Annotated in this window: 47 protein-coding genes (1 of these 47 cut by a window edge); 21 read left to right on the forward strand and 26 right to left on the reverse strand. The window is 40.3% G+C overall.

Annotation, left to right across the window (positions count from 1 at the left end):
• Nucleotides 1-126 precede the first annotated feature (126 nt).
• On the forward strand, nt 127-735 hold the full coding sequence (locus JR005_RS01295) for a DedA family protein (RefSeq protein WP_004996291.1): 609 nt from the start codon (nt 127-129) through the stop codon (nt 733-735).
• Between the two features lie 2 nt (nt 736-737).
• A complete protein-coding gene (gene tmpT, locus JR005_RS01300) occupies nt 738-1,391 on the forward strand; it encodes a thiopurine S-methyltransferase (protein WP_218665444.1) in 654 nt (217 codons plus the stop codon).
• A 66-nt stretch (nt 1,392-1,457) separates the two neighbouring features.
• Here tmpT and JR005_RS01305 read toward each other — a convergent pair whose 3' ends face one another.
• Both JR005_RS01305 and JR005_RS01310 read right to left on the reverse strand, forming a co-directional pair.
• Nucleotides 1,458-1,982 carry a YecA family protein gene (locus JR005_RS01305; protein ID WP_004990656.1) on the reverse strand — a complete coding sequence of 175 codons (525 nt, stop codon included), beginning with the start codon at nt 1,980-1,982 and terminating at the stop codon, nt 1,458-1,460.
• A gap of 72 nt (nt 1,983-2,054) precedes the next feature.
• Nucleotides 2,055-2,261, reverse strand: a complete 207-nt coding sequence (locus JR005_RS01310; protein ID WP_004990657.1) for a PA3496 family putative envelope integrity protein — start codon at nt 2,259-2,261, stop codon at nt 2,055-2,057.
• Nucleotides 2,262-2,619: 358 nt separating this feature from the next.
• On the opposite strand from JR005_RS01310, the gene rpoD reads away from it, so the two are divergent.
• The 6 genes from rpoD (at nt 2,620) to JR005_RS01340 (ending at nt 9,270) form a co-directional block, all read left to right on the forward strand.
• On the forward strand, nt 2,620-4,506 hold the full coding sequence (gene rpoD, locus JR005_RS01315; RefSeq protein ID WP_218665445.1) for an RNA polymerase sigma factor RpoD: 1,887 nt from the start codon (nt 2,620-2,622) through the stop codon (nt 4,504-4,506).
• Between the two features lie 108 nt (nt 4,507-4,614).
• Nucleotides 4,615-4,902, forward strand: a complete 288-nt coding sequence (locus tag JR005_RS01320) for a YbeD family protein (protein WP_004990660.1) — start codon at nt 4,615-4,617, stop codon at nt 4,900-4,902.
• Between the two features lie 255 nt (nt 4,903-5,157).
• Complete coding sequence (lipB, locus tag JR005_RS01325; protein ID WP_218665446.1) at nt 5,158-5,817, forward strand: lipoyl(octanoyl) transferase LipB; 660 nt, start codon at nt 5,158-5,160, stop codon at nt 5,815-5,817.
• Nucleotides 5,818-5,896: 79 nt separating this feature from the next.
• Nucleotides 5,897-6,430 (forward strand): hypothetical protein, encoded by a 534-nt coding sequence (locus JR005_RS01330; protein ID WP_004996280.1) that lies wholly within the window; start codon nt 5,897-5,899, stop codon nt 6,428-6,430.
• A 1-nt stretch (nt 6,431) separates the two neighbouring features.
• A complete protein-coding gene (locus JR005_RS01335; protein WP_005003035.1) occupies nt 6,432-7,616 on the forward strand; it encodes an iron-containing alcohol dehydrogenase in 1,185 nt (394 codons plus the stop codon).
• Between the two features lie 268 nt (nt 7,617-7,884).
• Entirely contained in the window at nt 7,885-9,270 is a 1,386-nt protein-coding gene (locus tag JR005_RS01340) for an APC family permease (RefSeq protein ID WP_004990667.1), read from the forward strand.
• 41 nt (nt 9,271-9,311) lie between these two features.
• Here JR005_RS01340 and JR005_RS01345 read toward each other — a convergent pair whose 3' ends face one another.
• On the reverse strand, nt 9,312-10,211 hold the full coding sequence (locus JR005_RS01345; RefSeq protein ID WP_218665447.1) for a neutral zinc metallopeptidase: 900 nt from the start codon (nt 10,209-10,211) through the stop codon (nt 9,312-9,314).
• 44 nt (nt 10,212-10,255) lie between these two features.
• On the reverse strand, nt 10,256-11,182 hold the full coding sequence (locus JR005_RS01350) for a DUF808 domain-containing protein (protein WP_218665448.1): 927 nt from the start codon (nt 11,180-11,182) through the stop codon (nt 10,256-10,258).
• Nucleotides 11,183-11,308: 126 nt separating this feature from the next.
• Here JR005_RS01350 and trpS point away from each other — a divergent pair, with 126 nt between their 5' ends.
• The 3 genes from trpS to JR005_RS01365 all read left to right on the forward strand — a co-directional run bounded on the left by trpS (nt 11,309) and on the right by JR005_RS01365 (nt 15,241).
• Nucleotides 11,309-12,322 (forward strand): tryptophan--tRNA ligase, encoded by a 1,014-nt coding sequence (gene trpS, locus JR005_RS01355; protein ID WP_218665449.1) that lies wholly within the window; start codon nt 11,309-11,311, stop codon nt 12,320-12,322.
• Nucleotides 12,323-12,863: 541 nt separating this feature from the next.
• Nucleotides 12,864-13,517, forward strand: a complete 654-nt coding sequence (locus JR005_RS01360) for a YqiJ family protein (RefSeq protein ID WP_004990677.1) — start codon at nt 12,864-12,866, stop codon at nt 13,515-13,517.
• Between the two features lie 11 nt (nt 13,518-13,528).
• The gene (locus JR005_RS01365) at nt 13,529-15,241 is read left to right on the forward strand and encodes a flotillin family protein (RefSeq protein ID WP_218665450.1); all 1,713 of its coding nucleotides are present in this window, start codon (nt 13,529-13,531) and stop codon (nt 15,239-15,241) included.
• A 70-nt stretch (nt 15,242-15,311) separates the two neighbouring features.
• Here the strand turns inward: JR005_RS01365 and JR005_RS01370 are convergent, their stop codons facing one another.
• From JR005_RS01370 to sdhC, 14 genes are all read right to left on the reverse strand, one after another.
• Nucleotides 15,312-15,932 carry an OmpW/AlkL family protein gene (locus JR005_RS01370; protein ID WP_218665451.1) on the reverse strand — a complete coding sequence of 207 codons (621 nt, stop codon included), beginning with the start codon at nt 15,930-15,932 and terminating at the stop codon, nt 15,312-15,314.
• A 456-nt stretch (nt 15,933-16,388) separates the two neighbouring features.
• Nucleotides 16,389-16,874, reverse strand: coding sequence for a poly-beta-1,6-N-acetyl-D-glucosamine biosynthesis protein PgaD (pgaD, locus tag JR005_RS01375; RefSeq protein WP_218665452.1), 486 nt, complete (start codon nt 16,872-16,874; stop codon nt 16,389-16,391).
• The gene (pgaC, locus tag JR005_RS01380) at nt 16,864-18,132 is read right to left on the reverse strand and encodes a poly-beta-1,6-N-acetyl-D-glucosamine synthase (protein WP_218665453.1); all 1,269 of its coding nucleotides are present in this window, start codon (nt 18,130-18,132) and stop codon (nt 16,864-16,866) included. The genes pgaD and pgaC overlap by 11 nt, the downstream gene beginning before the upstream one ends.
• On the reverse strand, nt 18,132-19,958 hold the full coding sequence (gene pgaB / locus JR005_RS01385; RefSeq protein WP_218665454.1) for a poly-beta-1,6-N-acetyl-D-glucosamine N-deacetylase PgaB: 1,827 nt from the start codon (nt 19,956-19,958) through the stop codon (nt 18,132-18,134). Before pgaB ends, pgaC begins: the two co-directional genes overlap by 1 nt.
• A complete protein-coding gene (gene pgaA / locus JR005_RS01390) occupies nt 19,958-22,441 on the reverse strand; it encodes a poly-beta-1,6 N-acetyl-D-glucosamine export porin PgaA (protein ID WP_218665455.1) in 2,484 nt (827 codons plus the stop codon). Before pgaA ends, pgaB begins: the two co-directional genes overlap by 1 nt.
• A gap of 182 nt (nt 22,442-22,623) precedes the next feature.
• Nucleotides 22,624-23,514 carry a succinate--CoA ligase subunit alpha gene (gene sucD / locus JR005_RS01395; RefSeq protein WP_004990694.1) on the reverse strand — a complete coding sequence of 297 codons (891 nt, stop codon included), beginning with the start codon at nt 23,512-23,514 and terminating at the stop codon, nt 22,624-22,626.
• 13 nt (nt 23,515-23,527) lie between these two features.
• Nucleotides 23,528-24,694 carry an ADP-forming succinate--CoA ligase subunit beta gene (gene sucC / locus JR005_RS01400; RefSeq protein ID WP_005003015.1) on the reverse strand — a complete coding sequence of 389 codons (1,167 nt, stop codon included), beginning with the start codon at nt 24,692-24,694 and terminating at the stop codon, nt 23,528-23,530.
• 151 nt (nt 24,695-24,845) lie between these two features.
• A complete protein-coding gene (gene lpdA / locus JR005_RS01405) occupies nt 24,846-26,279 on the reverse strand; it encodes a dihydrolipoyl dehydrogenase (protein WP_005003013.1) in 1,434 nt (477 codons plus the stop codon).
• A 60-nt stretch (nt 26,280-26,339) separates the two neighbouring features.
• Nucleotides 26,340-27,548: a 2-oxoglutarate dehydrogenase complex dihydrolipoyllysine-residue succinyltransferase gene (odhB, locus tag JR005_RS01410; RefSeq protein WP_004996252.1), complete on the reverse strand. Its 1,209-nt coding sequence runs from the start codon at nt 27,546-27,548 to the stop codon at nt 26,340-26,342.
• A complete protein-coding gene (locus tag JR005_RS01415; RefSeq protein ID WP_218665456.1) occupies nt 27,548-30,388 on the reverse strand; it encodes a 2-oxoglutarate dehydrogenase E1 component in 2,841 nt (946 codons plus the stop codon). Before JR005_RS01415 ends, odhB begins: the two co-directional genes overlap by 1 nt.
• A 760-nt stretch (nt 30,389-31,148) precedes the next feature.
• The gene (locus JR005_RS01420; RefSeq protein WP_004990705.1) at nt 31,149-31,859 is read right to left on the reverse strand and encodes a succinate dehydrogenase iron-sulfur subunit; all 711 of its coding nucleotides are present in this window, start codon (nt 31,857-31,859) and stop codon (nt 31,149-31,151) included.
• 15 nt (nt 31,860-31,874) lie between these two features.
• Nucleotides 31,875-33,773 carry an FAD-dependent oxidoreductase gene (locus JR005_RS01425; protein ID WP_004996250.1) on the reverse strand — a complete coding sequence of 633 codons (1,899 nt, stop codon included), beginning with the start codon at nt 33,771-33,773 and terminating at the stop codon, nt 31,875-31,877.
• A 12-nt stretch (nt 33,774-33,785) separates the two neighbouring features.
• Nucleotides 33,786-34,151 carry a succinate dehydrogenase, hydrophobic membrane anchor protein gene (sdhD, locus tag JR005_RS01430; RefSeq protein ID WP_004996249.1) on the reverse strand — a complete coding sequence of 122 codons (366 nt, stop codon included), beginning with the start codon at nt 34,149-34,151 and terminating at the stop codon, nt 33,786-33,788.
• Complete coding sequence (gene sdhC / locus JR005_RS01435) at nt 34,151-34,552, reverse strand: succinate dehydrogenase, cytochrome b556 subunit (protein ID WP_010588832.1); 402 nt, start codon at nt 34,550-34,552, stop codon at nt 34,151-34,153. Before sdhC ends, sdhD begins: the two co-directional genes overlap by 1 nt.
• 1,045 nt (nt 34,553-35,597) lie before the next feature.
• Between sdhC and gltA the strand changes: the two genes are divergently transcribed.
• Nucleotides 35,598-36,872: a citrate synthase gene (gene gltA, locus JR005_RS01440; RefSeq protein WP_004990720.1), complete on the forward strand. Its 1,275-nt coding sequence runs from the start codon at nt 35,598-35,600 to the stop codon at nt 36,870-36,872.
• Between the two features lie 96 nt (nt 36,873-36,968).
• On the opposite strand, the gene JR005_RS01445 is transcribed toward gltA, so the two are convergent.
• The 3 genes from JR005_RS01445 to JR005_RS01455 form a co-directional block, all read right to left on the reverse strand.
• Nucleotides 36,969-37,481 carry an acyl-CoA thioesterase gene (locus JR005_RS01445; RefSeq protein WP_004990728.1) on the reverse strand — a complete coding sequence of 171 codons (513 nt, stop codon included), beginning with the start codon at nt 37,479-37,481 and terminating at the stop codon, nt 36,969-36,971.
• A gap of 360 nt (nt 37,482-37,841) precedes the next feature.
• Nucleotides 37,842-38,468: a MarC family protein gene (locus tag JR005_RS01450; protein WP_151839049.1), complete on the reverse strand. Its 627-nt coding sequence runs from the start codon at nt 38,466-38,468 to the stop codon at nt 37,842-37,844.
• Nucleotides 38,469-38,480: 12 nt separating this feature from the next.
• Nucleotides 38,481-40,541, reverse strand: a complete 2,061-nt coding sequence (locus JR005_RS01455) for a choline transporter (protein ID WP_151839048.1) — start codon at nt 40,539-40,541, stop codon at nt 38,481-38,483.
• Nucleotides 40,542-40,970: 429 nt separating this feature from the next.
• Here JR005_RS01455 and betI point away from each other — a divergent pair, with 429 nt between their 5' ends.
• The 4 genes from betI to JR005_RS01475 all read left to right on the forward strand — a co-directional run bounded on the left by betI (nt 40,971) and on the right by JR005_RS01475 (nt 46,011).
• Entirely contained in the window at nt 40,971-41,597 is a 627-nt protein-coding gene (gene betI, locus JR005_RS01460) for a transcriptional regulator BetI (protein ID WP_005003004.1), read from the forward strand.
• The gene (betB, locus tag JR005_RS01465; RefSeq protein WP_218665457.1) at nt 41,590-43,062 is read left to right on the forward strand and encodes a betaine-aldehyde dehydrogenase; all 1,473 of its coding nucleotides are present in this window, start codon (nt 41,590-41,592) and stop codon (nt 43,060-43,062) included. Before betI ends, betB begins: the two co-directional genes overlap by 8 nt.
• A gap of 99 nt (nt 43,063-43,161) precedes the next feature.
• A complete protein-coding gene (gene betA / locus JR005_RS01470; protein WP_218665458.1) occupies nt 43,162-44,817 on the forward strand; it encodes a choline dehydrogenase in 1,656 nt (551 codons plus the stop codon).
• Nucleotides 44,818-45,519: 702 nt separating this feature from the next.
• Nucleotides 45,520-46,011, forward strand: a complete 492-nt coding sequence (locus JR005_RS01475) for a hypothetical protein (RefSeq protein WP_151839045.1) — start codon at nt 45,520-45,522, stop codon at nt 46,009-46,011.
• 47 nt (nt 46,012-46,058) lie between these two features.
• On the opposite strand, the gene JR005_RS01480 is transcribed toward JR005_RS01475, so the two are convergent.
• Nucleotides 46,059-47,207, reverse strand: coding sequence for a DUF1624 domain-containing protein (locus JR005_RS01480; RefSeq protein ID WP_151839044.1), 1,149 nt, complete (start codon nt 47,205-47,207; stop codon nt 46,059-46,061).
• A gap of 75 nt (nt 47,208-47,282) precedes the next feature.
• On the opposite strand from JR005_RS01480, the gene JR005_RS01485 reads away from it, so the two are divergent.
• From JR005_RS01485 to JR005_RS01505, 5 genes are read left to right on the forward strand one after another with little or no spacing between them, the layout of a single operon-like run.
• A complete protein-coding gene (locus JR005_RS01485) occupies nt 47,283-49,385 on the forward strand; it encodes a TonB-dependent siderophore receptor (RefSeq protein WP_151839043.1) in 2,103 nt (700 codons plus the stop codon).
• On the forward strand, nt 49,354-50,469 hold the full coding sequence (locus tag JR005_RS01490) for an ABC transporter substrate-binding protein (RefSeq protein WP_151839042.1): 1,116 nt from the start codon (nt 49,354-49,356) through the stop codon (nt 50,467-50,469). Before JR005_RS01485 ends, JR005_RS01490 begins: the two co-directional genes overlap by 32 nt.
• Before the next feature lie 23 nt (nt 50,470-50,492).
• Nucleotides 50,493-51,530, forward strand: a complete 1,038-nt coding sequence (locus JR005_RS01495; RefSeq protein ID WP_151839052.1) for a FecCD family ABC transporter permease — start codon at nt 50,493-50,495, stop codon at nt 51,528-51,530.
• Entirely contained in the window at nt 51,527-52,291 is a 765-nt protein-coding gene (locus JR005_RS01500; RefSeq protein ID WP_151839041.1) for an ABC transporter ATP-binding protein, read from the forward strand. The genes JR005_RS01495 and JR005_RS01500 overlap by 4 nt, the downstream gene beginning before the upstream one ends.
• The gene (locus JR005_RS01505) at nt 52,282-52,815 is read left to right on the forward strand and encodes a GNAT family N-acetyltransferase (RefSeq protein WP_218665459.1); all 534 of its coding nucleotides are present in this window, start codon (nt 52,282-52,284) and stop codon (nt 52,813-52,815) included. Before JR005_RS01500 ends, JR005_RS01505 begins: the two co-directional genes overlap by 10 nt.
• A 51-nt stretch (nt 52,816-52,866) precedes the next feature.
• On the opposite strand, the gene JR005_RS01510 is transcribed toward JR005_RS01505, so the two are convergent.
• From JR005_RS01510 to JR005_RS01525, 4 genes are all read right to left on the reverse strand, one after another.
• The gene (locus JR005_RS01510) at nt 52,867-54,063 is read right to left on the reverse strand and encodes a hypothetical protein (protein ID WP_218665778.1); all 1,197 of its coding nucleotides are present in this window, start codon (nt 54,061-54,063) and stop codon (nt 52,867-52,869) included.
• 251 nt (nt 54,064-54,314) lie between these two features.
• Nucleotides 54,315-55,955 (reverse strand): thiamine pyrophosphate-binding protein, encoded by a 1,641-nt coding sequence (locus JR005_RS01515; RefSeq protein WP_218665460.1) that lies wholly within the window; start codon nt 55,953-55,955, stop codon nt 54,315-54,317.
• Nucleotides 55,956-56,030: 75 nt separating this feature from the next.
• Nucleotides 56,031-57,497, reverse strand: coding sequence for an aldehyde dehydrogenase (locus JR005_RS01520; RefSeq protein WP_218665461.1), 1,467 nt, complete (start codon nt 57,495-57,497; stop codon nt 56,031-56,033).
• Nucleotides 57,498-57,511: 14 nt separating this feature from the next.
• On the reverse strand, nt 57,512-57,671 hold the 3' portion of the coding sequence (locus JR005_RS01525) for an aspartate dehydrogenase (protein ID WP_218665462.1). Its footprint extends 632 nt past the window's final position; only the last 160 of its 792 coding nucleotides appear in the window; the start codon falls outside the window, past its right edge; it ends in the stop codon at nt 57,512-57,514.

The raw sequence follows: 57,671 nt of genomic DNA on the forward strand, positions 1-57,671 counted from the left end.
CTTTAAGTTACATGCGTGATTATGTAGGGAAATGTATAAAAAAAATTTAGTCCGCTTATTTACATAAGAAAGATTTAAAAACAGCGACTTAATCTTTAATATCAATTTATTTACCAATACATATTTATGGACAATTGGATCATCCAGATCATTGAGAGTCTGGGCTATTTTGGCATCGCTTTTTTGATGTTTCTGGATAATGTTTTTCCTCCCATTCCCTCAGAAGTCATTATGCCGAGCGCGGGCTATACCGCCTCTCGTGGGCAGCTTCAGATTGTAGGGGTGATTATTGCAGGCAGTATAGGGTCGATATTGGCTGCTGCCGTTTTGTATGCCATTGGTCGTAAAATCCCAAAAACGGCACTGTTTAGATGGGTCGATCGTTACGGGCGATACTTATTTATTCAATCAAAAGATTTAGAGAAAGCGCTGAATTGGTTTGAACGGTATGGACATCGTATCGTGTTTTGGGGGCGAATGATTCCTGCGGTTCGCTCTTTAATTAGTATTCCTGCCGGCATGAGTCAAATGCCTTTTAGCAAGTTCATGCTGTATAGCAGTTTAGGTACCATTATCTGGACCACATTTTTAGCCTGCATCGGTTTTTATTTTGGTGAAAATCAAGAACTGATGTTTACGATTATGCATCGGGTAGGATATATCATTTTAGCCATTACCTTATGCTTTTGTGCATGGTGGCTCTATCGTAAATTTTATAAAATTAAACCGAGGTAACTATGCAACACGAATTTTGGCACCAGCGCTGGCAGGAAAATCGAATCGGATTTCACCAATTTATGCCAAGTCCGCTCATGGTTTCATATTTTAATGAATTAAATTTAAAGCCTAATTCACGTGTTTTTGTGCCTTTAAGTGGTAAAACACTCGATATTCGCTGGTTGCTCCAACAAGGCTATCGTGTGATTGCAGTTGAACTCAGCCAAATTGCAGTGGTTGCTTTAATTGAACAACTCAACACAGATTTTGGATTTGATTTTGAAATGTCAGAACAAAATAATTTGATTCATTATTCACATCCACAAATCGATATTTTTGTCGGTGACTTTTTTGATCTGACTCAAAAACAATTGGGACAAGTCGATGCGATTTATGATCGTGCTGCGCTGATTGCCTTGCCTTATGAAATGAGACAACAATATGCACAACACCTGATTCAGATCAGTCAGGCGGCACCTCAATTTCTGATCAGTTATGAATATGATCAGGGCAGCTTTGAGGGGCCTCCATTTTCCGTTGAATCTGACGAGATTCAACAGCTTTATCATCATGTTTATGACATCAAATGTTTAACAGAACAATATGTGGATGCGCAAAAAAACAAAGGAGATCATCCTCGCAGTAAAGTCTGGTTACTTCGCACGAAAATATAAGCATAAAAAACACCTCAGTTTGAGGTGCTTTTATTATTGCCTTGCTTCACTTCGTAAAGTGAACATTTAATTAGGCGTGTGATACATCAGATACAATTCATTTAAATTATCTGGAATTTCTTCCGCCAATTCGTCCATCAACTGACCATTACGACGGAAAGATTCCATTTGAGGATCTTCTTCATCAATGCCACTAAACACCATGATTGGCAAAGTCAAATCCACTAGTTGTTCTTCATATTCTGGTGCAAACCACGCCTCTTCATTTAGGAACATTGCATCGACAAAACCGACGCTCCAGTCGCCTAAACTTGAATCCACGTCTGCTTCTTCAATTTCAAATGGAAACTCAATCCCTTCTTCATTTGCCAAGTTTTGACGAATTGAATCTAGCCAAAGTTTAATTTGTTCAATAATCGCAGCAGGAACTTTTTTCTGATTGCTTTCAAATAACTCATCTAACCAGCGATCAAACTGCGGGCCAACTGCAATCGCACACAGAAAACCATGAGTGGCCGCAAAATCCAGACCATGTTCATTTTGGTCACCATCAAGATAATCACTTAATTGATCTAAATCCAAGGTACTCATTGTTTATCCAGTGTTATCAATAAATAGCATATAGCATAACATTTTCAGTTCGCTATGCGGTGTCTGATTGTATTAGTCTTCGTCATCCAGATCATCGTCATCAAAGTCATAATCAAAGTCTTTTAACTCACGCTCTAAACGGCGTTGTGCCAAAAGATCATCAATTAAACGTCGCTTTTCCAATGACTCTTTTGCACTGATTTTGCCTGATGCTTCATCAAAACTAACATCATCATCATCACCGTAGCTATCATCTAATTCAAAATCTGTAGAAGACACTAAAACTACCTCGTAGTGAAAAAATGTGAATAGGTCTAGGCGCTATTTATCTTGCCTAATCTGGCATGTCAAGTTTTTTTTATTTTTTTCGACTTTAGCGGATTATTTGTATCTTTTTTCATCAAAAAATTTGTATATTGATAAAACTCTTGCTAACGTCTATCGATAATTCTTGATGAAAAATTTAGGATGACATAACTTGAAAAAAACAATTCCAACCCAATATTCAAAAAATAGCTGTGAAATCAAATATATTTTTTAATTCAGATGTAACCGATCAAATCGAAAACATTTAGAGCGAATTGTGCTATCATGCACGGTTTTTTACTGCCACAGATTCAACGAAGAGTAAGCAAAGATGAGCGATATGCATTCCCCTACTTCCCAAGTAGCGGCTCTGATTAGCCGAGGCAAAGAACAAGGTTACTTAACCTACGCTGAGGTCAACGATCATCTCCCAGACTCAATTACCGAAAGCGAACAGATTGAAGACATCATTCAGATGCTTCAGGACGTTGGTATTCCTGTGCATGAACGTGCGCCTGAATCTGATGATGCAATGTTTGGCGAATCCACCGAAGCTGCCGATGAAGTTGCAGAAGAAGAAGCGGCTGCGGTATTGGCATCGGTTGAAAGTGAGCCTGGGCGTACGACTGACCCAGTGCGTATGTACATGCGTGAGATGGGAACAGTTGAGCTCCTGACTCGTGAAGGTGAAATCAGCATTGCAAAACGTATCGAGGAAGGTATCCGCGATGTCTTGCACTCAATCGCTTACTGGCCAAATGCTGTTGAAGTTGTATTACAAGAATATAATGACTTTTTAACTGGTGAACGTCGTCTTGCCGACATTCTTTCAGGTTATCTTGATCCTGAAACCGATGAAGACATTCCAGAAGTGCTTGAAGAAGAAGCTGAACTGGAGGAAGACGAAGAATCTTCATCTAAGACCACTAAAGAGGTGAAACTGGATGATGATGACGACGACGAAGAATCTGAAGGTGATGATGATTCTGAAGGTGAATCTGGTCCAGACCCAGAAGTTGCGAAAGTTCGTTTTGAAGAATTAGAAGCTGCGTGGAATAACACCAAAGCGGTGATTGAACAACATGGCCGTAGCAGTGAACAAGCCAATGAAGCTTTAGAATCACTTGCATCTGTGTTTATGATGTTCAAATTTACGCCACGTCTATTTGATATTATTTCAGAAATGATCCGTGGTACGCACGAACAAATCCGTGCCAATGAACGTGAAATCATGCGTTATGCAGTGCGTCGTGGTCGTATGGATCGTAATCAGTTCCGTACCAGCTTTCCTGGTCAGGAATCTAATCCAGCATGGTTCGATGAACAGATTGCAAAAGCCCCTGCTGAAATGCGTTCGTACTTAGAAAAAGTTCGTCCTGATGTCTTGGCATTCCAGCAAAAAATTGCCGATATCGAAAAAGATCTCGATCTTCATGTCCGTGAGATCAAAGATATTTCTAAACGCATGGCAGTTGGTGAAGCGAAAGCTCGTCGTGCCAAAAAAGAAATGGTGGAAGCCAACTTGCGTCTGGTGATTTCGATTGCCAAGAAATATACCAACCGTGGTTTACAATTCCTTGATTTGATTCAGGAAGGTAACATCGGTTTGATGAAAGCAGTGGATAAGTTTGAATACCGTCGTGGTTATAAGTTCTCGACATATGCAACATGGTGGATTCGTCAGGCGATTACCCGTTCGATTGCGGATCAGGCGCGTACCATTCGTATTCCTGTCCACATGATTGAAACCATTAACAAAATCAATCGTGTATCACGTCAGTTATTACAGGAAATGGGTCGTGAACCGACACCAGAAGAATTAGGCGAACGTCTAGAAATGGACGAAGTCAAAGTTCGTAAAGTGTTGAAAATTGCCAAAGAGCCAATTTCAATGGAAACACCAATTGGTGATGATGAAGATTCGCATTTGGGTGATTTCATTGAAGACTCAAACATCACTTCACCAGTGGATGCAGCGACTTCAGAAGGCTTGAAAGAAGCCACTCGTGAAGTGCTGGAAAATCTGACTGAACGTGAAGCCAAAGTCTTAAAAATGCGTTTTGGTATTGATATGCCAACCGATCATACTTTGGAAGAAGTGGGTAAACAATTTGACGTTACCCGTGAGCGTATTCGTCAGATTGAGGCAAAAGCGCTGCGTAAATTACGTCATCCTTCACGTTCTGAGCACTTGCGTTCGTTCCTTGAAAATGACTAATTTGAATCAATGAGCAGTCACTTGAAATTTGAGTGACTGTCCCCATTTAATATTCAAATACATACAACAATGCCTGCATTTTCGCAGGCATTTCATATGGAGAATGTTATGTTAGACCGTACTCCTTCTCGCGAATTACAAGAACATCTTTGGGTTTTTCCAATGGATTATCCAATCAAATTGATTGGTAATGCGGGAGATGAGCTTCGTACTGCTGTGATTGATATCTTGCAAAAACATTTTCCAGAATTTGATGGCGATTCACTCAAAGTGCAACCATCTCGCACTGGAAAATATCACTCGATTACTGCGCAATTGCGTTTTGATGAGCTTGAGCAAGTACATGCCTTATATGCTGACTTGGCTGCATGTGAACACATTCGTACTGCACTCTAAAACAAAGCGAGAAATAAAAAACACGCCTATAGGCGTGTTTTTTATGGCTGAACAGAATCTAAAATCAATGATCAGGTCTTTAATCAAATAAAAGTTGCTTCTTCAACCATCTCAACCAATTTATGAATGATTTTATAGCGCTTTTTATTCATGATTTACATACATCACATATAAATCAGTGTGATCCATGATTTTATTCATAACTAACTTCTTTATAATGAACAAGTATTTTGATTGAACATAGGGCTGACATTTGTGAATAACGTCATAATCAAACCAACTTTGACTATACGTCAATATCAAAACTTGACCCCTTATGCTGATCGTTTTCAAGAAATGAAAAATCTGACTGAACAACGGGATGAAAATACGCCCGATCAACTCTGGATTTTGCAACATCCAAATGTGCTCACGCAGGGACAAGCAGGCAAGCCCGAACATATTTTAATTCCAACTGATATCCCTGTGGTACAGTCCGATCGCGGTGGGCAAGTCACTTGGCATGGCCCGGGTCAAATGGTGATTTATTTTATGTTTGATTTAAATCGTCTAAAATGGAATGTCCGCACACTGGTCTCCTTCGCAGAACAGTTGATGATTGATCTATTAAATAAATATGCAATCAAGGGCTATGCTAAACCTGATGCACCAGGCGTTTATGTGGACGAACGTAAAATAGGCTCACTCGGCTTTAAAATCCGACGTGGACGCAGCTATCATGGATTAGCGTTAAATATTGATTGTGATTTAACTGGCTTTCAAACCATTAATCCTTGTGGCTATGCGGGGCTGGAGATGGTTCGCTTATCTGACCTTGTTCAAGATTATCCAACGTTTGAACAGCTTGCTTCAGATGTAGTTGAATATTTTAACAACACCCATTACTTTAGTGACGTAGAAGTCACCTCTGCATAATTTACTTTATTTTTTCCAAAAAACTATTTAGAGTAATTACTCTAAAACTCAAAATTAGAATGTTAAAAGGGATAAACGTGTGATTTCAAGTAAAACCGTAAAACCCGCATTGCAAATGGGCTACGTCAAACTCATGATGGATGTGATTGGACGTGGTCTCGTGATGGCAAGTCAGGTCGATCAAGAAATACAAAATGAAGTGGCGAAATTTCCAGTAGGCTTTGTTTTATCCATGAATGTATTCCCTAATGGGCCTGCATTTGTCGCGAAAGTGACTGAAGATAAAAAATTGCAACTGATTTCGCTTGAACAGGGAAAACCTGATTTGACCATTACGTTCAAGCATTTAACCCATGCTTTTATGGTATTTTCATTTCAGGAAAGTACGGCACAGGCATTTGCAAATGACCGTATGATTGCTGATGGCGATGTCTCCAGTGCAATTCGACTGGTACGCTGCCTCAATAAAATGGAATCTCTAATTTTACCAAAAGTCGTGGCATCGCTCGCCGTAAAACAATATCCAACCGAACTTAGTTTGAAAGATAAACTCAGCGAAGCAGCCAATATTTATCTGAAAGTCGCACAGTCATACTTAAAACGGAGTGTATAAAATGGCTAAACCGTATTATGAATTTTTTTGTCCAGTTAAAGTCATTGCAGGCAGTGCTGCTTTAGAACACATTCCTTTTGAACTTGCGACTTTAGGTTCAAAACGCCCGATGATCATTACAGATAAAGGCGTAAGAGCAAATAAATTACTTGAGCCGATTGAAACGGCTTTTGCATCGACTGATGCTGAAATTGGCTATATTTTTGATGATGTACCGCCAGATTCAAGTCTGGAAACCGTCCGTAATGCTGCCCAGTTTTATCGTGACAACAACTGCGATGCAATTATTGCAGTCGGTGGTGGTTCTGTGATCGATACCTCAAAGGCAACCAATATTTTAGTGTCTGAAGGTGGTAACGATCTACTCAAGTATTCTGGTGCACATAATTTACCTAAACCACTCAAACCATTTTTTGTGATTCCAACCACATCTGGGACAGGTTCAGAAGTCACCATGGTTGCGGTGGTTTCAGATACGCAAAAGAATGTAAAGCTGGCATTTGCATCTTATTATCTCATGCCACATGCGGCGATTCTTGATCCACGTATGACGCAAACCCTACCTGCCCATCTAACAGCAATGACAGGTATGGATGCATTAACTCACTGTGTTGAAGCTTATACTTGTCTAGCTGCCAACCCTTTAAGCGATGCCTATGCAAGTGCAGGTATCAAAAAAATTAGTGAAAATCTATTTAATGTGATTGAAAATCCAAGCGATGCTCAAGGTCGTTTAGAGTTGGCACAAGCTTCAACCATGGGTGGAATTGCATTCTCTAACTCTATGGTCGGTTTGGTACATTCGCTTGGACATGCATTAGGTGCTGTTGCACACTTACCGCATGGTCTTTGCATGAACTTGTTCTTACCCTATGTGCTTGAGTACAATAAGGAAGTAAATGGCAACAAAATCGGTGAATTGTTACTGCCATTGGCGGGTGCAGATATTTATGCACAAACCCCTGCTCATCTTCGTGCTGAAAAAGCCATTGCGACTATTTTAGCCATGCGTGACCGTTTATTCATGATGACCAAATTGCCGCGTAATTTACGTGAAACAGGTAAAGTGACAGAAGCACAGCTTGATGAGATTGCAGAAAAAGCGCTCAATGATGGTTCAATTATCTATAATCCCAAAGAAGCGAACTTTGACGATTTAAAAGCCATTTTACAAAAAGCATGGTAATTTAAAACGCATTCGCTGTTGTTACTCTAAGTAAGAGTCTGAATTCTCAAGTCATTCAGACTCTTTTCTTTTTTTATGATTTTCATTCATCATTATTTTTAGCAAATTGGCAAAAAATTTGCTAAAAAATCCACAAAGTTACTGACAAAAGGCATCGATTTAGGATAGATTGGCGCACTTTACTTTTTCATATAGGGGGGATCGTTCGTCTCAAACGATCCTTAACAGACATGACTGATCCTTGATCAACGATTATGAGGATACGCCGTTGACAACTCACACTGGGACTCAACCTGCGGCTAAACTGCAAAAAAATCTTGTGCTATGGCACATCATTATCATCGGTTTGGCATACATTCAGCCCATGACTGTATTTGATACGTTTGGTCTCGTATCACAAGATAGCCATGGACATGTACCAACGTCATATATTTTTGCTTTAATTGCAATCCTACTTACGTCCATCAGCTATGGACATATGATTAGGCGTTATCCTTCTGCTGGCTCAGCATATACCTATGCACAAAAATCCATTCATCCCAATGTCGGGTTTATGGTGGGCTGGTCATCATGGCTCGATTATTTACTCTCTCCGTTGGTCAATATTATTTTGGCCGATATTTATCTGCGTGCGCTGTTTCCAGATGTCAATAACTGGATTTGGGTCATTGGCTTAACCATCATTATGACTGTGGTCAATTTGTTTGGTGCTCGTTTTGTGGCTCGTTTTAACAGTACGATTGTTTTTATCCAGATTGGTGTCATTTTCTACTTTACGTATAAAGTCTATTTGCTGCTCACTCAGGGCATGAATGCCGATGGTAGTTTAGATCAATCACAATACCAACTCTGGAGCATCGCACCTTTCTGGAATGAGATGACATCAATTGGTGCGCTGATCACAGGTGCAACCATTCTGTGTTTCTCATTTACTGGCTTTGATGCATTGTCATCTTTGGCGGAAGAAACCAAAGACACTGAAAAAGTATTGCCTAAAGCCATTTTCCTGACTGCATTAATTGCAGGGGTGATCTTTATTATTAGCACCTATTTTATGCAGATTTACTTTCCGAGTGACCCTGCAAATTACTTCAAGAAGATTGATGAAACCCAGCCTGAAATTTTATTGGCAATCGGTGGGATCACTTTCCAAACGGTGATTCTTTATTTTGCCATTGTCACGGTGATGGCTTCAGGGATTTCAGCCCATGCTGGTGTTTCACGTTTAATGTATGTGATGGGTCGTGATGGGGTCATTAACAAGAAAATCTTTGGACATATTAGTCCTAAGCTTTATACACCTACCTATAACATCATCATTGTTGGGGTGGTGGCGCTTGCAGCAGGTTTCCTTGATTTTGAACATATCGCCAATCTGATTAGCTTTGGTGCGTTAACTGCGTTTAGTTTTGTCAATTTCTCAGTGATTTCACGCTATGCATTGCGTGATGGACGTACCAAAAATATCAAAGATATTTTTAATTATATCGTCATTCCTGTACTTGGTTTTGCCAGTGTATTTATGATGTGGCTTGAAATCGATCAACTTGCACTGAAAATTGGTTTGATTTGGGCTGCGATTGGAGTCGGCTATTTAGCTTACAAAACTCGCGGATTCCGTTATCCACCTCCACAGCACAATGAACATGAATAAATTTTAAAAATAAAGGGCTTAGATAAGCCCTTTATTTTTTATTAGAGATTGGATTCAAAAGTATTACACTGATTTAAATCACCCGTTTTAAGTCCGACCTGAAACCAATGCATACGTTGCTGACTTGTACCATGGGTAAAGCTGTCTGGTACCACCTGACCTGTTGCCTGTTTTTGCAAATAGTCATCACCAATTTTTTGCGCGGCATCCATCGCCTCTTCGATATCACCTTGCTCTAAAAATTGGGTTCTTTGTTGATTATGATTTGCCCATATTCCTGCAAAACAATCAGCTTGTAATTCTAATCTAACCGAAAGCTGATTGCCTTGGGTACGACTACCTTGCGCCTGTGCTTGTTGTACTTGAGAAGAGATTCCAAGCAGATTTTGCACATGATGCCCTACTTCGTGTGCGATCACATAAGCCTGTGCAAAATCGCCTGCTTGATCTTGACGGGAAAGTTCAGTTTGATTTTGCTCACCCGATATTCCCATTTGCTGACGCATCTCTTTAAAGAAAGCGGTATCAATATAGACTTTTTGATCTGCGGGACAATAAAACGGCCCCATTGCAGCTTGAGCTGTACCACAGCCCGAACGAATCGCGCCAGAAAACATGACCAATTTGGGTGGAGTATAAGTTCCGCCTAACTGTTTAAAAATGGGTGACCAAGTATCTTCGGTATCTGCCAATACTGTGCCGACAAATTCAGAAGCCTCCTCCTGTTCAGGTGTCAGTTGTTGAGGAGCCTGATCACTGACCTGCTGTTGTTGAGTAACGCTTTTAGTCGCCTGATAAGCCATTTGTGGATCGACACCAAAAAACTTCCATGCCACAAAAGCAACAATTAAACCCAAAATACTAATACCACCTGCTTTGGCAGCGCCGCCGCCACGACGATCCTCCACATTGGTACTGATACGACGACCTTTCCAGCGCATAATTCACCTCTTATCTTTTATTATAATGATGACTTCATTCAACTCTATGAAGTTACTTTTTTAGGCCACAGCTTTTGAATTAAGCTTACAACCAATAATACGACGACACCAGCAATCATCCCTACTGCAAAATTGATCAACGTCGGGGTGATTGCACCAATAATATTACCAACGTTTGGAATCAGCTCCAGATGGTCTGTGGTATCTTCAGTAAAGTGATGTAACAATGGAATGGTATGCGCAATAATACCGCCTCCAACAAGGAACATTGCGATCGTGCCCACGATTGTCAGTGTTTTCATCAACTTTGGCGCAAATGCCAATAAACCGCGTCCTATGCTTTGTTTTACATTTGATGTTTGTTGCGTCAAATAAAGTCCTAAATCATCAATTTTAACAATCATGGCAACGAAACCATATACACCCACTGTCATAATAATGGCGATGATACTCAATACCGTCACTTTAGAGATAAAAGATGCGGCTGCCACCGTCCCCAGAGAAATCACCACAATTTCAGCTGATAAGATAAAGTCGGTACGAATCGCACCTTTGATTTTTTCTTTTTCATAGGTGACTAAATCAGTTTCATCTTTCACCAATTTTTCTGCGGCTTCTTCCGCTGTCGCTGCTTTTTTATGGTGTAAGGAATGAAGAACTTTTTCAACACCTTCATAGCATAAGAATAAACCACCAATCATCAGTAAAGGATTAATCAACCACGGCGCAATCACACTAATGAGCAATGCCAAAGGCACCAAAATCAATTTATTAATAAAAGATCCTTTGGCCACGCCCCAAACCACAGGAAGCTCACGATCAGCGCGTACTCCACTGACCTGTTGAGCATTTAAAGCCAAATCATCGCCCAGTACGCCTGCTGTTTTTTTTGCTGCCATTTTACTCATGACGGCAACGTCATCCAGCACAGTGGCAATATCATCTAATAATAAAAGTAAGCTACTCGCCATTTAATTTTCCTTAGGTTTTTTAGGCTTCTTTTTTATTGTGACTGACATTAAAAAAAATTATGCCGTACAATGTCGCCTATTCAATCGTTTAATGATATGTAGATTCATACTACTTTGGAATAGAGAATGAGTAATCTTGATCATCGTCCAATTATTTTGACTGGCGACCGTCCCACTGGACAGCTTCATTTAGGCCATTTTGTAGGTTCACTACGCTCACGTGTAGGTTTACAGGACAGCCATCATCAACATTTATTATTGGCAGATGCTCAAGCCTTAACAGATAATGCAGATAATCCAGATAAAGTACGCCGTAATATCCTAGAAGTTGCACTGGACTACTTAGCAGTAGGCATCGATCCTGCTAAAACCACAATTTGCGTTCAGTCTTGCTTACCGGCACTGAATGAATTGACCATGCTTTATCTGAACTTTGTGACCGTCGCACGTCTTGAGCGCAATCCAACGATCAAATCTGAAATTCAGATGCGTGGCTTTGAGCGCGATATTCCCGCTGGTTTCTTATGCTATCCAGTGGCACAAGCGGCTGATATTACCGCATTTAAAGCGACTGTAGTGCCTGTGGGTGAAGACCAGATCCCGATGATTGAACAGACCAATGAAATTGTTCGTCGCGTCAATCGCCAAATCGGTCAAGACTTATTGCCTGAATGTAAAGCCCTGCTTTCAAACATGGCACGTTTACCAGGTTTTGATGGTAAAGCCAAAATGTCTAAATCATTGGGCAATACCATTGTCTTAAATGCTTCGGATAAAGACATTAAAAAAGCAGTTAATGCCATGTATACCGACCCGAATCATCTGCGGATTGAAGATCCAGGTCAGGTTGAAGGTAATATTGTATTTACTTATCTGGATGCTTTTGATCCAAATCCAGAAGAAGTCGAAGAATTAAAAGCACATTATCGTCGCGGTGGTTTAGGTGATGGTACGGTGAAAAAGCGCCTTGAAGGAATTTTAAAAGATTTAATTAGCCCAATCCGTGAACGTCGTGAAGAATTAGCTAAAGATCCAGATTACATTATGGATGTATTACGCGATGGTACTGAAAAATGCCGGATCATTACTCAAAATACATTAGATGAAGTCAAAGATGGTTTAGGTTTATTTAAATTCTAAATTAAATCATTGTCTTATTTAAAGGCTCTTATTATTAAGAGCCTTTTTTATGAATGATTTTCTTTAAAGAAATAGCAATACATTATTTAAATGATATACAGCTCACAAAATAATCGCTTTATTAACGTGATTTAACACTACTTAACGTGAATACCAATGAATTTGGTCAGTTATAAAATTACTATAAGTCATGAAAGTTATGAATTTCCCCAATTTCATGACATTTCTCCTTAACCGAAGCTGTTTATAACAGATTCGTTGTTCTGCGTAATGATCACCCCAATCATTGCGCTTTTTTTTGTTTAAAATTTACTCTAGTAGTAAATCATATATTTCACGCATTGTCTGCTACTTATTAAAAAAAAATTAGAATTATTTATTTGAGGGCTTTTGTTATTTAAATTACCTTTAAAAAATAAATTGAATAAAATTGATAGACTTAGAATAGACTTTATAAATGATAAATGTTATCGTTTTTAAATTACTTGTGAAAAGACAGTAATAACAATAATTTAATTTCAATAAGATAAAGAGCCGCTTTATGTTGTGGGACTTGTTTACTCATCCTTCAAATTATATTTTCAGCATTAGTTTAGTTTTATGTTTTGCCATTGGAATACTTGAACTTATCTTGCTTATGATTGGAGGTTCATCTCAAGTTTTAGATCAATTTCTTCCAGAGCAGTTAAGTGATTACCAACCTGATGTCGATTTAGATGCCGATCAAGGCATGCTCTGGCAATTTTTTGACTGGCTATATCTGGGCAGAATCCCTTTATTAATCTGGTTAATTGTTTTTCTTACCACTTATGCCCTGACCGGTTTTATCATACAGGGAACATTTTATACCTTTACTGAACATTATTTTTCAGTATGGCTGATTGCCCCTGCGGTACTTTTTTTGTCAATGCCTTTTGTACGTTGGGCTTCTGCTCTAGTCAGCAAAATCATACCAAAAGATGAAACCACAGCAATTTATAGTGAAGATTTGATTGGGCAACCAGCAAAAATTATTTTAGGGATTGCTCAAGCCAATTCGCCCGCTCAAGCTAAAGTAAAAGATCAATTCGGACAAACACATTATGTCTTGGTTGAACCAGAACAAGATGAAAGCTTTCAACAGGGACAAATCGTTATTTTAACTCGAAAAACCAAACTCGGTTTTCAAGCGATTTCTCAACTTACAAATGATTAAGAGACAATAATATGTTTAATTCTGCTCTTTTTGAGATTCTCATTTTTGCTGGCATCATTCTTGTTGCCCTTGTGATTATTGGCATCATTATCGCCCGTCTTTATCGACGTTCAAGCAAAGAAGTTTCTTTTGTGCGTACAGGCTTTGGGGGTGAAAAAGTCATTTTAAATGGTGGTGCAATCGTACTTCCTGTTTTACATGAAATTATTCCAGTGAATATGAACACCTTGCGGCTTGAAGTAAAACGTGCGGCTGATCAGGCACTGATTACGCGTGATCGTATGCGTGTCGATGTCATGGCTGAGTTTTATGTACGGGTCAAACCGACTGCCGAATCGATTGCCACAGCGGCCCAAACGCTGGGTAAAAAAACTATGTCTCCTCAGGAACTCAAAGATCTGGTTGAAGGTAAATTTGTTGATTCTTTACGTGCCGTTGCCGCTGAAATGGCGATGGAAGAGTTGCATGAAAAACGCGTAGATTTTGTACAAAAAGTTCAGCAAGTTGTATCTGAAGATCTATTTAAAAATGGTCTGGAACTGGAAACGGTGTCTTTGACTGGACTGGATCAGACCAGCTTTAAGTTTTTCAATCCGCAAAATGCATTTGATGCAGAAGGCTTGACCAAACTGACTGAAACCATTGAAGACCGTCGTAAAAAGCGCAATGACATTGAACAGGACGCAGATTTAGCAATTAAAGCCAAAAATCTTGAAACTGAACAGGCGCGATTGCAGATTTTGCGTGAAGAAGAGTATGCAAAATTGCAACAAGAACGCGAGATTTCGATTCGCCGTGCTGAACAACTTGCAGAAATTGCGTCGCAAGAAGCAGCAAAAAAACGCGAAGCGGAAGAAGCACGAATTGCGGCTGAACGGGAAGTTGAAATCAAACGCATTGCTTCTGCTCGTGATGTCGAAAATGAAAATATTTTAAAAGCCCAATTGATTCAAAAAGCGCAGGTTGAGCAAAAGAAAACCATTGAACTGGCGGAACAAGATCGCGCGATTGCGATTGCTGAAAAGTCCCGTGCTGAATCTGAAGCCAAGGCGTTGGCAGATCAGGCTCGCGCAGCCGCAGTAAAAGCCGAAGAAGAAGTATTAACTGTTCGTGAAACCCAACGCGCAGAGCGTGAAAAAGCGGTCGAATTAGTCGCAGCAAAGCAAGCGGCTGAAAAAGATGCAATTGCTATTACGGTAGCAGCAGAAGCCTCTAAACAAGCCGCTGTCGATGATGCTGAAGCGGTACGTATTGCAGCAGAGGCTGAAGCGGAAAAATTACGCTTAAAGGCAAAAGGTGAATCTGATGCCAAAATGCTACTCGCGCAGGCTCAGGAAAAACAATATCAAGTAGATGCCGAAGGTACTCGCGCGGTCAATGAAGCATCTAATGTTCTATCGACTGAACAGGTCGAAATGCAAATTCGCCTTGCGTTGATGAAATATCTACCTGAAATTATTCGTGAAAGCGTTAAACCGATGGAAAATATTGATGACATCAAAATTTTGCAGGTGAATGGTTTAAATGGTTTCGCAACCGGCGCAAATCTAGGCGAAGGTCAGGAAAATATGCAAACGTCTTTGTCTGATCAAGTGGTGAACAGTGCGCTGCGTTATCGTTCTCAAGCGCCTTTAATTGATAGCTTGATGAATGAGTTAGGCTTACAAGGCGGTGATATGAATGGTTTTACTCAAAATTTAAAGTCCAATACACATAAACAATAATAAAACGTGCAGAAATCAATCTCGATGAAAATGCGATTTAGCTTCGCATTTTCATCAAGTTAAATTGATATCAAAAACGATAACTATAACCGATAGTGTAAACCACAGGATTGACATCCAGTCGTCCAATCTTTTGCCCATCAAGTTTGACATCACTTTCAACCTGTGCATAACGTACGTCAGCAAAGACACCCCAGTTTTTAGCATCTGCTGGTTGAAAATTAAATCCGATCTGGCCTGCATAACCATAAGTGACATCTGCTTTGAGCTTGGCATCACTTCCAATTAATTTTTCATCCCAAGGAATCGCGACGGTAAGCCCTGCCCCAATATAAGGCGTAAAACGTGTGGAGTTTCTAAAATGATATTTTGCAGTCAGGGTTGGCGGTAAATGTTTAAATTTGGCGGCATCCACTCCATTTAACTGAATATCATGCTGAAACGGTGCTAAGGCAAGTAATAATTCTGCGGAAAATGGAGAATTTCCAAAAAAATATTCAACTGATGGCGTCGCATTAAATTCATTACTGACGTCTGCTTTGGCACCAGCCAAGACACCATTATCATGTGCAGGCGCGAGAAAGCTTCCCCCTAGTTTGACTTGCCAGTTTTCGGCATGAGTCAGGGGCATAGTGCCTAGAACCATCACAGTTACAAGTAACCCTTTATATCGTTTTACATCTATAAGCATGCTTAGCTTACCTCTATCATTTTAAATGCTGATTTATAAGTCTTGCCAAATACATATCAGTCTAAAAATAAATGATCTCTAAGATTTATTGTTCTTTGATTCAATCATTCTAAGTGACATATTCTATTATTTGGTCTAAACACTTTAATCAGATTAGATTTTTGATAGAAATAATTAATCACAATTTATTTATCTTAAATTTTCAATTAATGAAAACATGCTAAGTTTAACTGAATCACATCTATATATTAAAAAGATTCAGCTCTTGATTTAATTATTAGACCTCTTTCATCATTGTTTGAACCCTCTTTATTTTCCTATCATAGGAAGAAATAAAAAAGGTCTTATGAAAGAAGTTTATTCTATTGAATTTCAATCGTTAACTATGAAAAAATAAGTTTCAAAAGGCATTCAAGCGAATAGAATACCTTTTGAAATTAGAAGTATTTAAGTATTTTATAAATCTGTGTCATATTTAATTAGATTTCCGTGTTCATCAAAATGTAGAATCATATTCTTGGAACTTTTCATCGCATGAATATCACGTATATTTAAATTGAAACTTTGCGCAATCTGAGCTTCTGTTGCGGGTTCTGGTGCAGTACGTCTTTGAACATTATAAAAACGTATCCAATTATAAGATGCCCAGATAAATAAAATTAGAATTAAAATCGCAATACAGATTGCGAGGATATACAAGCTATATCGACCATTGTTGTTTAATGATAAAAACAACTGTTTGTAAATATTTTGCCCTTCAAACCACCAAAGAAAAACAGTAAAAATTGGCATAATCAGCCACATCCACAAACTCCACCCTAAAATTTGCAGTGAAAATCCAGCCCATTTATTTTTCACATATTCAGGTCGATCAATATATTGTGGAATATCCAGTGGGTTCTGATCGACATGACTATGCGAATGAATTTGATCATTTTTCATATTCTTTCTCTGCTCCAAAACCACGATCTGGACTCACCCAACGTGCTCGTTTCTGAGTTTTAAAAATCGTTTTAGGTAATGCAACGACAGTCGATAGCATGGCCAGTATCCAGAAAAAAAGTGGATACCAGATCACCCAAAAATAATTGCGAAAATGTCGACGATCATACTGACGATCAATCAACAAACTTACTAAAAACTGGATTAAACAGGTTAATCCTAAAATTACGCCATACCATTGTGGCCAAAGAGACTGAATCGCCCATTCTCCGGGTAAGCTAAAAAATAAACCGTAGAAATACAATACAAAAATACTAAACATCACATATGCCCAAACGACGCTGATTAGTGCCTCAAACGCAATCGGCCACATACGGCGTAGTCGCCATTTGAATATTTTAGGCACATAAGCAAAAATAACTTCAATCCCCCCTTGTGCCCAGCGTAGACGCTGCTTCCATAGTCCCTTAAAAGTTTCAGGCATATAGATATAACAGAGTGCCTGCGGGACATAATGTAAGTCCCAATGATCGAACTGTAAACGCCAAGAAACATCAATATCTTCAGTGATCATGTCGTCGCGCCAATAACCGATGCGATCCAGAGCCATTTTACGAAATCCCACAATGGCACCCGACACCGTGAATAAACGGCCGTAAGTTCGCTGCGCTCGTTTGATCAGCCCAATAATAGAAGAAAACTCACCGACTTGTATTTTAGCTAAAACGCTAGAACGATTAATAATTCGTGGATTGCCTGTCACGGCACCGACCCGTGGATAAGTCGTTAAATGATGCATCATCCAGAGTACAGTATAAGGATGTAGCAAAGCATCTCCATCGATACACACCAGATATTCATACTGACTCACCATCGCGCCTGCTCTTAAAGCATGCGCTTTACCCTGATTTTCTGCCAGATGCACAACACGTAATTGCGGATGCTGTTTTTCCAGTTCATTTAATATTTCACCCGTGCGATCAGAACTACCGTCATTAATCGCAATCACTTCGAAAGTTGGATACTGACTTTGTAGGGCGTATCGAATGGTTTGTCGAACTTGCTTTTCCTCATTAAAACAAGGAATAAGAATACTACAGCCTTCCTGACTTGGGCTCGGATGATCTGGCTGATTAAATTCACGTTTAAAATAAAACCATAGCCCCCCTGCAATCCACGCCCAAGCCATAAATAACGGATATAAAAAGGCAAAACCAAACACAACATCACTGATACGGAGCTGACTCAATTCAAACATTATTTGTGCTCCGCTTTAGAATCAAGAATATAGGGATCTTTATAATTCAATGCAGAATCATTCAAGCTTAAATCAACATATAAATTTTTCTGAATTGCCTGCCCCTGATTCAATTGATAATCTTCAACACCCAGTTTTTGTATCCCTAAGCTCTTAAGCTGTTGATAGGCTTTTTTATAAACCGTCCAATCTTTTGTCTGTTGTGGCGAAATATCAAAGCCAACCATTAAGCGTTGCTTTTCTAGGCTGCTTAATGGTTGACTGGCTTTCACAAAAGCCTTAAATGTATTCGGGGCATGCAATGGATCAAGCTCAACATAAATCAAATCGCTATACATTAGACCTTGTTCAAGTAATGGCTTTAATCCATTAAATTGTGAAATCTCAGGTTTTACTTTAAGCACGGTACGAAAATTGGTGCTGATATTGATCAGACCATTGGCTTTGGCTTTCACTTGCTCTTTGATTTTGAAAATCTGTTGAATATTTTGCTGGCATTGTTGATTCCAAGATTGAGTTTGCAACGCACAATCCAGATGGTTTTGTACATTGAGAATCAGACCGTCCAATGAACTATTGTTCTTGAATAAGTCCTCAGTCAAACTTGCAAGCGGAATCTGTTGTTTTGTTTCTAAATCAAGCGGTAATTCTACAAAAGCCTGTTGCCCAATCCTTGTCCTCGCTTGCCAGATCATTCGGTTAAGTACATCCTGATGATGGGGTAATAACTGCGTTGGAAAAAATGCACCATCTATTTTTCCATCCTGATCCTGATCGACAACGACTTTAAAGATGATCGCGTTGGTCTTTAAACTTGCCAACTGCTCTAGCATTTGACCCAATTTTTTATCATCTAAAGTACCATCAGCATTCACAAAATCAGTTGGATCGATGGCAATGAGACTTCTTCTATTTTTAGAAGGTCGTCGAATATCTTCAAGAAATCTAAGCATTTGTGCATGTAATTCTTCAGGTACTGGATTTCCCATCGCAATTGCACGCTGATACGTCTGTATCGAACTTTCATGAACCGAAACATCTCCTAAACTAAAGGAAAGCGGTAAGCCTGCTTGTTTAGCCAACTGTTCGGTTTCTCTAGTCACTGCGCCATACGGCCAAAAGATTGCTTTGGTCTTAATGCCCAATTTTTGATCTAAAATAGTCTTTGATTTTTTTAAATCATTTAATATTCTCTGGTGATACACTTCATCCGTTTCATAGCTTTGTTGTGCAGGTAAATATTGGCGGGTGATTGCAGCGGGTTCCATATTTTGTTGTGGATTTGCCAAAATCCCTTTATGTAAGTTGTCTGAATGTGAAACAAACTCGACTAAATGTGAGTTTTCCATCTCACGCATCTGTTGCCAATTCATCAAATTGCCTTGACCATAAGCCTCATATGCATCGTGATTATTGCCATTTATCCAGCTTGTCACGATCGCAAAAACAGCGGGGATCTGATACTGTTTAAGTAGAGGATAAACACGGCTATAACTACTCAATGCACCATCATCAAATGTCAACAGCACGGCTTTGTCAGGTAAGGCGACGTTGTGTTCACGTGCCTGCCAGACATCTTCAAGCCGAATTACCGTCCAGTCAGATTGTTTCAGCCATGCCAAAAATTGAGCTAAATTTTTACTACTAATTGCATAACTATCTCGATCGCCATTCACAGCAACATCATCACGTACATCATGAAAGGTCAAGGTGACAAACTGACCTTGTGTATGCAGCTCAGCATCCTCTTTGATCTCTTGTGCATATAGACCCACCGAAGGACTCAGTAATAGCAAAACCATCATTATTTTTAATTTTTTGAACATCAGAATCGTCCTTCAAAACCGAATTGGGCATATGTTTTATGTTCATTTTCTTCATCGTAAGGATGATTTGACCAACCGATGCCATAATTCATCGACCATGTTCTGGATAACTGCCAATCGTGTCGATACAAAACATTAAATAAAGCTTTGGTTGAATAATCCGCTTGTGAAAATGCGCCAGTACCCACTTCAAAATGCTGGCTAAAATGACGTTCGTAATTGCGCCAAGTCATCCAGTCATGAGTTAAAATCACTTCTGCACTATTGCTATAACGTGGATTAAAATAATTCACCTGAACATCTGAATTTTTATCGTATTCATTTCTCAACGTCATTCGGGTAATATGATGCGGTGCTTGATAAATTTGCTGACTAAAATAGCCCACAATTTCATGTCGATGATTGCCATCATCAATATCGGTAAATTGATAAGCCAGACCCGCCTTTCTAGATTCATTGGCTTGCCAGAGCAACTTAGCCTTATAGGCTTTACCATCATCGCCCTGTTTAAGCGCCTGTAGCGGAATATCTGCTTGACTGTCAAAACCCAAAGCATATTGCCAATGATCATTAAGCCAGTGTGACCAATCGAGTTGAATCCCGACATCATTGGAATGTGAACGCTGGCTTAATTGTAGATTTGCCCAGCGTCGATTATTTGCCCACTCCAACCCCACACCATAGCGTTCATCTGTTAAGTCTTCGCCTTTAAATTCTGCTTTACGCTGTACAAGATCAACATAGGCGCGATAATCATCGGCAAACCACGGCGAATTGATCCGTGTTTGATGTTCTCTCTCAGACGAACCCGTTAAATTTTGTAAAACTTCGGGTTGATCAGCACGGCTTCTGGAAAATGTACTTTGATGTTGAATTGAAGCATGATTACGATCTTCGAGTTCCTTTTTACTTTGTTGTACGCCAGTATCGTCTGGCGCAGTCAGAGTTAATAATTGATTTTGTTCACGCCAGTCAGCTACACGGCTGAGCGCCTGACTATTTTGCATTTGATTAACCAAAGTGCTGATGGAAACAGGCTCTATCCCATTAAATTGAGACAAGGTCGCAGATGAGGTCAGTGGTTTTTCACGCCAACGCTGTACCGTTGCTAAATTGTTTTGATAACCGATATTATTGGGTGCCTTTGCGACTAAATCTTGAAAATAGCGCTCTGCTTTGGCTTGTTCATTTCGATAGGCATAATTTAAACCTTTTAGAGCTAAATACTCAGCACGATCTTCGTGGGTAGTTTTATCCACCCCTTTTGCTGCACTATAACGAAATGTCGGCAAAAGATGATCCATCTCCTGTATCAGTTTATTGGCTTCATCAAATTTTTCCTGCTCAATCAGGGCATAATACAAACCCGAATAGACACTATAATCAGGATAATTTTTTTCTTTTAATAAACTTTTATATAGATACTCTGCCTGCGCAGGCTGCCTGACTTTTAAAAATGAATCGGCAGCCGCCTGACGCACATAAGGTGGCATCTGCTCATAGGGTTGATCCAGTTTAATGAGGGTTTGAATAGCTTCGTGGTAGCGATCACGAAAATTAAGCGCATAAATATAATCGTAATAAAATAAACGCCGCAATGTCGGATCATTAGGTAACTCTGATTCATAAGCTTGCATTTGAGCAAGTACCTGATCCAATATAAGATATGACTCAGTGACCTCCCCTTGATAATTCTTCACCTTATAATATTGAATTGCGTTTTTAATTTTCTGGGAAAACTCTTGTGTTTTGACCGTATAACGAATATTAGGAATTTTTTGTTCAAGCTGATGTTGCTGAATATATTGTTCAGCACTACGAAAATCACTATTTAGTATTAGGGCGTATATATACTGTTCTTGAATATTACGACTAGGTTGAGGAGCTGCTATAGCTAAATTTGCCGCCTGTAACGCCTCTACAGGCATATTCAATAAACGATACGCATAAGCTAACTGAGCAAGCTGTTCTGCACTTAAAGACTTCGAATCGATCGATTTTAAACTAGCCTGTGCTTGCGCATTTTTTTTCGATTCAGCTTGGATAATTCCCAATAACAGCTGTATGTCATTAGAAAAATGTCGTTGATTAAATTGTTGTGCATAATATTGTGCAAGATCAAGTTGCTTTAAATCACGTAAAGCTCTGATCAAGACTAACTGCCCATACTCAGGATAAGTTTGTAAATTCAAATTTTTAACTAAGCTGATCTGTTCCAACCCAAAAGCATTATTTTGATAAAGGACAATGATGTCATCTGCCAGAATCCTTTGATCATTAGGATAACGTGCTCTTAAGCTTTCTAACTTTGCAATACCCGTCTCAAGTTTGCCTTGTTTAATTTCGGCAATAATCGCTTCACGTTGTTGATCCTGAGGCGTTATGGCAAAACTGATCGTGGTTATTGAATATAAACTTATGATCCCGATATAACGGAAACTTATTTTTTTCTCATGAGAACAGCTTTTAAACCTACCAAACAAAAATATGTGATATTCGTCACATAATATGTTTTTTTAGGAGTTATTGTGGTTTTTTACCTCGTTATTTATGTTCTTTTATGTTAACCACCCCGATAATCTTATTTTAATTTTAAATTAACTTAATAATAAAAAACCTCCTGATGACTCAAGAGGTTTTTGGGTATTTAAAATTTAGGCTAAGCTTAAGCTAAACCTTTCTCTTTCAACACTTGTAACATAGTCGAACCAAGTTCAGCAGGACTACGAGTATACGCCATGCCTGCTTTTTCAAATGCTGCAAATTTCTCTTCAGCAGTACCTTTACCACCAGAAATAATTGCACCAGCATGACCCATACGCTTACCTTTAGGCGCGGTTACACCTGCGATATAGCCAACAACAGGCTTGGTTACATTTGACTGGATATATTCAGCAGCTTCTTCTTCGGCTGTACCACCAATCTCACCAATCATGATGATTGCATCAGTATCTGGATCGTCTTGGAACAATTTAAGTGCATCAATCTGGTTCATCCCTGGAATTGGATCACCCCCAATACCGATACAAGTCGACTGACCTAAGCCAAGCTTCGTGGTTTGAGCAACGGCTTCATAGGTCAAAGTACCAGAACGCGAGATGATGCCGATACGACCTGGCTGATGAATATGACCAGGCATAATCCCGATTTTACATTCACCCGGTGTAATCACACCTGGACAGTTAGGGCCAACCAAACGAGTACCATTACCATTGGTTTCAAGGTAACGTTTTGCTTTCAACATATCTAGAGTTGGAACACCTTCAGTGATCACTACGATCAGACCAACACCAGAATCAACTGCTTCAACGATGGAATCTAAAACGAAAGGTGCTGGCACATAGATAACAGAAGCATCTGCGCCTGTTTCACGTACTGCATCTTTCATGGTGTTGAAAACAGGGAGATCAAGATGAGTTGTACCACCTTTACCCGGAGTTACACCACCGACCACTTTTGTGCCGTACTCAAGCGCCTGAGCCGAATGGAAAGTACCGTTTTTACCTGTAAAACCTTGTACCAATACTTTAGTGTCTTTATTAATTAATACGCTCATGATTGATACTCCCTTAACCTTTTACCGCAGCAACAATTTTTTCTGCCGCATCAGATAAACCGTTAGCAGAAGTTAATTTCAAACCAGATTCATCAAGGATTTTTGCACCGAGTTCAGCATTGTTCCCTTCTAAACGAACAACCACTGGAACTGTTACATTGACCTCTTGAACGGCTGCAATAATTGCTTCAGCAATCATGTCACAACGTACAATACCACCGAAGATGTTAATTAAAACACCTTGCACAGAAGTATCCGCAAGAATCAATTTAAATGCTTCGATTACGCGTTCTTTGGTTGCACCACCACCTACATCTAGGAAGTTTGCAGGTTGACCACCATATAATTTGATGATGTCCATAGTTGCCATCGCAAGACCAGCACCATTGACCATACAACCAATGTTACCTTCAAGCGCAACATAGTTTAGTTCAAACTCAGAAGCTTTGAGTTCACGCTCATTTTCTTGTGACTTATCACGAGATGCCGCGATTTCAGGCAGACGGTATAATGCGTTTGAATCAATACCAATTTTGGCATCAACCGCCAAAATATCACCATTTTCACGCACAGAAAGTGGATTGATTTCAAATAATGCAAAATCATTTTCAACAAATGCTTGATAAGCACCTGTCATTAATTTTACAAATTGATTAACTTGTTTATCTTTTAGACCTAAGGCAAACGCAACTTCACGCGCTTGAAATGGTTGTAATCCAACAAGAGGATCAACCGTTGTTTTAATGATTTTTTCTGGCGTTTCTTCAGCAACTTTCTCGATTTCTACACCGCCTTCAGTTGAAGACATGAACGTTACACGTCGAGTAGAACGGTCTACAACCGCACCCAAGTATAACTCTCGTTCAACAGGGTAGACATCTTCACAAACCAATACGCTATTTACTGGTTGGCCATTTGCATCTGTCTGATAAGTGACTAGATTTTTGCCAATCAATTCATTTGCGACTTCAGCCGCTTCTTCTTTTGACTTAACGACTTTTACGCCGCCTGCTTTACCACGACCACCAGCATGCACTTGCGCTTTAATCACGGCAAATTTACCGCCAAGCTGTTCAAATGCAGCGACTGCTTCCGCAGCGTTTGTTGCAAGAATCCCTTCCTGGACTGGTACTCCGTATTTTTTCAATAACGCTTTTGCTTGATACTCATGTAAGTTCATTTATTTACCTATTTTACTTCTGCCCTTATTAATAACAACCAATAATTAAACATCCTTCACAGTAATATTGATTGTTATGTTCTTTTTCTTATTCACAGCGATCATGACTGTGAATAATGCGAAAAGAGCGGACTAACCGCTCTTTTAAAAATTACTTACGTTTACGTTGAATCGCGTGAATGGCACGCCCATCGACTGCAAGTGCAGCTTCATGCACCACTTCAGAATATGTTGGATGACCAAAAGTCATTAACTGAAGATCTTCAACAGAAGATACAAACTCAAGTGCAATCATCCCTTGGTGAACAATATCAGAAGCACTTGGGCCAATAACATGCATACCCAGTAAACGATCTGTTTTTGCATCAGCAACAAACTTGACAAAACCAGAAGCTTCGCCAGCTGCTAAAGCACGACCATTGACTGCAAATGGGAACTGACCTGTTTTAACTTCATGGCCTTTTTCTTTAGCGGCTTCTTCAGTTAAACCAACCCATGCGGCTTCTGGATGCGTGTAGATTACGCTAATAATCGTGTCATAGTTCACTTGTGCTGCATGACCATGAATACGCTCCACAGCCATGACGCCTTCTTCCATTGCTTTATGCGCAAGCATTGGACCGCGAACCAAGTCACCAATCGCATAAACACCTTCAACAGATGTTAAGCATTGATCATTCACTTCAACAAAACCACGATCAGTCAGTTTAATGCCAGAATCTTCTGCCAATAAACCTTCAGCATACGGCTTACGACCCACACAAACGATTAATTTATCAAACGCTTGTTGTTTGTCTTCGCCACCTTGTGAGTATTTAACAGTCACTTCACGACCATTCACTTCAGTACCAGACACTTTGGCACCAATGCGAATGTCCAGACCTTGTTTAGTCAGAATTTTTTGGAATTCTTTAGACAGCGCTTTGTCGGCCATTGGCAAGAAACTATCCAGTGCTTCAAACACGACAACTTCTGAACCTAAACGACGCCATACTGAACCTAGCTCAAGACCAATAACACCTGCACCAATCACACCCAGACGTTTAGGAACTTCTGCAAATTCAAGCGCGCCCGTTGAGTCAACAATCAAGTCTTCATCAACAGGTGCCACTGGAATATTCACAGGCACAGAACCAGATGCAAGAATGACATATTTTGGTTCTAAAATTTGAGCTTCACCTTCAAATGGTGTGAACTCAACTTTTTTACCTGCAAGTAACTTACCAGAACCTTGTAACCACTCGATGCCATTACCTTTCAGTAATTGAGCAACACCACCAGTCAAGTTATCAACAACTTTGTCTTTACGAGTTAGCATTTTCGCGATGTCGATATTCACTTCACCTGTGGTGATCCCGTGATCACCCAAATGATGCAATGTATCTTCATAATGATGAGAAGAATCAAGTAATGCTTTAGACGGAATACAACCTACGTTTAAGCAAGTACCGCCCAAAGAAGGCTTACCTTTATGAATACGTTTTTCAATACAAGCAACTTTAAAACCAAGTTGCGCAGCACGAATTGCTGCTTCATAGCCACCCGGGCCACCACCAATTACAACAAGATCAAACTGTTGAGACATTGTTATCTCCAAGTCCCAGATAGAGGATCACTCTATCTGAGTTTTATGATTCGCAAGAAATTAAAGGTCAAGAATAAGTTTTGCTGGTTCTTCCAACAATTCTTTGATCGTTACCAAGAAACCAACTGCTTCTTTACCATCGATTAAACGGTGGTCATAAGACAAAGCAAGATACATCATTGGCAGGATTTGAACTTGACCATTCACTGCCATTGGACGTTCTTGGATCTTGTGCATACCCAAAATTGCAGTTTGTGGCGGGTTGATAATTGGCGTAGACAGTAATGAACCGAAAGTACCACCATTGGTAATCGTGAACGTACCACCTGTCATATCTTCAATCGATAGTTTGCCATCACGTGCTTTTGCAGCAAAAGCACCAATGCCATTTTCAACTTCTGCATAGTTCATACGGTCAGTATCACGTAACACTGGCACCACAAGACCACGATCAGAAGAAACGGCAACACCGATATCGTAGTAACCGTGATAAATAATATCATCGCCATCAATTGATGCATTGACTGCTGGATAACGTTTAAGCGCTTCAGTTGCTGCTTTTACGAAGAATGACATAAAGCCAAGACGTGCACCATGACGTTTTTCAAATGCGTCTTTATATTGCTTACGCATGTCCATCACTGGTTTCATGTTGACTTCGTTAAACGTTGTTAACATCGCAGTTTCTTGAGTTGCAGACAATAAACGCTCAGCCACACGCTTACGAAGACGCGTCATTGGAACACGTTTCTCAATACGCTCACCAACCGCAACGCTTAATGGTTGTGCAGCAGGTTTAGTTTGATGATTCGCTACATCTTCTTTAGTGATACGACCGCCACGACCTGTACCTTGTACATCCGCAGGATTTACACCTGATTCAGTCAACGCCTTACGAACTGCTGGAGCTTGATCTGCAACAGGTTGTGAACGCTCAACCACTGGCGCCGCACCTGCTTCAGTTTTAGCCGCAGCTTGTTCTACTTTCTCTTCGCTTTGAACTGCTTGAGTCGAAGATGCACCTGAAACTGCACCTTCTTCAAACTGAGCAATCACTTCATCAGAAAGAACTGTGTCGCCTTCATTTTTAACAATCGAAGTAATTTGACCATCGGCAGGAGCAACAACTTCTAAGACAACTTTGTCAGTTTCAATATCACAGATCACTTCGTCACGTGATACCGCTTCCCCTACTTTTTTATGCCATGTCGCAATTGTCCCGTCCGCAACTGACTCTGGGAATACCGGTGCTTTGATTTCGGTTGCCATTATTTAGTCTCTCCTGATTGGTCAGCCTGAATTGCAAGTGCATCATTGATGAGCTGAGCCTGTTGTTTTGCATGCAAGTAAGCTGAACCACAAGCCGGTGCAGCAGAAGCTTCACGACCTGCGTAGCTAATACGGATTTGTTTACCAGATTTTAATACATCATCATATAAACGAGGTGCGATGAATAACCATGCGCCTTGGTTCTTCGGCTCTTCTTGACACCAAACCAACTCTTTCACGTTTGGATATGCTGCCAGAATTTCCGCCAAACGTTGTTCTGGATATGGATACAATTGTTCAATACGTACAATTGCAACATTGTTCAATTCTGCTTCACGACGTTTTTCAAGCAAGTCGTAATAAACTTTACCACCACATAACACGATGCGGGTAACGTCAGATTTATTCACTTGATCGACTTCATCAATTACGGTCTGGAATGTACCAGTAGCGAGCTCATCTAAAGTTGAAGTTGCCAATTTATGACGAAGTAATGATTTTGGTGACATGACGATCATTGGCTTACGAATTGGACGAACAGCCTGACGACGTAATGCATGGAAAATTTGTGCTGGTGTTGTAGGGGTTAATACCTGCATATTTTCTTCAGCGCACAACTGCAAGAAACGCTCYARACGTGCAGAAGAATGTTCAGGACCYTGACCTTCAWAWCCRTGYGGAAGTAGCATGGTTAAACCACACACACGTTCCCATTTGGTTTCACCAGATGCGATAAACTGGTCAATCACGACCTGCGCACAGTTMGCAAAGTCACCAAATTGCGCTTCCCAAATGATCAAACCATGTGGAATGGTGGTTGCATAACCATATTCAAATGCAAGAACCGCTTCTTCTGAAAGAAGTGAATCATAAATGGCAAAACGTGGCTGATTTTCTTTGACATGACATAATGGAATATATGTCGAACCATCTGCCTGATTATGTAATTTGGCATGACGATGCGAGAACGTACCACGGCCAACGTCTTCACCTGTAATACGAACCAAATAACCTTCATCTACCAGCGTTGCATAAGCTAAAGTTTCAGCTGCACCCCAGTTCAGTGGCATTTCACCTGTTTGCATTTTCAAACGGTCATCAATCACTTTAGACACTTGACGCTGCATCACAAAGCCTTCAGGCAATTTACGCATGCCTTCGCCTAATTCTTTCAAACGATTGATATCGAATGTGGTATCCCAAACATCGGTATAGTCATGACCTAAGTAAGGTTTCCAGTCCACAAACATTTTAGTGTTCGGCTCGAGTACCAATGCATTGGCAACATGATTACCTGCTTCAAGATCTGAACGATAATCTTCAACCATTTTGTCTGCTTCAGCACGATCAAGAATTTTTTCCTGAACTAACTGATCCGCATACAAAGTACGTGTTGTTGCTTTCTTATTAATGACTTGATACATCAATGGCTGAGTTGCAGATGGCTCATCTGCTTCGTTGTGACCACGACGACGATAACAGAATAGATCAATCACAACATCTTTACGGAAAGTATGACGGAAGTCATGTGCCAACTGTGCAATAAATGCAACTGCTTCAGGATCATCACCATTGACATGGAAAATTGGAGATTGAACCATTTTCGCCACATCAGTACAGTATTCAGTAGAACGTGCATCACGTGGATCAGAAGTGGTGAAACCGACTTGGTTATTGATGATGATATGAACTGTACCACCCACTGTATAACCACGGGTTTGTGACATCTGGAAAGTTTCCTGATTCACACCCTGACCTGCAAACGCAGCATCACCATGAACAATGATCGGAAGTACATCATCACCACCGATGTCACGGCGACGAACTTGACGTGCGCGAACTGAACCTTCAACCACAGGTCCAACAATTTCCAAATGAGACGGGTTAAATGCCAAAGCCAAATGCACTTCACCACCCGGTGTCATGACATTTGATGAAAAACCTTGGTGATACTTCACGTCACCTGAGCCTTTTTTATGCAGCGCTTTACCTTCAAACTCACCAAAAAGTTCAGCTGGGTTTTTACCCAAGATATTCACTAGTAGATTGAGACGGCCACGGTGTGGCATACCAATCACAACTTCTTTACAACTGACTGAACCTGCACGCTGGATGATTTCGTTCATCATAGGAATGAAAGATTCACCACCTTCCAAACCAAAACGTTTTGCACCCACGTATTTATTGCCGAGATATTTTTCCAGACCTTCCGCAGCAGTTAAGCGTTCTAAAAAGCCTTTTTTCTGGTCTTTGTTAAAATTAAACTGACCACGCGCCCCTTCAAGGCGTTGTTGAATCCAGCGCTTTTCTTTGGTATCCACAATGTGCATATATTCTGCACCAATAGAACCACAGTAAGCAGCTTCCATGGCATTAACCATTTCGCCCAACGTGGCTTCTGTCTTACCAATCGCCAAGTTACCCGTATTAAACACGGTATCAAGATCAGATTTGGTTAAACCATGGGCAGCCAAGTCAAGGTCTGGCACGTCTTCGCGTTTTGCAAGACCAAGTGGATCTAGTTTAGCTTTTTGGTGACCACGGTTACGATACGCAGCAATCAGTTGTAACACACCAATTTGACGACGTTCATGTTCAGTACTTACTGTACTTTGAACCACTGGTTGAACGCGACTGGAATTACGACCAAGTAAAAGGAACTGCTCACGCACTGAACCATGAGGTTGGTCACCTTTAGGGAATTTATCGAAATACTGGCGCCAATCCTCATCGACGGAGGTTGGGGAGGATAGGTACTGCTCGTAAAGCTCTTCAATATACGCTGCACTATCAGCGGAAAGTTCAGTGTCAAGACGCAATGCGTCAGCAACTTCTTGCATTTGTGGACCCATTTCCTATTGCAAAAACATTACGGGTTGCCTTTTAAGCACACCCATGATTGATAACACCAAAATTGTAAAATGGCATTAAACACCCAATTGGCACTTTGTCCAGTCGGTACGTTATTACTACATTAGATTTAACCCAATGTAATCAATGAATCATAACGCCCTTTTTGGCATCATCACTCAAGTTTATACTCGACAAAGCCGAGCAATTTTTGCAAATCATCTTGGAAAAAATAAATCATGATTTAGCTTTTCTAAAATGACTTTTTTACATAAAAATTAAGCACAATACTCAGATCGTGCCTGCAAGAGCACTGCTATTATTATGCTCTTTTTTCATATAAAGATTTGTGTCAAATCGTATCATGTTCTCAACATTCAATTGATTTTTTTGACACATACCATCTATAAATCAGCGAAATACACAGGCCAATTTCTCAACTAATATATGGTGCCTTCTATTCAAAAATACAACCCTTTAGACTAAAGTCGATTCATTTTTTATAAGATAAATCTTAGCTGTTAATATTTTAACCAATCTCAATCGATAAACTAAAAACAGCCTACTTTGCCTCAGCATTTATGGCCTTAATCTCCCCTGTTTACATAGGCACGGTACGGACTATTTTCAAGAAAAAACGAGCAGCAGCAAATGTCGATTAAGATTCAAAACCTACAACAGCAATCAAAACTTTCTAAATAAAAAAAAGCGCACATGATGCATGTACGCTTTTTTACCACATCAAACGAATTAACCCGCTTGATCAAGCAACATATTACGGATGTGACCAATCGCCTTGGTTGGGTTCAACCCTTTAGGACAAACAGATACACAGTTCATAATCCCTTTACAACGGAACAAACTGAACGGATCGTCAAGACGAGCCAAACGATCTTGAGTTGCTGTGTCACGCGAGTCGATAATGAAACGGTAAGCATTTAGCAATGCAGATGGCCCCAAGAATTTATCTGGGTTCCACCAGAACGATGGACATGATGTTGAACAGCATGCACAAAGAATACATTCATACAAACCATCCAAATGTTCACGCTCTTCAGGAGACTGTAAACGCTCTTTGGGTGGCGCAGGCTGATTATTAATCAAGAACGGCTGAATTTTGTCATATTGATCATAGAATTGGTTCATATCAACCACCAAATCTTTAATCACTGGCAAACCCGGTAATGGACGAATCACGATTTTTTCTGGTAAATCGTTCAAGTTCCACAAACAAGCCAAACCATTTTTACCGTTGATATTGACACCATCAGAACCACAAATCCCTTCACGACAAGAACGACGGAAAGTCAATGTTTCATCCTGCACTTTGAGTGCAAGCAAAGCATCAAGCAACATACGATGCTTATCAGTCAGCTCAAGCTTATAAGTTTGCATGTACGGCGCTTTATCCTTATCAGGATCATAGCGGTAGATTTCGAATGTACGAGTACCTCTACTCATCTTTTATTCTCCTGATTAGAATGTACGTGGTGCAGGTGGAATCGCGTCAACAGTCAGCGGGCTATAGCGCACTGGTTTATACTCAAGACGGTTATCTGCCGAATACCAAAGTGTATGCTTCATCCACTCATCATCACGACGACCATATGGGTAGTTTGGATGATCAGGTGGTAACTCATAGTCTACAACCGTATGCGCACCACGACACTCTTTACGTGCAGCAGCCGAAATCAAGGTTGCTTTCGCAACTTCATACAAGTTTTCAACTTCCAAAGCTTCAACACGAGCAGTGTTAAATACTTTAGATTTGTCTTTCAAGTGAATATTACGAACACGTGGAGCAATCGCAAGAATTTGTTTTACACCTTCATCCAGTAACTCTTGAGTACGGAATACTGCTGCATGGTTTTGAACAATTTCACGAATCTCATCGGCAACTTCTTGTGCGTTTTCACCAGAAGTTGAGTCATCTAAATGACGGATACGTTTCAGCGTATTTTCCAGCACATTGGTAGGAAGTGGTGAGTAATCATCACCGTGATGTTTAGTCACATAATCAATGATATGTTCACCCGCAGCTTTACCAAATACCACAAGGTCAAGCAATGAGTTGGTACCTAAACGGTTTGCACCATGTACCGATACACAAGAACATTCACCAATAGCATAAAAGCCTTTTACAGGTTTTACGAAATCTGGACAGTTCGTCTCAAAAGTATATTCTTTAGTGTCGTTATTATAGTTGGTTTCCAAATGCAGATTTTCTGTTGCAACAGGAACCACAACCTGACCATGAATATTGGTCGGAATACCGCCCATTTGATAATGGATCGTTGGTACAACTGGAATCGGCTCTTTGGTGATATCCACGTTTGCGAATTTTTTACCAATCTCAAATACAGATGGTAAACGCTTCATGATGGTATCCACACCCAAATGCGTCATATCGAGTAAGATATAATCCGCTTTAGGGCCACAACCACGACCTTCTTTGATCTCTTGGTCCATAGAGCGTGAAACGAAGTCACGTGGAGCCAAATCTTTCAAGGTCGGCGCATAGCGTTCCATGAACGGTTCGCCGTCTTTATTACGAAGGATAGCACCTTCACCACGACAACCTTCAGTTAATAGTACGCCCGCACCTGCTACACCAGTAGGGTGGAATTGCCAGAATTCCATATCTTGTAATGGAATACCCGCACGTGCCGCCATACCCAAGCCATCACCTGTGTTGATGTAAGCATTGGTTGAAGCACGATAAACACGACCTGCACCGCCAGTCGCAAACAATGTCGCTTTGGCTTGGAATACTGCAACATTACCAGTTTCCTGATCATAAGCAGTCACACCCAGTACATCGCCTTCTTCATTACGAATCAGATCAAGAGCGATCCATTCTACGAAGAATTGAGTTCCCATTTTGACATTGCTTTGATAAAGCGTATGTAATAGTGCATGACCCGTACGGTCAGCAGCAGCACAAGCACGTGGAACTGGCTTGTCACCATAGTTTGCAGAGTGACCACCAAACGGACGCTGGTAAATTGTACCATCGGCGTTACGGTCAAATGGCATACCCAAGTGTTCCAATTCATAGACCACTTTTGGTGCTTCACGCGTCATAAATTCAATCGCGTCTTGGTCACCCAACCAGTCAGAACCTTTTACTGTGTCGTAAAAATGGAAATGCCAGTTATCTTCCTGCATATTACCTAACGATGCACCAATACCACCCTGAGCAGCAACGGTGTGAGAACGTGTTGGGAATACTTTAGTCAGTACGGCAACTTTTAAACCAGCTTGAGCAAGCTGATAAGCAGCACGCATACCTGAACCACCACCACCAACGATAACAGCATCGAAAGTGAGGTTTTGGATATTTGAATAATCTTCTTTAGGGGTAATCGCGCCCATGATGTCTTCCTATCAATTCGCCCAGAAAATCTGGATTCCCCAGATCACAAATACAAACACTGCAATAATCACAGCCGATGTAAGTACCAGACGTAAACCTGAAGCTGAAGGACCCATTTGACGAGTAGTTACATAGTCAGTAAATACTTGCCACATTCCAATCCACGCGTGTGCAGCCAATGATAAAATTGAAAGTAAAGACAAAATTTTCATTGGTAGGGTCATCATAAAGCCAGACCATTGTTCATAGTTAAAACCACCATGAAGCAAAATCCAGCCCAAAATCACCACGGTATAAACCGCTAACACGACTGCGCTAACACGCTGGATAAACCAATCGCGAGAACCTGAACCTGTTAAACCTGTAGCACTTTTCATTAGAACATAATCCATACGAATGCTGCGAGAATACCAATCACAGACAAGATCAATGAAATTGTAGCTGCAGTACGACCGCTTTGTAGTTCTTCAGCAAAACCAAGGTCAGCAAGTAAGTGTTTGATCCCATTAATAAAGTGGAAAATCAAACCCGCTACAAATACCCATACGATGAAACGTACGAAAAAGTTTCCGAAAACGACATTTTTAACGTATTCAAATCCTTCTGGTGAAGATAAAGATTTATCTAGGATCCATAAAAGAACGGGAATTAATAAGAATACGATCACACCAGAGAGACGGTGTAAGATTGATGCAATAGCCACGGGTGAGCGTAAGTTTACCGCTAACACCTGACCCATGGACAAATTGACAGGTCTGTTGCTTTTCACAGCGGGCATCCTGTAGGTAAAAACTCCAGCCGGAGTTTGTTGGAATTAATTCGAAGGAAAGCTGGCATTGTCAGGCAAGCAAATGCCTAAACTTAATAAACGACACCGAATTATAAATCGTCATATATCAAAATACAAACGATCACATTTGGCTTTTTTCTAAAAAAATCATTAAATAAGAATCATTCACAGATATGACGTGAGATTTAGCAACATCAACTTATCACCTCTTTCAGCTATGTCCTTATTTTTTATAAATTAACCATAATATTTTAATTTCGGAGCTACTTTTCAGTGGTCTATAAGCGAGTTAGACTAAAGATGAAAATTATTTTTTAATCAAAATCTCACTATATGATTTTTTTATTCATTTTCCAATATTCAACACACTTTTTTCTTAACCTCGCCATATTTTCTTTAAAAATACAAAACTTCTTTTTCATACTTTTGACCCCACAATCGTATGAGAAAGAGCGACTTATTCTGTGTATAACTTAGAAAACAAACTGTGATTGAATACCATCGAATCAGTAAAATATCTCAGAAAAACTGCTTGTTGTCTCGTATTAGGACGCATTTCCAAGCAAAAGCGGTCACTCAACAAGCTATTTTTTAATCAATTAAACTTCTATTTTTTAATATCTACTTTTTTTTAGTAGTGGAATTTACACTGATAAAAGCCCACTCAATGCAAAGCTAAGTTATCGGATTTCATTCATTTTAAGTAAAAATTGGCATTTTGTTTCAGATTAAAAAACTGCCTAGCACATAATAAATTTGCTTACAATTTACTCCTGAGGACTGATTTTTTTCTGCACCTCGTCATAAATTTGACTTATTATAGCCCGTCGAGACTGTGATTTTATTCAGTTTTTTCTGAGTAATGCACATGGAATATCTCCCTATGGATCAAGTGTTTTTCATCCATAAGTATGATTGACAAAATCACAGTAGCCTCTAATCTTATAGCAATTTTTGACCCCGTCTGATTCGCGAATGAAAAGATTAGTACTTCGAGTCAGATTAACATTCACCAGGACAGGAGATCTATTGAATGTCTGAAGCAACTGGCAAAAAAGCCGTATTACAGCTTGATGGCAAAGAAATTGAATTACCAATTTACAGCGGCACATTGGGCCCAGATGTAATCGACGTTAAAGATGTATTGGCCTCAGGTCACTTTACTTTTGATCCTGGTTTTATGGCGACTGCCTCTTGTGAATCAAAGATCACATTCATTGATGGTAACAAAGGTATTTTGTTACACCGCGGTTACCCAATTGATCAACTTGCAACGCAAACAGATTATTTGGAAACTTGCTACCTTCTTCTCAATGGTGAGCTTCCAAACCAAGAGCAAAAAGAAGATTTTGACAAAAAAGTTCGTGCCCATACGATGGTTCACGATCAAGTTAGTCGCTTCTATAATGGTTTCCGCCGTGATGCACACCCAATGGCAATCATGGTTGGGGTGGTAGGTGCTTTATCTGCGTTCTATCATAACCAGCTTGATATCGAAGATGTTAATCATCGCGAAATTACAGCGGTTCGCTTAATTGCTAAAATTCCTACTCTTGCAGCATGGAGCTACAAGTACACTGTAGGTCAACCATTTATGTATCCACGTAACGATTTAAGTTACGCTGAAAACTTCCTATACATGATGTTTGCTACTCCTGCTGATAAAGATTACAAAGTTAATCCTGTGCTTGCTAAAGCTATGGATCGTATCTTTACTTTACATGCTGACCACGAACAAAATGCGTCTACATCTACTGTACGTTTAGCGGGTTCAACGGGTGCAAATCCATACGCATGTATCTCTGCTGGTATCTCTGCACTTTGGGGTCCTGCGCATGGTGGTGCGAACGAAGCAGTACTGAAAATGCTTGATGAAATTGGTAGCGTAGAAAACGTTGCTGAATTCATGGAAAAAGTAAAACGTAAAGAAGTGAAACTCATGGGCTTCGGTCATCGTGTTTATAAAAACTTCGATCCACGTGCTAAAGTCATGAAACAAACTTGTGACGAAGTGCTTGCTGCATTGGGTATTAACGATCCACAACTTGCTCTTGCCATGGAACTTGAACGCATTGCGCTTTCTGATCCGTACTTCATCGAGCGTAACTTGTATCCAAACGTAGACTTCTATTCAGGTATCATTCTTAAAGCGATTGGTATCCCAACGACCATGTTTACGGTTATTTTTGCTCTTGCTCGTACTGTAGGCTGGATCAGCCATTGGTTAGAAATGCACAGCGCAGCTTACAAAATCGGTCGCCCTCGTCAGCTTTATACTGGCGAAACTCAGCGCGACATCAAACGTTAATTTTCAAGCGAAAATTCAACGTCAAAAAAAGACCGCTTTTGCGGTCTTTTTTATTGTTCAAAACTTAGTTATTAAATTTTAACAGATTAGAAACAATCAGGTATTACGATACATACTGCAAGAAGGCTGGGTGTTTTGCTGCAAACGGTGAATCTTTCTTTGCTCTGCTGCTTCAAAACGACAGCGCTTCAAATCATTATCCAGTTTTAAGCAAGGGACTTGTTGAGGTTTACCGTTTTCGTCAACGGCTACCATAGTAAAGTAGCAACTGTTGGTATGACGAATCGTTCTTTTTCGAATGTCTTGTGCTTCAACACGAATCCCTATTTCCATTGAGGTTCGACCCACATGATTCACACAAGCCATAAAAGTGACCAGCTCGCCCACATAAATTGGCTCTTTAAACGTAACTTTATCTACTGATAGAGTCACCACGTAGCTGCCTGAATAACGACTTGCACAAGCATAAGCGACTTGATCAAGCAGTTTTAAAATTGTTCCACCATGAACATTTCCTGAAAAATTTGCCATATCAGGAGTCATTAGCACTGACATTGCCAACTCGGCTTGCTCATCCGAAGCCTGAGTAATTTGATCTAATGGAGACATTTAACGGACTCTATGAAACAATAACATAAGCGTCTTATTATGATCCCTTTTTGCTAAGAAAAAAATGTCTAGAGCGGCAAATCAACGGATTATTTAATATAACTGAAAATGAGTATTACTTATAACCAACTTCCTTTCATACGGTTCTTTTATTTCTCCCTACAGTCCAAAAATAAAGAAGGTTTAAATCATTATGAAACAAGTCTAATCATTAAAGTAACTTTAAAATCTTATAATCGATTGATCCGTGATCAAAACTTTTTAATTCTAAACAAAGCCTAAATAGTGCTATCAATACCAACGCTGTTTTAAAATAAAACTCAGGTCAGTATGAAAATATAACAACCTGAGTTTTACATTTTAACCCGTAACAGGAATATCTCGGATCACTCCAACAATGCCTGTAATAATCATATCAATTGCAATGGTTCCAATGAGTAAGGCAGACAACCGCCCGACAATATCTACATAACGATCGATATATTTAGCATGTTTATAGCGTAAATGATCGTGCGCAAATTTCATCAGAATTAATAGACTACAGGTAATGGCAAGAGTGAATGCGATAATCACTGCTGCTCCACCAATCGGTAAACCGATACCAGTCACAACAGCCGCACTAATGGTTCCTGGTCCGATCATAAATGGCATGGCAATGGTGCCTGCCAAATGTTCAGGCGCGCCGCGCATCTCGCCGATGGTATCCGCACCCTGAAACACATAGCGATAGCCAATCACCAAAAAGATGAGTCCGCCAAAAATCTGGAAAGCCTCAAAACGTACATTGAGATATTTACTAAAGATGGTTTCGCCTCCCCATGCAAATAGCATAAATACCACGAAAGCGATCACGCATCCTTGAATCAGTGCCCTGTTAAATACTTTGGCTTCCGAATTTCGGATCATGCCAATCATGTAAATGCTCATCAAAAAAGGATTGAGCAAAGAAAAAAACAAGGCAAAGGAATGAATATACGGCGTTAACATTCAACTGCTCTCCTAGGCTTTAGGATCTGGAAAAAGCGGACGATTACCGGGACTAATCCGATTAATGTGTAAGAAAGTCATGTGTCGTTCATAACGATCCAGAATGTCATTAATGACCTGTTCTTTGGTATAACCTACAAGGTCATTGCCCTGTGAACCTTCATATAAATAAGTTTCCAGACGATAATAAAACTGTTTTCCACGCTTGCCACGCTCACTAAAATTTGGCGCGATATAGCGTACAGGCCAAATCTGATAGATAAAGTTCTGTTCTTCTTCCAGATGAATAGTGATATCCAGATGATACAACTCTGCATCTTCTTCAAGTGGAACTTCGGTAACATCGACTTGAACAGCGCGTTTCTGCAACTCTTCAGTCACCGCCAAAACCGCTGGACGACAGATTTCATTCAGCATTTTTTTGGTTTCAAATGTCCCTGGATGGTGCATAACTCGGGACAAACGTTTTTTCCAATTTAAAATATCTACGTTTCCGACGACAGGGGCAGCGTTTAAACTGGCACTGGCTTGCCGATAATCTTCAAGTCTTAAAGATTTATAAAGACCTGCCATCACCAGAAACATCACAAAACTAAACGGCAGTCCCATAATAATGGTGGCGTTTTGTAGCGCGGTAATGCCGTTGGTCATGAGCATCGCTAAAGTCAACAAACCAATCGCAACAGCCCAAAACACACTGAGCCAGCGCGGCGCATCATGATCAATATTGGTAAATTGCGTGGTAAAGTTACCTAGTACTAGCGCACCCGAATCCGCGGATGTCACATAAAATAGTAAGCCTGTAATGGTTGCAACACCTGCAATAAACGGAAACCACGGATACTGAGCCAATAAGTCATAAAAACCATGTGCTGGATTAGATAGTACCGTTTCAGCCAGCGCAATATTGCCGTCGAAAATGACATTATGTAATGCACTATTCCCAAAAATAGATAACCAAGTGAGAGTAAATAACAATGGAATAATCAGGGTTCCTGACACAAACTCACGAATGGTACGACCGCGTGAAATACGTGCTAGGAATAGCCCCACAAATGGCGACCACGCCACCCACCATGCCCAGAAAAACAGCGTCCAGCTATTCATCCATTCTTTAGGTTGATTAAAAGCAAAACTTTCCAGCGCCAGACTTGGGAAACGGCTGAGATAATCTCCGACATTTTGTACTAATGCATTAAGTAGAAATTCGGTATTGCCTAAAAACAAAATAAACAGCATCAGCCCAACCGAGACATAAATATTGATCTCAGATAAAATTCTTAAGCCTTTATTGACACCAGACGTGACCGAAATAATCGTGATAATGACCGCCACTAAAATGAGCGCAGTTTGAATCCATAAATTTTCAGGTAAATCGAATAAAACGTGTAAGCCATAATTCAGCTGAACCACACCAATACCACAAGTCGTTGCGATACCAAATATCGTTCCAATCACCGCAGCCGTATCCACACTATGACCAATCGGCCCATTAATTTTTTTACCAAAAATTGGATATAAGGCAGAACGAATGGTGAGTGGCAAGTTATAGCGATAACTGAAATAGCCCAGTGCCATCCCAATGAGGGCATACATACACCAGCCTGTTAAGCCATAATGAAAGAGTGTCCAGACCATGCCCTGACGTGCAGCTTCATAGGTTTGCCCCTCTCCCACTGGCGGATGCATATAGTGCGATAATGGTTCAGCCACTGAGAAAAACATCAAATCGATACCAATGCCCGCAGAAAACAGCATGGCAGACCAACTGAGTAGACTAAACTCAGGCTTGGAATGTTTTGGACCCAATTTAATATTGCCATAACGTGAGCAGGCGATAAAAATCACAAACACCATATATAAGGTGGCAGCCAGCAGATAGTACCAGCTAAAGGTTGAACTGACCCAACCTAAAACTGCGTTTAATGCATGATTGGCAAAGTCATTAAATAAAATCGTGGTCAGTGAAAATATTAAAATAATAAGGGCAGAAACATAAAAGACCACACGATTTAAACGATCTTTTAGATGAGTCTCTTGATCATCGACTGCTCTTGGATTATCTGTTGCCATACAATCCTCAAGTAAATTTTAGAAAATTAAAAAAAGTTAAATACTCAATATCAGTGAATAGACTTAATCCATTCAAGCTTAGACCACAGCAGGATGTAGGCTTGTAATAGATTCTTCAATTACGATATCGCCACCGATTGACTCCATGATTGGATATCTGCATTTACAAATCCAGATATTCTATGTATAGAAAATGCAAAGGATTTTTTTTGAGATGCGCAATCGAACATCGCGTCAAAGCAACATCATCGACTGCCACATATTTAAAAATAACTCTTTGCCTCTTCCATACCTTGTTGCAACAATTTTACGATACAATCATAACGCTTATTGATTGAACGTTCAATCAATAAGCGTTATGATAAAAAAATGCGATCATGTTCTATAACCAACTGATTGAAGCAAAACCTTATATTTTTAAGGACATACATGAACAAACGCCAAGTTAAACCTGAGCATGTGCGCCGTGAAGAAATTATCAACGCCGCCTATGACGTGATTTATGAAGTGGGATTATCCAATACCACCATTGCTCAAATTGCAAAAAAAGCCCAACTTTCAGTGGGGATCGTGAGTCATTATTTTGGTGATAAACAGGGTTTAATTAATGCCTGTATGTTGGAAATGCTGAATGTATTACGAGGTAAAACCGCTCAATACAAAGCAGAACTCAGCGACTCTGACCCTCAGAACATGATTAAAGCGATTATTGATTCAAACTTTGACATTAGTCAGGTCAATCAAAGAGCGATGCGCATCTGGCTGGATTTTTGGTCGGCCAGTATGCATATGCCAGCATTGGGACGATTACAACGCATTAATGATCAACGCTTGTATTCCAACCTGAAATTTCATTTTCTGAAATTACTTCCCGAAGATCAGGCCAGTATCGCGGCTCGTGGTCTTGCCGCTTTGATTGATGGTTTATGGTTACGTGGAAGTTTAAATGGCGATACAGAATTTGATGCAACAATGGCACGTTCGATTGCTTATGACTATGTCGATACACAGCTCAAGCTGATGAAACACACAAGGCAGGAGAGACAAAATGAGTGATGTAAAACTTCATCGTTTATATATCCATGGACAATATACAGATGCAAGCAGTGGCAAAACATTTGATAGCCTCAACCCTGCAACAGGTGAAGTCATTGCCTCCATTCAACAAGCCTCTCAAGCAGATATTGAAGCTGCGGTAAAAAGTGCAACTGAAGGTCAGAAAATCTGGGCAGCCAAAACTGCGGTTGAACGTTCACGCATTCTGCGCCGTGCAGTCGATATTTTACGTGAACGTAATGATGAACTGGCTCATTTAGAGACACTGGATACAGGCAAAGCTTTGAGCGAAACTTCTACAGTGGATATTGTCACTGGTGCAGATGTACTTGAATATTACGCAGGATTGGCGACTGCAATTCAGGGCGAACAGGTTCCATTACGTGAAAGCAGTTTTTTCTATACTCGCCGTGAACCTTTAGGTGTGGTTGCAGGTATTGGCGCATGGAATTACCCCATCCAGATTGCACTTTGGAAATCTGCCCCTGCCCTTGCTGCGGGCAATGCCATGATTTTTAAACCGAGTGAAGTAACACCGCTCACAGCCTTAAAGCTCGCAGAGATTTATACCGAGGCAGGTCTTCCGGCTGGCGTGTTTAATGTGGTGCAAGGCGCTGGCGGTGAAATCGGACAATGGCTGACTGAACATCCTGTGATTGAGAAGATTTCGTTTACGGGTGGTGTAGAAACAGGCAAAAAAGTCATGGCCAGTGCTGCGGGTTCCACGCTAAAAGAAGTCACCATGGAGCTGGGTGGAAAGTCTCCACTGATTATTTGCGAAGATGCGAATCTTGATCGTGCTGCTGATATTGCTGTGATGGCAAATTTCTTTAGTTCAGGTCAAGTCTGTACCAATGGTACACGCGTTTTTATTCCACAATCGCTAAAGTCTGCATTTGAACAGGCAATTGTTGAACGTGTTCAACGTATTCGTATCGGTGATCCACTAAATGCAGACACCAATTTTGGCCCGTTGACCAGTTTTCCACATATGGAAAAAGTCTTGTCTTATATTGAATCAGGCAAACAACAAGGGGCGAAATTGCTCATCGGTGGTGAACGTGCAACAACGGGTTCATTGGCACAAGGCGCTTATGTTTTACCCACTGCATTTACAGACTGTACTGATGATATGAAGATTGTACAGGAAGAAATCTTTGGTCCCGTCATGAGTATTTTGGCTTATGACACGATTGAAGAAGCCATTCAACGTGCCAACAACACCAACTTTGGTTTGGCTGCGGGTGTCGTGACTCAAGATATTTCTCAGGCGCATCGCCTGATTCATCAGCTTGAAGCAGGCATTTGCTGGATCAACACATGGGGTGAATCCCCTGCCGAAATGCCTGTAGGCGGCTATAAACAATCAGGCGTCGGTCGTGAAAACGGGATTTCAACGCTCAATCATTATACCCGCACCAAGTCGATTCAAGTTGAACTGGGTGATTATCAAAGCGTGTTTTAACTCATTTTATACTCTTTGTATTTATCTTTTATTTTCCTCAAAACATCTGCTGTCAATGCTGCTCAGGCAGCTTGACGCCTACAATATTAAGGAATAGTAATGACAACTCAATCTTACGATTACATTATTATTGGTGCTGGTTCAGCAGGCAATGTACTGGCTGCGCGTTTAACTGAAGATGCTCATGTTTCGGTCTTGCTTTTAGAGGCAGGAGGGCCAGATTATCGGCTGGACTTCCGAACTCAGATGCCCGCAGCATTGGCTTATCCATTACAAGGTCGCCGATACAACTGGGCGTATTTGACCGATCCTGAACCTCATATGAATAACCGCCGTATGGAATGTGGTCGTGGTAAAGGTTTGGGAGGGTCATCGCTGATCAATGGAATGTGCTATATCCGTGGCAATGCCATGGATCTTGAAGGTTGGTCAAAACTCGAAGGTTTAGAAAATTGGAGCTATGCCGACTGTCTGCCGTATTACAAAAAAGCGGAAACCCGCGATATTGGCGGCAATGATTATCATGGTGAAAATGGCCCTGTCAGTGTCGCAACGCCTAAACAGGACAATAACGTCTTATTTCATGCCATGGTCGAAGCAGGCGTACAGGCAGGTTATCCACGCACAGATGATTTAAATGGCTATCAGCAAGAAGGTTTTGGCCCGATGGATCGCACTGTGACCAAAAATGGTCGCCGCTCCAGTACTGCGCGTGGTTATCTGGATATGGCAAAAGATCGTCCGAATTTAACAATTGCGACCCATGCGACGACCAACAAAATTTTATTTAATGGCAAACAAGCGATTGGTGTTGAATATATACAAGGTGCCAATCAACATGATGTAAAAAAAGTCTATGCCAATAAAGAAGTGCTGTTGTGTGCGGGCGCAATTGCGTCACCACAAATCTTACAGCGCTCTGGTGTGGGACAAAGTACCTTTTTAAAATCGATGGATATTGAAGTCATCCATGATTTGCCGGGGGTGGGTGAAAACCTACAAGACCATCTGGAAATGTATTTGCAATATAAGTGTAAACAACCTGTATCGCTCTACCCTGCGCTCAAATGGTATCACCAACCTGCCATTGGCGCAGAATGGCTGTTTTTAGGTAAAGGCATTGGGGCAAGTAACCAGTTTGAGGCAGGTGGGTTTATCCGCTCTTCAGATGAATTTGCATGGCCAAATATTCAATATCACTTTTTGCCTGTCGCGATCAACTACAATGGCAGTAATGCCGTTAAAGAACATGGCTTTCAAGCCCATGTGGGCTCCATGCGTTCTCCATCACGTGGTCGTATCAAACTGAAATCCAAAGACCCATTTGAACATCCAAGTATTTTGTTTAACTACATGTCCACTGAACAGGACTGGCAGGAATTTCGTGCTGCGATCCGTATTACTCGTGAAATTATGCATCAGCCCGCCCTTGATCCATATCGCGGTGAAGAAATCAGTCCAGGGAATGCGTTAAATACAGATGATCAGCTGGATGACTTTGTACGCAATCATGCTGAAACCGCCTACCACCCATCATGTAGCTGCAAAATGGGTGAAGATGAGATGGCAGTAGTCGATCATCAGGGTCGAGTTCATGGTATGCAAGGCTTACGTGTAGTCGATGCCTCCATTATGCCATTAATCATTACGGGCAATTTGAATGCCACCACCATTATGATGGCGGAGAAAATTGCAGATCAAATTCGCGATAAAACCCCTCTGCCACGTTCCGAAGCACCTTTTCATCGCGCCTAATTCATCCTGATCAATCATCGGACTAAGCTACCCCCATGTTCGATGATTGAAATTTTGCATCATCTATCGTACACCTCGTACAATTTCAACGCATCAATACATCAGATGATGTCCATTTTTATTTTTTTTTAGGCCAAACCTCAAGAAACTACACTTTTCAAGTTTCACAAGATTATGAATAAAATAAGGATTTTCTTGATATAATTTGTATTTATTGTAAAAATTTAATCATTTCAAATTAAAATTCGATTATTGATATTCATCTCATCTAGAATACGCGTCTATTGGAATGTAGCGGTCATCTAAAAAATTAATGTATTTTAAATAAATAGATTAATTTCCCTCCCTCTAAACTTTAGATGCCGTTACATTCCATTTTTATACCTTTCAAAAAAGCTAAGCTATTACTCAAGCCTATTAAAGCGCATCATCTGTCCTATTAAAATTTTGTTGGCATAGTCGTATTAGAGCGTTCATTAGCGAAAGCATCCTGAATGTTAAATAGCTACTCATCCTTTCAAAGCGCAAACTGACCAGCAAATTTAAGACACTTTCTTCACAAATCGACAGTATGATCTCGATCTGAATAGCATTTATGGCTAAAAATCAAACATGCTTTATACATAATTTACATGCGTAAAATAGAACGATTATTTTTAAAAGAATATGCTAAACACATGTCATAAAACGTAGAGGAATAAAATGAATATGGCGAGAATAAACAGCATTTCGCATAAGTTTTATTCTGTAATCTATCTGTTAATCATCACCATTATTGGGATCGTTTGTGCTTTAAACGCAACTTACGATGTCATGATTGGTGGCACTCCGTTTTATTTTTTTGCTATTGTGGTGCTTGCACTTCAGAGTATTTTTGCACTGCGTGAATCTGAAAGAAGTCGTAATCTAGCTGGTTTAGGTTTGATTCTATTGGTCATCGGGCTGATTTATAGTTATGGATTTATGTTTTTAACCCATCTTAAAGCAATTGTATTATTGCCATCAGTTTGTTTGACGTTGTTCGGTATTCCTTCTATTGCCCAACACCCGCAAAAACTTCATTTACTCAAAGCCGTACTGTTATGCTCACTAATTGCTTTGGCAGCGGTTCAATATTATGAACTTAGCTTGCTCAAAGGCTATTATGATTCACTTCCTTATAACGGTAGCTGGCAACATTATGGTGCCTTATGACAGGTCATTTTCCGTCCTGTCATAAAATGTCTCATTGTATTGATCGACTAAAAATATTTAAGCCATGTAATATGCTTATTCGCATGCTTATAGCTTGAAAATGCGTTCACCACTGGATAAAGCAGACAGATCAAAAATAATGTGATGATCCATAATTGAGCTACCCCAGAGACTGAAAAATAGCCTGATTCATTTGCTCCCCACAATAGTTCAGAGATCATATATAGCAGCTTGAGCACATATAAATGCAGTAGATAAAAAAACATTGGTACTGAACCAAACACCACCAGCACTTTCAAAAAAGGCGTTTGAATCCATCGCTCAAAGGCAATCAGAACGATCAATCCAATCCCGACATTCCACAAAATGAACAATAAAGAAGGTGGATATTTGGTCAAGTTAAAAAAGCTCATTAGACTCAATGTCAATGAGTCATAACTTTTCCAAGCTTCATCCCCATAGACATTTAGCAAACGAAGCAATACAAATAATACAATGCTCAACATCGCAATCAAGATCAAATAACGATCACGTTGCTGCGCATTAAACTTGGGCTGAAAAAACTGCCCTAAACAGTACCCAATTAAAATCACACCCACCCACGGTAATACGGGATATGACGTTCTGACTCGTAACCCTTCAAATTTAATCCAGCCCCGCTCGTGCAGAATCAACCAGAGAGGTTCAAGTATTGGAATATCTTTAAAGCTTATTTGATCTAGCAAATTATGACCAAAAATGATCAACAACCCGACACTGAGTAAAATCTTTTTAGGTAGTCCAATACACATTGACAAGATCACCATACTCAGGCCAATTGCCCAGATCACTTGTAAATAAATCACTTCTGGAGGAAAAGTGGCTGTCCATGCAAAATTAACCAAGGTGAATTCCAGCAAAATTAAAAACAAACCACGTTTCAATAAAAAATAACAGGTTTGCTCAATGCTCTGAGTTTTCATCTGAAATAAAAAAGCCGACATTCCCGTAAGCAAAACGAATACAGGTGCACATAAATGTGCCAAAAATCTGCTCCAAAAAAGCGCAGGCTCCGTTTCAGTGACATTTATTGGGTCACTGACCTGTTTATCTAAATAAAATGTTTCACGAACATGATCCAGTAACATGATCATAATCACTAAACCGCGTAATGCATCGATAGATTGGAGACGTGGAATATTTTTTGCTTGTAGCATAAACGTTATAGCTTCAACTTTTGAAATGTTATATTATTTCAAAAGTTGTTTTTTGTCATGTTTATCGAGGGGTTTATGCAGCATAAATATCGTCTGCTGTCGTCATTTATTGGCTTTTCTTTTCTTTCTGGTCTCAGTTGGGCCGATTCTCCAAATAATGTTCTTTCTACCATCACCCTACAGGCCGATCAAAATCAGGAAGATGAAAAAACCACCTCTGCCGCAAGTAAATTTGCACATGATGTTTTCGATATTCCTTTTAGTCGTAGCTATCTTTCACAGGACATTTTAAAACAACAAGATAGTCAACGTATTGAAGATGCAATTCATCTGGTCAGTGGCGTCTTTGCACAAAATAATTATGGCGGTGGCTTTTGGGATAATTACTCTTTTCGTGGTTTTGCAACGGACCCTAATCTTGGCGCAGCCAGTATTCGAAATGGCTTAAGTATAAATCGTGGACTCAGTGCACCACGAGATATGCTCAATATTGAATCTCTGGACTTCTTAAAAGGCCCCGCCGCCGCGCTATACGGTCGTGGTGAAATGGGCGGTCTACTCAATATCACTACAAAAAAGCCACAATGGCAGCCGCAAGGGCAACTCAACTTACGCGCCAATACCGAACAACAATATCGTGGTAGCTTTGAATATACTGCGCCGCTGAATGATCAACTTGCTTATCGCTTGGCCATTGCCCATGAAGATAATCAAAGCTTTCGTGATGAAGTGAATAGTGAACGCTGGTTTTTTTCACCGCAGTTAAGTTGGAAAATCTCTGATCAGACTCAACTTGATTTTGACAGCGAAATCACTCAGCAAAAAGGCACTTTTGATCGTGGGATCAGCGCCTATAAAGGCCAGATTCTGATGAGTCCCAAAACCTTTACAGGCGAACCAGACGATGGCGACATGAAATTGAATGATCAGTTTTATCAACTGCGTTTGGCGCATGAATTAAATGATGAATGGAAACTCAATAGTGCCGTCAGTTATAAACAAGGATTGATGAAAGGCTTTTCCACTGAACCTAAATCTTTTGAACCAGATGGTGAAACTTTAAATCGTCAACGTCGTTACCGTGATTATTTCACCAAAGATCTACTCGCACAGGCTGAGCTTTTAGGTAAGTTGAATACAGACTGGGCTCGTCATGAGATCCTGATCAGTACTGAAGCAGGTCAATTGACTTCTGATCAATATCAGCTCCGTTGTGATTATAAATATTCAGGCGCAAGATACTGCGTTAATCAAATCAATGTCTATCATCCTCAATATGGCGTGTATTTACCCAATATGGGGCTGCAAACCAATACCCGTGAACAACAGGACTATTTTGCTTTAAATCTTCAGGATCAAATGTTCTTCGATGATCAATGGAGTCTTTTAGTTGGAACGCGTTTCGACCAAGTCAAACAGTCTTTAGATAATTACAAAGCCAATACCTCTACCGATAAAACCTTTCATCAGGCCTCGCCTCGTGCGGGTATAAATTATAAATGGAATGAGCAGTTGTCATTCTATACGAATTATGGACGCTCTTTTGCCATGAACAGTGGTACAGATGCCAATGGACAAGTGTTTGCACCTGAAAAGGGTGAAAGTTATGAAATCGGAAGCAAATATCAGTTTAATGACACATCCTTATTGAGTCTGGCATTATTTCACATGAAAAAACGCAATGTGCTCACCACCAATCCAAGCGATGCAAATTATCAGTATGCCGCAGGTGAAGCATTAAGTCGGGGCATTGAGGTAGATTTGCAAAGTCAACTCACAGATCAACTGCATTTGATGGCAAACTATACTTATACCGATGCACAGATTCATAAAGATACAACCATTGCCAAAGGAACTCCGCTCAATAATATTCCTCGCCATAGTGGTAATCTGGCATTAGATTATGTGCTTTTACAACAGGCTATAAAAAAAGCAGGTGTTGGGGCAAATGTACAGTATGTTGGGAAACGTAATGGGACACAAAGCACAGGCTTTGAATTACCCGATTATACATTGGTCAATTTAAATGCGTATTATGAACCGAATAGCCAGTTACGTTATCAATTCAATATTAACAACGTGTTTGATAAAACCTACTATGTTGAAAGTTATAGTGATCTGTGGATCCAGCCAGGTGATCCGTTAAATGCATCACTCTCGGTACAATGGACATTCTAATTTGATCTTGTCACATTTTTCATTCCCAAAAGTTGTCATGTTCAGTATTTGTGTACTTTTGGGAATCACATTGACAGCCTGTCAGCCCCGAAACATTACAGAGCAAAAACCACAATTAGAGACTCAATCGATTCAAACCACACCATCACACTCTCGTATTAGTGTTGTTGATTCTTCGGGTTATCGTGTTACGTTGGAGCATCCTGCCCAACGTGTGGTGTGTTTATTTGAGTCGAGTTGTGATGGTTTATATATGCTCAATCAGGGCAATAAAATTGTAGGAATTCCTGCAGAAATTTATCAACAGCCGATGTTATATCACGCATATTCTGTTTTAGACCCACGCATTCAGGCCAAACAGATTCAAAGCCCATCTCAAGGCAATAATGCGACCAATATCGAAAGTCTATTAATGCTACAACCTGATTTAGTCATTATGGGTGGAGGAGAAAAACAAACCATTGCCCTTCTGCGCAAGTTAGGCATTGCAGTTTATATTATGGAATCTTCGACTTATGCTCAGGTCAAAGAAGAATTATCGAACATTGCGATTTTAACCGATGCAACAGTACGCGCAAAAACCATACTGCAATATTCAGATCAAAAAATAACAGAGATTCAGCGTAATACTGCAAAACAACCCCATCAGCAAACTATTTATTATGCATGGTCGGGCGGTCGTATTTTTTCGACATCAGGAACTCAATCGATTACCAATGATTTTATCGAATTGGCTGGCGCGAAAAATGTTGTTTCGACGAAAACCAATCAACCCAACGTCAACCCAGAAACCTTGATTGAATGGAATCCTGATAATATCGTGCTTTGGAATACCGATCCGCAACTGATTTATCAACGCCCTGAATTACAAACGCTGAAGTCTGTTCAACAGCGTAGAGTTTTTAATTTAAGCCCTGCTTTTATCTATAATCCTCATACCATCAAAATCGTGCTGACTGCACTTTATTTACATCACCACATTTATACTGACGTGCAATCATCTGACAACATGAAAGAAACCCAATATCAAGTGCTGAGTATGTTGTATGGCTCAAAAGCAGCACAAGACCTGATTGCCCCATGAAATTGAACACTCCCATGAAGATGATGCGTCTTGAATCCATCACCCAATTAAATCCTGTCATTCGATATACTGGCTTTATCGTTTTACCTCTGCTTTGTCTGTTTTGTTCCTTGTTAATTGGGCCAAGTCATGTTTTAGGTTATCAGGATTATCTGCTCTGGTTCTGGCAAAGTCTGTTTGGTGGAAGCTATATTGCTCCTGAACAATATGCTCTGATGCAGAATATTCTTTGGAATGTACGCCTGCCCAGAATTTTACTTACCTTTATGGTTGGTGCGGCACTGGCGACCGCAGGAAATGGTTTACAAGCGTTATTTCGGAATCCACTGGTGGATTCTTATGTACTTGGTATTTCTTCTGGAGCAGCATTTGGTGCGGCACTGGCTTTGTCTTTTAACTTAAATTCACCTAATTTATTGGCGTTTATTTTTGGTATTGCTGCGGTACTTCTGACTTATTTATTTGCCTATCAAAAACAGGAACAACAAACCTCTTTGGTCATGATTATTTTGGCAGGCATGATTGTTTCAGGGCTGTTTTTGGCAGGATTAACCATCATTCAATATATTAGTGATCCGTTTAAATTACAGGCCATTGTGCAATGGACGATGGGTAATTTACATCAGGCCAATTGGAATAAAGTACAATATGCAGTATTGCCTATTTGTATCGGACTTCTGGGCTTATTTTTAATGCGTTGGCGACTCAACTTGCTCGCACTTGGTACAGAAGAAGCCCAAGCGGTCGGCATCAATCCCAAAGGGGAACAAATCTTGCTGATTGGATTGGTCACCTTATGCACCTCTGCTTCTGTGGCTGCGGCTGGAATTATTAGTTTATATGGTTTATTTATGCCCCACATTGTGAGAATACTAGTTGGGCCTGATCATCGTGCAACCATTCCCTGTAATATGATATTGGGCGGCTGTTTTTTATTATTGATTGATAATTTCTCACGTGTTTTATTAAGCTTTGAAATCCCAATTGGAATTTTTACCATGCTGCTTGGCGCACCTTTCTTTTTGCTGCTCATGAAAAGCCAACGGATGAACTGGTCATGATCCATATTCATCAGCTTAACTTTGCTTATGGGCAAAAACAGGTGCTTAAAAATATCGATCTCACATTTGCTGAACATCGGTTTTCAGTGATCTTGGGACGAAATGGTTGTGGTAAATCGACCTTGTTTAGACTCATGGCAGGTCTGGAACCTTTACAATGTGGCAGTATTTTATATAAAAGCAAACGTTTAGATCAGTATAAAGGCAAACGTCATGCCGAACTTTTAGGCTTTTTACCACAATTTCACAAAACCGTTTTTCCCTTTAAAGTCAAAGATGTGGTTTTGACAGGCCGTGCTGCGTTTAGTCATTTTCACCCCACCAAACAGGATGAATATCTGGTAGATCAGGCATTGGAAGAGCTAGATATCGGACATTTAAAACATCAGGCGTATACTGAACTTTCTGGCGGTGAACGACAATTGGTGATGATCGCTCGAATATTAGTACAAGCACCCAAAGTAATTTTACTAGATGAGCCAACGAATCATCTGGATGTCTATTATCAGTCTTATTTGATGAAAAAATTACGTCAACTTTCTCGGCAAAACTATACCGTGATTGCCATTATGCATGATCCTAATCTGGCATTTTTATTTGCAGACGAATTGTTTTTTATGCGTCAACATGAAATTATTCGACCTGAATCTCGGCAACGCCTGACGGATCCTGTCTTTTTAAAAAGTGTCTATGATGTTGAATTTCATGAGGCCATGATTCAGGACAAAACCATTGTAGTGCCAGACTATTCATGGCTTTAGACATCGAACTTTTACAACCAGCAGACGTGAATCAAGCAATTCAATTTGCGATTTATACTCGCCAACTTCTTTTTCCAGAAGTCTATCCATCTGAACTGCCTCATGATCTGACTCATTTCAGCCAAACTTATCTTGAACACCCGCAAGGCGCTTGCTTCGTGGTCAAAGATAAGCACACAATTATTGGCATGGTGGCTTATCGAGCTTATAACCATCGTTTTAATTTGGACTTACCGTTGAAAGTTGTCGAGGTGGTTAAACTATTTATACAGCCCGAATATCGCCGACAAGGTTTAGCATCGCAACTTTGCCATGCTTTATTTGAATATGCTCAACGACAAAATGTTCGGCATTTTTATCTGCATACTCATCCCTTTTTACCTGCCGCTGAATATTTCTGGCAAAAACAGGGATTTCAGGTCATTCATCGTGAATGGTTGGCGCATTACGATACGATTCATATGCTAAAAACCAGTCAATCAACCTCATGTTGTATGATGAATTTGAGATCATCCAGTATTTAAAAAGCCATAAAACCGCTCTTGGATTTTATGGCGACAAACGAAATAAAAGAATTAAAAACTAAAGCCAAAGTTTAAATTGACCCGATACAACCATTTATCACTATTCAAGGACGTTGCTGTGGTATAGCCCGTACTATTGGTCGAACCTCCAATAATATTGGCATTTTTTCCCCAAGTATAATCTGCCCAGACCATAAACGGAGATGCAATAAACATCATGCCTGTGGTATTCATCTGTGACGCTGACCAATCTGTATGTGTTTTATCCAGATAACTAAAGTCGTTATAGAATTTAATCGCTTTAAGTTTCCACATATCCTTGATTGGCAAGGTATAAGAGACATTGAGACTCGAAACAGTCCCTTCAGAAGCAATCAAATAAGAAGGTGTTAGACCATTGGTCCCCATTAAAGTCATACGATCATCCACCCCTTCTGGATTCTTGGCATCGTATTGATAGTGAATGATGGAACCCTGAATGTTCCAGCGATTAAGATTGCTATTGGCATGAAGACCTAAAGCATAATATTTTCCATCATCATCTGTGATTTTATTATGCAGTTGTGAAATAGCCCCTGATAACCCAACTTCTTGCTTGCCTAGCGTCGTATCAAACTTTTTAACGACACGGGCATTGACCTGATTTTGTTTTTTGTTCTGATAGCTTTTCTGATTTGGAAAAGTATTTTTCAGATCATCATAAGAGCCGCTTTCTGGAGAATAACGCATATTGGTTTCAAGCATGCTTGGATAATAACCCAATTTAATATCCCAATTTTTGTCATCATAATTCCAGTTCAAACCAGGGGCAATGTTGTTGCCATAGCCTAAAAAGAACGGCAAATGATAGGTCCAACCATTTTGCGGATAAGGATAAATGGTAAATGGTTTATAGACGAAACCTGCCTCCAGACTATTGTGAGGATTGAGCTTATATCCTACATAGGCTTTTTCTATAGAGGTAAATTCTTGATCCTGCAACAAAAAACTTGAATTTAAATAAAAATCATCATACGTTCCCTTGAGGTCAAGTCGTAGGACATCAAAATCCAACTTGCCCATTCCTCGATTGGAACTTTGTGGCCAGCTTTCATAGCGATCCTGCACGCGAATCACCCCACCCACTTTAAATGAAGCTGTACCATCTTGATTTTTCCACTCCAGTGGTGATGCCTCTGCCCAAGAGCCAGTCGAAACACCTACGCAGAAAATTGAAACACTTATTGTTGAAACTACACTTTTTCTCATCATCGCTTCCCAATATTTAGCCACGAGCTGATAGTGAAAAATAACAACTCATGTTTTATATATAAAACTTTGTTTATTTTGATTTTTACCTAAAAAAATTTGGTGATCCTATTTGAAGCGAGAGCAATCCTTAGCTCATGGCATATTATTCATCACCATTTTTAGTTGTTTACTTAGATGCCTTAGCACCTAAGTAACGCCAGATCACAATAATGCTGCTATAAGGTTTTGAAATTTAATATCCCTTAAACTTAATAGAGTTTTTTCTGTGGTGGACCCGCAAAGTTCAACGGACCAATAGAATGCATATCGAGTTCGATGATCGCAGGGCCGTTAAAATCGATGGCTTCTTGGATCGCAGCTTTAAACTCATCTGCACTACCCACTTTCCAGCTTTTAACGCCCATCGACTCACCCAGTTTTTGATAATCTGGGGTATGTAACTCATTAAAATACTGGCGACCACCAAAGTAGTTATTTTGAATACCGCGCATTACACCATAACCACCGTCGTTCATGATCATGAGTACCATATCGGTATTTTCCTGCGCCATCGTTGCGATTTCACCGATACCAAGCATCAAACCACCATCACCGACCAGACCGACTACTTTTTTGTCTGGATTAGCGATACTTGAACCAATCGCATGCGCTAAACCTAAACCGATTGCCCCTGCCAATGAGTGAATATTTCGATTTGGTGCTTGTACAGGAAATAAGCGGCTGCCCCATGTACTTCCCGACATCGTAATATCGCGGACAAAAATACCATCTTCGGGTAAAGCCGCACGTAAGTGATCACAAATCAATGCGTATTGATCAAGCTGTTTACGTAGTGCATCGACCGCAGCATTTTTAGCATCAACAATAGCTTGATCATAGTCAGCATCAACTTTCGAAACACCATTAAGTTGAATCAAACTACGCGACAAAATATCTTTAGCATCCGAACAAATGAAATGACGAATTTTGTAATTACGTTGTTGTGCGACAGGATTGGCATCAATCTGAACGATATTTTCGGGAAACTGAACCGAATAAGTTTTGGTTTCGTTACTGCGTAGACGAGAACCCACTACGACTAATAAGTCAGCATTTTTTAATAGTTCTTCGACTTTAGCCGAGTTATGAAATGCACCTAAGCTACGTGGGTGTGCATCGGGTAAAATACCGCGACCATGGGTGGAGGACACCACAGGAATACCCAAATCTGCAATCGCCTTGATTTCATCCACACTATTTAATGCACCGCCACCAATCCAAAATACTGGACGTTTAGCTTGCTTGATTTGATCAACCAATAACTGAACCTGAGTTTCATCTACCGCAGGCAGTTGCATCGCTTTCACTGGACTTAAATCCAACGGTAAATCAATTTCTGCTGCTTGCACATCGATTGGTAATTCAACACTGACAGGTCCCATTGGAACAGTTGTAGCGACACGAATCGCTTCACGAATGACCCCAATCGCGTTATCTGGACTGGTAATGCGAAATGCAGCTTTGCTCGAAGCACGTAAGAAAGTGAGCTGATCTTTGGTTTCATGAATAAAACTGGCATCACGATCCAAATATTCCCGTTCCACTTGACCTGTTAAATGCAACACAGGACTGGCTGCATTCATGGCTTCGATGAGTGAACCAACGGCATTGCCTGCCCCTGCACCCGTACTGGTTAAAGCAACGCCCAAACCTTTAAATCGTGCATGTGCATCAGCCATAGTGACTGCACCAGCTTCACCTCGCGCCGCCACAAAGCGGATTTTTTCACGGCGACCCACAGCATCAGCAATCGGCAAGTTATGAATGGAGATCACGCCATAAATGCTATTTACATCATGTTCTTCTAATAAGCGAGCAATTGCTTCACCCACATTGACACGTTCAGTCATGAAAATCTTCCTCTAAATTCTGTTTAATATCCATTGAAATGGTTAAATCGTTAAAACCATCTTCTACTTTAATCATCAGTCACACCATGCATTTGGCTGGTCGCTTAATCCCATATAAATGCTTTTTTGCTGCATATAAGATAAAATTCCCAAACGTCCTTTTTCACGTCCAATACCACTATCTTTAAAACCACCAAATGGCGCTGAAATTGAAAATTTCTTGTAGGTATTAATCCATACTGTACCCACTTCAAGCGCACGAGAAATCCGCCACGCCTTACGATAACTTTCAGTCCAGATGCCTGCCGCCAAACCAAAACAACTATCATTGGCTTGCTGAATTAAATCTTGCTCATTGTCATATTTCATGACCACTAAAACGGGGCCAAAAATTTCTTCTTGGCATACTTTTGCCTGATTTTTCAATCCAGTAATAATGGTCGGCAAATAAAAACTACCTTTGGCAAATTCACCTGTTGTCAATGCTTCGCCACCTGTCAAAACTTCCCCACCTTCTTGCTTGGCGAGTTGTACATAACGATCGACAGACTGTAAATGCGCCTGATTGATCAGAGACCCCATATGAACATCTTTTTGTTCAGGATGCCCAACCCGTAAGCCTTTGGTAATTTCCACCAGACGTGTGAGGAACTGATCGTAAATACTGCTATGAATAAACAAACGAGAACCTGCAATACACGCTTGCCCCGCAGAACTAAAAATGCCGTATGCAATTCCTTTTGCAGCAAGCTCTATATCCGCATCTGGGAGCACAATCGTTGGCGACTTACCACCTAACTCTAAAGATGTGGTAATCAGTTTAGCTGCTGCAATATGTGCCAAATGGCGTCCTGTTGTGGTTCCACCTGTAAAAGAGATCTTTCGAACTAATGGATGCTTCACAATGGCATCACCGACGACTGAACCTTTCCCCACTAAGACGCTCAATAGGCCTTTAGGTAAACCCGCTTCTTCAAAAATCTTTGCCAATTCCAGTGCAATCAGCGAAGTAGCTTCAGCAGGTTTTAAAATCACTGCATTTCCACCTGCCAAAGCAGGAGCCAGTTTTTGTACTTCACTGGCAATGGGTGAATTCCATGGAGTAATCGCAGCCACGACACCTACAGGTTCATGCACACTTAATGTCATAAAATCTGGCGCACGTTGAGTGGTCAATTCATCATTGAGTGTTTCACAGGCAGCCGCCACATAACGGGCTGTCGCAGCCGCGCTTAAGACTAAACCACGAGTTTCTGCCAAAGGCTTACCATTATCACGGGTTTGTAATTGAGATAACTCATCCACTCGTGCTTCAATAATATCCGCGACTTTATATAAAATTTTGGCACGTTCATGTGGCATACGATTACGCCATTCAGGTGCGCGCCAAGCCTGATCTGCTTTAGCAATCGCTTCTTCAATATCTTCAGGACTTGCTGTAGAAATTTCGGCATTTACTGAATTGTCTGCTGGAAATGTACTTTGAATCACATGACCGCGACCCAAACGCCATTCACCCGCAATATAAAGTTCCTTAACCATGATAGTAATCCTTGTTAAATCTGAATGGCTTCAACACTATTGCGACAAGCACGAATCACGCTAAGTGCCGCCAATGTGGATGTTTTAGGGTTAGATGCAAGCGGAACACCGACCATTTCAATCGTCATCTGCCCAAAACGACCTTCGGCAACAATGGTATGTTTGTTCTGGGTC

Origin of the sequence: Acinetobacter sp. Colony158, from assembly GCF_019264745.1 — a bacterium.
GTDB classification, from domain to species: Bacteria; Pseudomonadota; Gammaproteobacteria; order Pseudomonadales; family Moraxellaceae; genus Acinetobacter; species Acinetobacter ursingii.

What these genes read in the sequence shown, in the direction of transcription:
- lpdA (WP_005003013.1), bottom strand. Translation starts at nt 26,279, where the DNA reads ATGTCTCAACAGTTTGATCTTGTTGTAATTGGTGGTGGCCCGGGTGGC.
- JR005_RS01335 (WP_005003035.1), top strand. Translation starts at nt 6,432, where the DNA reads ATGGCTAAACCGTATTATGAATTTTTTTGTCCAGTTAAAGTCATTGCA.
- sdhC (WP_010588832.1), bottom strand. Translation starts at nt 34,552, where the DNA reads ATGCCCGCTGTGAAAAGCAACAGACCTGTCAATTTGTCCATGGGTCAG.
- JR005_RS01320 (WP_004990660.1), top strand. Translation starts at nt 4,615, where the DNA reads ATGTTAGACCGTACTCCTTCTCGCGAATTACAAGAACATCTTTGGGTT.
- JR005_RS01505 (WP_218665459.1), top strand. Translation starts at nt 52,282, where the DNA reads ATGGCTTTAGACATCGAACTTTTACAACCAGCAGACGTGAATCAAGCA.
- JR005_RS01515 (WP_218665460.1), bottom strand. Translation starts at nt 55,955, where the DNA reads ATGACTGAACGTGTCAATGTGGGTGAAGCAATTGCTCGCTTATTAGAA.
- JR005_RS01445 (WP_004990728.1), bottom strand. Translation starts at nt 37,481, where the DNA reads ATGTCTCCATTAGATCAAATTACTCAGGCTTCGGATGAGCAAGCCGAG.
- betB (WP_218665457.1), top strand. Translation starts at nt 41,590, where the DNA reads ATGAGTGATGTAAAACTTCATCGTTTATATATCCATGGACAATATACA.
- pgaD (WP_218665452.1), bottom strand. Translation starts at nt 16,874, where the DNA reads ATGAAAAATGATCAAATTCATTCGCATAGTCATGTCGATCAGAACCCA.
- JR005_RS01480 (WP_151839044.1), bottom strand. Translation starts at nt 47,207, where the DNA reads ATGCTACAAGCAAAAAATATTCCACGTCTCCAATCTATCGATGCATTA.
- JR005_RS01475 (WP_151839045.1), top strand. Translation starts at nt 45,520, where the DNA reads ATGAATATGGCGAGAATAAACAGCATTTCGCATAAGTTTTATTCTGTA.
- JR005_RS01370 (WP_218665451.1), bottom strand. Translation starts at nt 15,932, where the DNA reads ATGCTTATAGATGTAAAACGATATAAAGGGTTACTTGTAACTGTGATG.
- pgaC (WP_218665453.1), bottom strand. Translation starts at nt 18,132, where the DNA reads ATGTTTGAATTGAGTCAGCTCCGTATCAGTGATGTTGTGTTTGGTTTT.
- pgaB (WP_218665454.1), bottom strand. Translation starts at nt 19,958, where the DNA reads ATGTTCAAAAAATTAAAAATAATGATGGTTTTGCTATTACTGAGTCCT.
- sdhD (WP_004996249.1), bottom strand. Translation starts at nt 34,151, where the DNA reads ATGAAAAGTGCTACAGGTTTAACAGGTTCAGGTTCTCGCGATTGGTTT.
- JR005_RS01450 (WP_151839049.1), bottom strand. Translation starts at nt 38,468, where the DNA reads ATGTTAACGCCGTATATTCATTCCTTTGCCTTGTTTTTTTCTTTGCTC.
- JR005_RS01360 (WP_004990677.1), top strand. Translation starts at nt 12,864, where the DNA reads ATGTTGTGGGACTTGTTTACTCATCCTTCAAATTATATTTTCAGCATT.
- betI (WP_005003004.1), top strand. Translation starts at nt 40,971, where the DNA reads ATGAACAAACGCCAAGTTAAACCTGAGCATGTGCGCCGTGAAGAAATT.
- JR005_RS01510 (WP_218665778.1), bottom strand. Translation starts at nt 54,063, where the DNA reads ATGAGAAAAAGTGTAGTTTCAACAATAAGTGTTTCAATTTTCTGCGTA.
- JR005_RS01500 (WP_151839041.1), top strand. Translation starts at nt 51,527, where the DNA reads ATGATCCATATTCATCAGCTTAACTTTGCTTATGGGCAAAAACAGGTG.
- betA (WP_218665458.1), top strand. Translation starts at nt 43,162, where the DNA reads ATGACAACTCAATCTTACGATTACATTATTATTGGTGCTGGTTCAGCA.
- rpoD (WP_218665445.1), top strand. Translation starts at nt 2,620, where the DNA reads ATGAGCGATATGCATTCCCCTACTTCCCAAGTAGCGGCTCTGATTAGC.
- JR005_RS01520 (WP_218665461.1), bottom strand. Translation starts at nt 57,497, where the DNA reads ATGGTTAAGGAACTTTATATTGCGGGTGAATGGCGTTTGGGTCGCGGT.
- JR005_RS01485 (WP_151839043.1), top strand. Translation starts at nt 47,283, where the DNA reads ATGCAGCATAAATATCGTCTGCTGTCGTCATTTATTGGCTTTTCTTTT.
- trpS (WP_218665449.1), top strand. Translation starts at nt 11,309, where the DNA reads ATGAGTAATCTTGATCATCGTCCAATTATTTTGACTGGCGACCGTCCC.
- sucD (WP_004990694.1), bottom strand. Translation starts at nt 23,514, where the DNA reads ATGAGCGTATTAATTAATAAAGACACTAAAGTATTGGTACAAGGTTTT.
- JR005_RS01350 (WP_218665448.1), bottom strand. Translation starts at nt 11,182, where the DNA reads ATGGCGAGTAGCTTACTTTTATTATTAGATGATATTGCCACTGTGCTG.
- JR005_RS01455 (WP_151839048.1), bottom strand. Translation starts at nt 40,541, where the DNA reads ATGGCAACAGATAATCCAAGAGCAGTCGATGATCAAGAGACTCATCTA.
- JR005_RS01305 (WP_004990656.1), bottom strand. Translation starts at nt 1,982, where the DNA reads ATGAGTACCTTGGATTTAGATCAATTAAGTGATTATCTTGATGGTGAC.
- gltA (WP_004990720.1), top strand. Translation starts at nt 35,598, where the DNA reads ATGTCTGAAGCAACTGGCAAAAAAGCCGTATTACAGCTTGATGGCAAA.
- odhB (WP_004996252.1), bottom strand. Translation starts at nt 27,548, where the DNA reads ATGGCAACCGAAATCAAAGCACCGGTATTCCCAGAGTCAGTTGCGGAC.
- tmpT (WP_218665444.1), top strand. Translation starts at nt 738, where the DNA reads ATGCAACACGAATTTTGGCACCAGCGCTGGCAGGAAAATCGAATCGGA.
- sucC (WP_005003015.1), bottom strand. Translation starts at nt 24,694, where the DNA reads ATGAACTTACATGAGTATCAAGCAAAAGCGTTATTGAAAAAATACGGA.
- JR005_RS01295 (WP_004996291.1), top strand. Translation starts at nt 127, where the DNA reads ATGGACAATTGGATCATCCAGATCATTGAGAGTCTGGGCTATTTTGGC.
- JR005_RS01365 (WP_218665450.1), top strand. Translation starts at nt 13,529, where the DNA reads ATGTTTAATTCTGCTCTTTTTGAGATTCTCATTTTTGCTGGCATCATT.
- JR005_RS01345 (WP_218665447.1), bottom strand. Translation starts at nt 10,211, where the DNA reads ATGCGCTGGAAAGGTCGTCGTATCAGTACCAATGTGGAGGATCGTCGT.
- JR005_RS01420 (WP_004990705.1), bottom strand. Translation starts at nt 31,859, where the DNA reads ATGAGTAGAGGTACTCGTACATTCGAAATCTACCGCTATGATCCTGAT.
- JR005_RS01490 (WP_151839042.1), top strand. Translation starts at nt 49,354, where the DNA reads ATGCATCACTCTCGGTACAATGGACATTCTAATTTGATCTTGTCACAT.
- JR005_RS01495 (WP_151839052.1), top strand. Translation starts at nt 50,493, where the DNA reads ATGCGTCTTGAATCCATCACCCAATTAAATCCTGTCATTCGATATACT.
- JR005_RS01425 (WP_004996250.1), bottom strand. Translation starts at nt 33,773, where the DNA reads ATGGGCGCGATTACCCCTAAAGAAGATTATTCAAATATCCAAAACCTC.